General features: G+C 62.6%; 53 protein-coding genes and 2 pseudogenes (1 of these 55 cut by a window edge). 35 read left to right on the plus strand and 20 right to left on the minus strand.

Annotation, left to right across the window (positions count from 1 at the left end; genetic code table 11):
- The 11 genes from ACFFNA_RS10250 to ACFFNA_RS10300 all read left to right on the plus strand — a co-directional run.
- Nucleotides 1-247, plus strand: partial view of a GNAT family N-acetyltransferase gene (locus tag ACFFNA_RS10250; protein WP_378917896.1) — the end only. 989 nt of this gene lie to the left of the window's left edge; only the last 247 of its 1,236 coding nucleotides appear in the window; the start codon falls outside the window, past its left edge; it ends in the stop codon at nucleotides 245-247.
- Nucleotides 248-446: 199 nt separating this feature from the next.
- Nucleotides 447-1,643, plus strand: coding sequence for a GNAT family N-acetyltransferase (locus ACFFNA_RS10255; protein ID WP_378917898.1), 1,197 nt, complete (start codon nucleotides 447-449; stop codon nucleotides 1,641-1,643).
- A 6-nt stretch (nucleotides 1,644-1,649) separates the two neighbouring features.
- Nucleotides 1,650-1,979 carry a hypothetical protein gene (locus ACFFNA_RS10260; RefSeq protein ID WP_378917900.1) on the plus strand — a complete coding sequence of 110 codons (330 nt, stop codon included), beginning with the start codon at nucleotides 1,650-1,652 and terminating at the stop codon, nucleotides 1,977-1,979.
- A gap of 69 nt (nucleotides 1,980-2,048) precedes the next feature.
- Nucleotides 2,049-4,538, plus strand: coding sequence for a DNA ligase D (gene ligD / locus ACFFNA_RS10265; protein ID WP_378917902.1), 2,490 nt, complete (start codon nucleotides 2,049-2,051; stop codon nucleotides 4,536-4,538).
- A gap of 234 nt (nucleotides 4,539-4,772) precedes the next feature.
- A complete protein-coding gene (ku, locus tag ACFFNA_RS10270; protein WP_378917904.1) occupies nucleotides 4,773-5,678 on the plus strand; it encodes a non-homologous end joining protein Ku in 906 nt (301 codons plus the stop codon).
- Nucleotides 5,675-6,790, plus strand: coding sequence for a tetratricopeptide repeat protein (locus ACFFNA_RS10275; protein ID WP_378917906.1), 1,116 nt, complete (start codon nucleotides 5,675-5,677; stop codon nucleotides 6,788-6,790). Before ku ends, ACFFNA_RS10275 begins: the two co-directional genes overlap by 4 nt.
- Before the next feature lie 201 nt (nucleotides 6,791-6,991).
- Nucleotides 6,992-7,639 carry an alpha/beta hydrolase family protein gene (locus ACFFNA_RS10280; RefSeq protein ID WP_378917908.1) on the plus strand — a complete coding sequence of 216 codons (648 nt, stop codon included), beginning with the start codon at nucleotides 6,992-6,994 and terminating at the stop codon, nucleotides 7,637-7,639.
- A 4-nt stretch (nucleotides 7,640-7,643) separates the two neighbouring features.
- On the plus strand, nucleotides 7,644-8,414 hold the full coding sequence (locus tag ACFFNA_RS10285) for an exodeoxyribonuclease III (RefSeq protein ID WP_378917910.1): 771 nt from the start codon (nucleotides 7,644-7,646) through the stop codon (nucleotides 8,412-8,414).
- A gap of 145 nt (nucleotides 8,415-8,559) precedes the next feature.
- Entirely contained in the window at nucleotides 8,560-10,134 is a 1,575-nt protein-coding gene (locus ACFFNA_RS10290; protein WP_378917912.1) for a WD40 repeat domain-containing protein, read from the plus strand.
- 43 nt (nucleotides 10,135-10,177) lie between these two features.
- Nucleotides 10,178-10,729: an isochorismatase family protein gene (locus tag ACFFNA_RS10295; protein ID WP_378917914.1), complete on the plus strand. Its 552-nt coding sequence runs from the start codon at nucleotides 10,178-10,180 to the stop codon at nucleotides 10,727-10,729.
- A 332-nt stretch (nucleotides 10,730-11,061) separates the two neighbouring features.
- On the plus strand, nucleotides 11,062-12,279 hold the full coding sequence (locus tag ACFFNA_RS10300) for an amidohydrolase family protein (RefSeq protein WP_378917916.1): 1,218 nt from the start codon (nucleotides 11,062-11,064) through the stop codon (nucleotides 12,277-12,279).
- Nucleotides 12,280-12,592: 313 nt separating this feature from the next.
- Here ACFFNA_RS10300 and ACFFNA_RS10305 read toward each other — a convergent pair whose 3' ends face one another.
- Nucleotides 12,593-12,766 (minus strand): hypothetical protein, encoded by a 174-nt coding sequence (locus ACFFNA_RS10305; RefSeq protein WP_167458381.1) that lies wholly within the window; start codon nucleotides 12,764-12,766, stop codon nucleotides 12,593-12,595.
- Nucleotides 12,767-12,934: 168 nt separating this feature from the next.
- On the opposite strand from ACFFNA_RS10305, the gene ACFFNA_RS10310 reads away from it, so the two are divergent.
- From ACFFNA_RS10310 to ACFFNA_RS10320, 3 genes are all read left to right on the plus strand, one after another.
- Complete coding sequence (locus ACFFNA_RS10310) at nucleotides 12,935-13,156, plus strand: hypothetical protein (protein WP_111543322.1); 222 nt, start codon at nucleotides 12,935-12,937, stop codon at nucleotides 13,154-13,156.
- Between the two features lie 673 nt (nucleotides 13,157-13,829).
- A complete protein-coding gene (locus ACFFNA_RS10315; protein ID WP_111543784.1) occupies nucleotides 13,830-14,132 on the plus strand; it encodes a DUF1236 domain-containing protein in 303 nt (100 codons plus the stop codon).
- A 405-nt stretch (nucleotides 14,133-14,537) separates the two neighbouring features.
- Nucleotides 14,538-15,335 carry a hypothetical protein gene (locus ACFFNA_RS10320; RefSeq protein WP_378917918.1) on the plus strand — a complete coding sequence of 266 codons (798 nt, stop codon included), beginning with the start codon at nucleotides 14,538-14,540 and terminating at the stop codon, nucleotides 15,333-15,335.
- Between the two features lie 50 nt (nucleotides 15,336-15,385).
- Here ACFFNA_RS10320 and yghU read toward each other — a convergent pair whose 3' ends face one another.
- The gene (yghU, locus tag ACFFNA_RS10325) at nucleotides 15,386-16,252 is read right to left on the minus strand and encodes a glutathione-dependent disulfide-bond oxidoreductase (RefSeq protein WP_111543323.1); all 867 of its coding nucleotides are present in this window, start codon (nucleotides 16,250-16,252) and stop codon (nucleotides 15,386-15,388) included.
- 390 nt (nucleotides 16,253-16,642) lie between these two features.
- Here yghU and ACFFNA_RS10330 point away from each other — a divergent pair, with 390 nt between their 5' ends.
- On the plus strand, nucleotides 16,643-17,548 hold the full coding sequence (locus ACFFNA_RS10330) for a S1C family serine protease (RefSeq protein WP_111543324.1): 906 nt from the start codon (nucleotides 16,643-16,645) through the stop codon (nucleotides 17,546-17,548).
- A 22-nt stretch (nucleotides 17,549-17,570) separates the two neighbouring features.
- A pseudogene (locus ACFFNA_RS10335) lies at nucleotides 17,571-18,535 on the plus strand (LysR family transcriptional regulator).
- 25 nt (nucleotides 18,536-18,560) lie between these two features.
- Here ACFFNA_RS10335 and ACFFNA_RS10340 read toward each other — a convergent pair.
- Together ACFFNA_RS10340 and ACFFNA_RS10345 are read right to left on the minus strand one after the other, a co-directional pair.
- Entirely contained in the window at nucleotides 18,561-19,289 is a 729-nt protein-coding gene (locus ACFFNA_RS10340; protein ID WP_378917921.1) for an SDR family oxidoreductase, read from the minus strand.
- A 157-nt stretch (nucleotides 19,290-19,446) separates the two neighbouring features.
- Entirely contained in the window at nucleotides 19,447-19,908 is a 462-nt protein-coding gene (locus ACFFNA_RS10345; protein ID WP_378917923.1) for a MarR family winged helix-turn-helix transcriptional regulator, read from the minus strand.
- 65 nt (nucleotides 19,909-19,973) lie between these two features.
- On the opposite strand from ACFFNA_RS10345, the gene ACFFNA_RS10350 reads away from it, so the two are divergent.
- Nucleotides 19,974-20,447: a cupin domain-containing protein gene (locus ACFFNA_RS10350; protein ID WP_378917925.1), complete on the plus strand. Its 474-nt coding sequence runs from the start codon at nucleotides 19,974-19,976 to the stop codon at nucleotides 20,445-20,447.
- Nucleotides 20,448-20,468: 21 nt separating this feature from the next.
- On the opposite strand, the gene ACFFNA_RS10355 is transcribed toward ACFFNA_RS10350, so the two are convergent.
- The gene (locus tag ACFFNA_RS10355; RefSeq protein WP_378917927.1) at nucleotides 20,469-21,080 is read right to left on the minus strand and encodes a hypothetical protein; all 612 of its coding nucleotides are present in this window, start codon (nucleotides 21,078-21,080) and stop codon (nucleotides 20,469-20,471) included.
- 187 nt (nucleotides 21,081-21,267) lie between these two features.
- Between ACFFNA_RS10355 and ACFFNA_RS10360 the strand changes: the two genes are divergently transcribed.
- Nucleotides 21,268-21,867, plus strand: a complete 600-nt coding sequence (locus tag ACFFNA_RS10360) for a YdeI/OmpD-associated family protein (protein ID WP_378917928.1) — start codon at nucleotides 21,268-21,270, stop codon at nucleotides 21,865-21,867.
- An 18-nt stretch (nucleotides 21,868-21,885) separates the two neighbouring features.
- Here the strand turns inward: ACFFNA_RS10360 and ACFFNA_RS10365 are convergent, their stop codons facing one another.
- Entirely contained in the window at nucleotides 21,886-22,782 is an 897-nt protein-coding gene (locus ACFFNA_RS10365; protein WP_111543330.1) for a LysR family transcriptional regulator, read from the minus strand.
- Between the two features lie 128 nt (nucleotides 22,783-22,910).
- Here ACFFNA_RS10365 and ACFFNA_RS10370 point away from each other — a divergent pair, with 128 nt between their 5' ends.
- The 4 genes from ACFFNA_RS10370 to ACFFNA_RS10385 all read left to right on the plus strand — a co-directional run bounded on the left by ACFFNA_RS10370 (nucleotide 22,911) and on the right by ACFFNA_RS10385 (nucleotide 25,823).
- On the plus strand, nucleotides 22,911-23,390 hold the full coding sequence (locus ACFFNA_RS10370; RefSeq protein WP_111543331.1) for a carboxymuconolactone decarboxylase family protein: 480 nt from the start codon (nucleotides 22,911-22,913) through the stop codon (nucleotides 23,388-23,390).
- Nucleotides 23,391-23,524: 134 nt separating this feature from the next.
- Complete coding sequence (locus tag ACFFNA_RS10375) at nucleotides 23,525-24,457, plus strand: MBL fold metallo-hydrolase (protein ID WP_378917931.1); 933 nt, start codon at nucleotides 23,525-23,527, stop codon at nucleotides 24,455-24,457.
- Nucleotides 24,458-24,589: 132 nt separating this feature from the next.
- The gene (locus ACFFNA_RS10380) at nucleotides 24,590-25,342 is read left to right on the plus strand and encodes an SDR family oxidoreductase (RefSeq protein WP_378917933.1); all 753 of its coding nucleotides are present in this window, start codon (nucleotides 24,590-24,592) and stop codon (nucleotides 25,340-25,342) included.
- Between the two features lie 61 nt (nucleotides 25,343-25,403).
- Nucleotides 25,404-25,823 carry a cupin domain-containing protein gene (locus ACFFNA_RS10385; RefSeq protein WP_111543334.1) on the plus strand — a complete coding sequence of 140 codons (420 nt, stop codon included), beginning with the start codon at nucleotides 25,404-25,406 and terminating at the stop codon, nucleotides 25,821-25,823.
- A gap of 311 nt (nucleotides 25,824-26,134) precedes the next feature.
- On the opposite strand, the gene ACFFNA_RS10390 is transcribed toward ACFFNA_RS10385, so the two are convergent.
- A complete protein-coding gene (locus ACFFNA_RS10390) occupies nucleotides 26,135-26,623 on the minus strand; it encodes an RrF2 family transcriptional regulator (protein ID WP_378917935.1) in 489 nt (162 codons plus the stop codon).
- A gap of 222 nt (nucleotides 26,624-26,845) precedes the next feature.
- Nucleotides 26,846-27,475 (minus strand): glutathione S-transferase family protein, encoded by a 630-nt coding sequence (locus ACFFNA_RS10395; RefSeq protein WP_378917937.1) that lies wholly within the window; start codon nucleotides 27,473-27,475, stop codon nucleotides 26,846-26,848.
- Nucleotides 27,476-27,701: 226 nt separating this feature from the next.
- On the opposite strand from ACFFNA_RS10395, the pseudogene ACFFNA_RS10400 reads away from it, so the two are divergent.
- Nucleotides 27,702-27,902 (plus strand): annotated as a pseudogene (locus ACFFNA_RS10400) (SDR family NAD(P)-dependent oxidoreductase); the annotation flags it as partial.
- A gap of 92 nt (nucleotides 27,903-27,994) precedes the next feature.
- Nucleotides 27,995-28,399: an SDR family NAD(P)-dependent oxidoreductase gene (locus ACFFNA_RS10405; protein WP_378917939.1), complete on the plus strand. Its 405-nt coding sequence runs from the start codon at nucleotides 27,995-27,997 to the stop codon at nucleotides 28,397-28,399.
- A 199-nt stretch (nucleotides 28,400-28,598) separates the two neighbouring features.
- Here ACFFNA_RS10405 and ACFFNA_RS10410 read toward each other — a convergent pair whose 3' ends face one another.
- Nucleotides 28,599-28,985 carry a hypothetical protein gene (locus ACFFNA_RS10410; RefSeq protein ID WP_378917941.1) on the minus strand — a complete coding sequence of 129 codons (387 nt, stop codon included), beginning with the start codon at nucleotides 28,983-28,985 and terminating at the stop codon, nucleotides 28,599-28,601.
- 261 nt (nucleotides 28,986-29,246) lie between these two features.
- On the opposite strand from ACFFNA_RS10410, the gene ACFFNA_RS10415 reads away from it, so the two are divergent.
- Complete coding sequence (locus ACFFNA_RS10415; RefSeq protein ID WP_378917943.1) at nucleotides 29,247-30,869, plus strand: ABC-F family ATP-binding cassette domain-containing protein; 1,623 nt, start codon at nucleotides 29,247-29,249, stop codon at nucleotides 30,867-30,869.
- A 76-nt stretch (nucleotides 30,870-30,945) separates the two neighbouring features.
- Here the strand turns inward: ACFFNA_RS10415 and ACFFNA_RS10420 are convergent, their stop codons facing one another.
- Nucleotides 30,946-31,839 carry a hypothetical protein gene (locus tag ACFFNA_RS10420; protein ID WP_378917945.1) on the minus strand — a complete coding sequence of 298 codons (894 nt, stop codon included), beginning with the start codon at nucleotides 31,837-31,839 and terminating at the stop codon, nucleotides 30,946-30,948.
- A 186-nt stretch (nucleotides 31,840-32,025) separates the two neighbouring features.
- Nucleotides 32,026-33,687 carry an acyl-CoA synthetase gene (locus ACFFNA_RS10425; RefSeq protein ID WP_378917946.1) on the minus strand — a complete coding sequence of 554 codons (1,662 nt, stop codon included), beginning with the start codon at nucleotides 33,685-33,687 and terminating at the stop codon, nucleotides 32,026-32,028.
- Nucleotides 33,688-33,987: 300 nt separating this feature from the next.
- Here ACFFNA_RS10425 and ACFFNA_RS10430 point away from each other — a divergent pair, with 300 nt between their 5' ends.
- Nucleotides 33,988-35,544: a serine hydrolase gene (locus ACFFNA_RS10430; RefSeq protein ID WP_378917948.1), complete on the plus strand. Its 1,557-nt coding sequence runs from the start codon at nucleotides 33,988-33,990 to the stop codon at nucleotides 35,542-35,544.
- A gap of 29 nt (nucleotides 35,545-35,573) precedes the next feature.
- On the opposite strand, the gene ACFFNA_RS10435 is transcribed toward ACFFNA_RS10430, so the two are convergent.
- A complete protein-coding gene (locus ACFFNA_RS10435; RefSeq protein WP_378917950.1) occupies nucleotides 35,574-36,509 on the minus strand; it encodes a hypothetical protein in 936 nt (311 codons plus the stop codon).
- Nucleotides 36,510-36,669: 160 nt separating this feature from the next.
- On the opposite strand from ACFFNA_RS10435, the gene ACFFNA_RS10440 reads away from it, so the two are divergent.
- Nucleotides 36,670-37,788 carry a KamA family radical SAM protein gene (locus ACFFNA_RS10440; RefSeq protein ID WP_378917952.1) on the plus strand — a complete coding sequence of 373 codons (1,119 nt, stop codon included), beginning with the start codon at nucleotides 36,670-36,672 and terminating at the stop codon, nucleotides 37,786-37,788.
- A 9-nt stretch (nucleotides 37,789-37,797) separates the two neighbouring features.
- Here the strand turns inward: ACFFNA_RS10440 and ACFFNA_RS10445 are convergent, their stop codons facing one another.
- The 3 genes from ACFFNA_RS10445 to ACFFNA_RS10455 are packed head-to-tail and all read right to left on the minus strand — an operon-like array spanning nucleotide 37,798 to nucleotide 43,033.
- Nucleotides 37,798-38,454: a 4'-phosphopantetheinyl transferase family protein gene (locus ACFFNA_RS10445; RefSeq protein ID WP_378917953.1), complete on the minus strand. Its 657-nt coding sequence runs from the start codon at nucleotides 38,452-38,454 to the stop codon at nucleotides 37,798-37,800.
- Nucleotides 38,451-38,912, minus strand: coding sequence for a GNAT family N-acetyltransferase (locus ACFFNA_RS10450; protein WP_378917955.1), 462 nt, complete (start codon nucleotides 38,910-38,912; stop codon nucleotides 38,451-38,453). Before ACFFNA_RS10450 ends, ACFFNA_RS10445 begins: the two co-directional genes overlap by 4 nt.
- Nucleotides 38,909-43,033, minus strand: a complete 4,125-nt coding sequence (locus tag ACFFNA_RS10455) for a Pls/PosA family non-ribosomal peptide synthetase (RefSeq protein ID WP_378917957.1) — start codon at nucleotides 43,031-43,033, stop codon at nucleotides 38,909-38,911. The genes ACFFNA_RS10450 and ACFFNA_RS10455 overlap by 4 nt, the downstream gene beginning before the upstream one ends.
- A 484-nt stretch (nucleotides 43,034-43,517) precedes the next feature.
- On the opposite strand from ACFFNA_RS10455, the gene ACFFNA_RS10460 reads away from it, so the two are divergent.
- The 4 genes from ACFFNA_RS10460 (at nucleotide 43,518) to ACFFNA_RS10475 (ending at nucleotide 44,709) form a co-directional block, all read left to right on the plus strand.
- Nucleotides 43,518-43,832 (plus strand): DUF2934 domain-containing protein, encoded by a 315-nt coding sequence (locus tag ACFFNA_RS10460; protein ID WP_378917959.1) that lies wholly within the window; start codon nucleotides 43,518-43,520, stop codon nucleotides 43,830-43,832.
- 19 nt (nucleotides 43,833-43,851) lie between these two features.
- The gene (locus tag ACFFNA_RS10465; protein WP_378917961.1) at nucleotides 43,852-44,001 is read left to right on the plus strand and encodes a hypothetical protein; all 150 of its coding nucleotides are present in this window, start codon (nucleotides 43,852-43,854) and stop codon (nucleotides 43,999-44,001) included.
- Between the two features lie 163 nt (nucleotides 44,002-44,164).
- Entirely contained in the window at nucleotides 44,165-44,590 is a 426-nt protein-coding gene (locus tag ACFFNA_RS10470; protein ID WP_111543346.1) for a globin family protein, read from the plus strand.
- Complete coding sequence (locus ACFFNA_RS10475; RefSeq protein WP_378917963.1) at nucleotides 44,587-44,709, plus strand: hypothetical protein; 123 nt, start codon at nucleotides 44,587-44,589, stop codon at nucleotides 44,707-44,709. The genes ACFFNA_RS10470 and ACFFNA_RS10475 overlap by 4 nt, the downstream gene beginning before the upstream one ends.
- Before the next feature lie 31 nt (nucleotides 44,710-44,740).
- Here the strand turns inward: ACFFNA_RS10475 and ACFFNA_RS10480 are convergent, their stop codons facing one another.
- Nucleotides 44,741-46,609 carry a CHASE2 domain-containing protein gene (locus ACFFNA_RS10480; protein ID WP_378917965.1) on the minus strand — a complete coding sequence of 623 codons (1,869 nt, stop codon included), beginning with the start codon at nucleotides 46,607-46,609 and terminating at the stop codon, nucleotides 44,741-44,743.
- Between the two features lie 6 nt (nucleotides 46,610-46,615).
- Nucleotides 46,616-47,149 (minus strand): FecR domain-containing protein, encoded by a 534-nt coding sequence (locus tag ACFFNA_RS10485; RefSeq protein ID WP_378917967.1) that lies wholly within the window; start codon nucleotides 47,147-47,149, stop codon nucleotides 46,616-46,618.
- Nucleotides 47,150-47,412: 263 nt separating this feature from the next.
- Here ACFFNA_RS10485 and ACFFNA_RS10490 point away from each other — a divergent pair, with 263 nt between their 5' ends.
- The 3 genes from ACFFNA_RS10490 (at nucleotide 47,413) to ACFFNA_RS10500 (ending at nucleotide 49,680) form a co-directional block, all read left to right on the plus strand.
- Nucleotides 47,413-47,874: a cupin domain-containing protein gene (locus ACFFNA_RS10490; RefSeq protein ID WP_378917969.1), complete on the plus strand. Its 462-nt coding sequence runs from the start codon at nucleotides 47,413-47,415 to the stop codon at nucleotides 47,872-47,874.
- A 624-nt stretch (nucleotides 47,875-48,498) separates the two neighbouring features.
- Nucleotides 48,499-49,158, plus strand: a complete 660-nt coding sequence (locus ACFFNA_RS10495) for a L,D-transpeptidase (RefSeq protein WP_378917971.1) — start codon at nucleotides 48,499-48,501, stop codon at nucleotides 49,156-49,158.
- A 9-nt stretch (nucleotides 49,159-49,167) separates the two neighbouring features.
- Entirely contained in the window at nucleotides 49,168-49,680 is a 513-nt protein-coding gene (locus tag ACFFNA_RS10500; RefSeq protein ID WP_378917973.1) for an OmpA family protein, read from the plus strand.
- Between the two features lie 87 nt (nucleotides 49,681-49,767).
- Here the strand turns inward: ACFFNA_RS10500 and ACFFNA_RS10505 are convergent, their stop codons facing one another.
- Nucleotides 49,768-50,511: a bestrophin-like domain gene (locus tag ACFFNA_RS10505; protein WP_378917975.1), complete on the minus strand. Its 744-nt coding sequence runs from the start codon at nucleotides 50,509-50,511 to the stop codon at nucleotides 49,768-49,770.
- A gap of 306 nt (nucleotides 50,512-50,817) precedes the next feature.
- Nucleotides 50,818-51,222 (minus strand): hypothetical protein, encoded by a 405-nt coding sequence (locus ACFFNA_RS10510; protein WP_378917976.1) that lies wholly within the window; start codon nucleotides 51,220-51,222, stop codon nucleotides 50,818-50,820.
- A gap of 348 nt (nucleotides 51,223-51,570) precedes the next feature.
- On the opposite strand from ACFFNA_RS10510, the gene ACFFNA_RS10515 reads away from it, so the two are divergent.
- Nucleotides 51,571-52,602, plus strand: a complete 1,032-nt coding sequence (locus ACFFNA_RS10515; RefSeq protein WP_378917978.1) for a hypothetical protein — start codon at nucleotides 51,571-51,573, stop codon at nucleotides 52,600-52,602.
- Between the two features lie 227 nt (nucleotides 52,603-52,829).
- On the opposite strand, the gene ACFFNA_RS10520 is transcribed toward ACFFNA_RS10515, so the two are convergent.
- Nucleotides 52,830-55,094, minus strand: coding sequence for a KAP family P-loop NTPase fold protein (locus ACFFNA_RS10520; protein WP_378917980.1), 2,265 nt, complete (start codon nucleotides 55,092-55,094; stop codon nucleotides 52,830-52,832).
- Between the last annotated feature and the right edge of the window lie 611 nt (nucleotides 55,095-55,705).

Below are 55,705 nucleotides of genomic sequence, written 5' to 3' on the forward strand. Positions count from 1 at the left end.
GGTATGGGGACTGCGGCAGGGATTCGGCTATTTCGACCTGTCGGTGGGCAGCCAGCCTTACAAGGAACAGTTCGGCGCCGAGAGTTCGGTTCTGGTCAAGATCGACGAAACGCTGACGCCGCTCGGCAAGGGCGTGGCAGCCGTCGCTTCGCTTCGCGACCGGGCCGAGCTTGTGGTGCGATCCCGTCCGCGGTTGCTCAAGGCCGTCCAGGGCGTGACGCGCCGCTTGCGACGATTGAAGAGCTGAGGCGGCCGCATTTCGCGCTTGATCCATGTCAAAGAGGGTCGGCGTCGATGCACCTAGCTGATCTCCTGTCTTGGGAAGGACGCAAGACGGGTGGGCGGGTTCATGCGGCTGAAGACAACTCCGGCATGGACCGCCCACGACCGCATCCGATCGCCGCGGGAAAAGATTGGAGGCAGATATTTCGACTCAGTCAATGCGAATGGCACCGATATCGGCGGCGCGGGCTTCTGCTCTCTCCGCCAGCGCTGGTACCGCCGGACGTGTCTATACGGCACGGCTGCACACCAGCCTCGAGGCAGTCAAGCCGCTCTGGCTGGAGTGGCAGGCCGATGGCGTCTGCACCGCCCATCAGCACTACGCCTGGGCCGAAGGGATCGCCGCGCGGCTGATGCCCGAGGGTGCGGAACTGCTCGTCGTCGAAGTGAGTGACGCCGCGACCGGCGAGCCCAGAATGCTGGTGCCGCTGATGCGGCGCCGGGCCTTCCACCACTATGTGATCGAATGGCTGAGCTGCGGCGTCTGCGACTATTCCGCGCCGCTGCTGGCGGATGCGAGCCCGTGGACCACGCAGGGCGCTGAAGCCGCCTGGGCGGCGGTCTGTTCGGTGCTGCCGCCGGTGGATCGCATCCACATCGCCGGTATCCCGCAGCAGATCTACGGCGTGGCCAATCCGCTGGCTCTGCTTTCGGCGACGCGCGATTCCATCCAGATCACCTCCGGCCTGGCCTTGCACGGCGAGCCCGAGGGTCTGATCAAGCGCATCTGCAAGCCGTCCTTCGCCAAAACTTTCCACAAGCACTGCCGCCGCTTTGAACAGATGGGCGGTCTCAGCCTGGTCGAGGCCGACACGCCCGCCCTGATGGAGGAGCTCTTCGGCACACTGCTGGAGCTGCGGCTGAAGCGCTTTCGCGAGCTTGGGCGTTTCGATCTCCTGACGCAGCAATCGGCCGTCGATTTCTACAGGAACGCGGCTCTCCAGGGCCTGTCCGACGGATCGGTGCGGCTCTTCGGGCTGCGCGTCGGGCAAGCCTGGCTCGCCTCCTTCCTCGTGCTGGCCAGAAAAGGCACTCTTCATGGCATCCTGCTCGGGATCGACAAGGATGCGATCGCCAATGTCTCACCCGGCCTGACGACGATCGCCAAGCTGATGATATGGGGGCGCGAGCGGGGATTCGACTATTTCGACCTGTCGGTCGGCGGTCAGGGCTACAAGGAATATATCGGTGCCGCGAGTTCGGTTCTGGCCGAGATCTGCGAACCGATGACGGTGCGGGGCAGGGGTGCGAATGCCGTCATTTTGTTTCGCAGCCGGGCCGAGCTTTACGTGCGCTCGAAACCGCGGCTGCTCAAGGCCGTCCAGAGCGTGGCGCGCAGCTTGCGGCGATTGAAGGACTGAAGGCGGTTGTCCGCGAAATTGACAGGACTGCGCGTCTCGGTCATCCTTGAGCCCAGTCGCCAGGCTGCGGATCGCGGCCATGTGGGTGTCAGGGCGACCGAGGGCAGTGCCATGTTCAGTCCAGTCATCGGCCAGAATGCCAAGCGCGCCGCGGTGCGCAAGGCGCTCGACCGCCACAAGGTCTACATCACCGCGCAGAGTTTTTCGGCCGGCGCCTACCAGGCACGCGTGCTGGTCGACGGCGAGGCCTACTGGGTCGACGAATTCCGGCTCGCCCAGCTGCAGCAAGGCCTGTCGCCGGCCGAGCTCGAGTTGACGCCGGCCACCGACGATTGAGAGCGTGAGGCCTAGAAGTAGCGCTCTGTCGGGACGCGTTCACTTGGCTGACGTGCTTCGATCTATGTCATGACAACCTCACCAAAACTCAAAACCTATCGCGCCAAGCGCGAATTCTCGAAAACGCCGGAACCCGCCGGCGGGTTGGTCTCCGACGAAGGCAACCGCTTCGTCGTCCATAAGCATCACGCCACCGCCGATCACTACGATCTCAGGCTGCAGGTCGGTGGCGTGCTGAAGAGCTGGGCCGTGCCGCGCGGGCCTTCGCTCAATCCGGCCGACAAGCGGCTGGCGGTCGAGACCGAGGATCATCCGCTGGAATATATCGACTTCGAGGGCGTCATCCCCGAGGGCGAATATGGCGGCGGGCCGATGATCGTGTGGGACACCGGCAGCTGGGCGCCGATGGACGACGTCGAGAAGAGCCTGCGGACCGGCGCCTTCAAGTTTCGGCTGGCCGGCGACAAGCTCAATGGCGGCTGGATGCTGACCCGGTTGAAGCCAAAACCCGGCGAGGACGAGAACAAGAAGAACTGGCTGCTGTTCAAGGAGCGCGACCTTGCCGCCGACACAGCGCTCGACATTCTGGAAGCGCGGCCGGAGAGCGTCAAATCTGGCAAGCGCATCGAGGAGCTGGTGGCCCCCGCCAAACCAGCTACGAAGCCCGGCAAGCCGCCGGTGCTGAAGCCCGGTACGCTGCCGGGCGCGTTCAAGGCGCCGGCACTCAGCCGCATCGAGCCGCAGCTGGCGACGCAGGTGCCAAAGCCGCCCGATGGCGAGGACACCAACGAGGTCTGGCTGCACGAGATCAAATTCGACGGCTACCGAACCATGGCGCATCTGAGCGGCGGCGTGGTCAAGCTGATCACGCGTGGCGGCATCGACTGGACGAAGCGCTATGGCGACCTGCCGCATGCCTTCGCCAAGCTGCCATGCCGCGACGCCATCATCGACGGCGAAATCGTCGTGCTCGACGCCAAGGGCATCAGCCGTTTCGCGCTGCTGCAGGATGCGCTGGCCGAAGGCGCCGGCAGCCGGCTGCATTTCTACGCCTTCGATCTGCTCCATCTCGACGGCTGGGACCTGACCAAGGCGCCGCTGGTGCGGCGCAAGGCGCTGCTGGCACAGATGCTGTCCGGCCTTGGCGCCAACTCCGCCATCCAGTTCTCCGACCATGTCGAAGGCTCGGGCCAGGGGCTCTACGACCAGGCGTCGGAACTCGGGCTGGAAGGCGTCGTCTCCAAGCGCGCCACCGCGACCTACCAGAGCGGCCGCACCAAGAGCTGGACCAAGACCAAGGCGCTCCAGACCGGCGACTTCGTCATCGCCGGCTACACCACCTCCGACGCGGCCGAGGGGCTGGCGGCACTTGGGCTTGCCGAATTCGAGGACGGCGAACTTCACTATCGCGGCAAGGTCGGCACCGGCTTCGATGCCGGGACCGCTGCTGAATTGCTCGCCAGGCTGGAGCCGCTCACATCAGGCGCGACGGCGCCCGAAGGGGTGCCGCGCGAAATCATGCGCGAGATGCACTGGGTGCGGCCGCTGTTCTCGGCCCATATCCACTATGCCAACCGCACCGCGGACAATGCGCTGCGCCACGCGGTGTTTCGCGGCTTGAGGGATGTCGGCCTGTCGACGCCGGTGTCGGCCAAACGCAAGCGGCTGATCTCGGAGGCCGACCTTGCCACCATCTGGGTGACCAATCCGACGCGGCGGCTGTTCGGCAAGACCGGCCCGACCAAGCTCGACATCGCCGTCTACTACGCGCTGGTCGGCGATTTCATGCTGCCGCACATTCTCGGCCGGCCGGTGTCGCTGGTGCGCTGCCCGACCGGCCTGCCGAAGGACTGTTTCTTCCAGCGTCATGCCTTCACCGGCATGCCGCCCTCGGTGGTGACGTTCGAGGCGACCAATTCCGAAGGCGAGACCAAATCCTATCTCTCGGTCGAAGGGGCCAAGGGCTATCTGGCGCTGGCGCAGTTCGGCGTCGTCGAGTTCCACACCTGGGGTACGCATCGCACCAGCCTCGACAAGCCCGACCAGATCGTCTTCGACCTCGACCCGGGCGAGGGGATTTTGTGGCGCGAGGTGGTCGAGGCGGCGGTGCATATCAAGGGTGAGCTGGAGGGGCTGGGGCTGGTGCCGTTCGCCAAGACCTCGGGCGGCAGCGGCATTCACATCACCGTGCCGGTGACGGGCAAGCAGAACTGGAAGAAACTGCACCAGGCGACCAGCGCCATCTCCACGCATCTGGCGGCAACCGCGCCCGACACCTTCACCACCACAATGGGCAAGGACAACCGCAAGAAGCGCATCTTCATCGACTATCACCGCAACGCGCGCGGCCACACCTCGGCGGCGCCCTATTCACTGCGCGCCCGCACCAACCTGCCGGCCTCGACGCCGGTGAGCTGGGCGGATCTGGAATCGATCGATGCACCGCAGGATTTGAACTATTCCTCGCTGCCGGGGCTCTTGGCGACATCCGGCGATCCATGGGCGGAGATCGATGAGTTCGCGCGGGATTTGCCGACGTTACCGGGAACGAGGAAGTAGTCGCAGAATGAGGACTGCAGCGATCCTTCGCGCTGCGTTCAAATTCCAATGCCATCGACGCTTCGGACAATTTGAATTATTCTGTTGCGGTGACGCCTGCGCCTTCATGGAAGATTTCGTCAGGGATTTGCCTGTATTGTGCGGGGTCGGTGTAGGATTTCCGTGGCGTCGCTCGTCCTTCGGACGAACAGCGCTGCACCGGTGTGACAGTGCATGGCCGCGTAGGAGTGTTTCATGGCGCCCAGGGCAAGTTGGAAAGGTTACCTCAAGCTCAGCCTCGTCAGCTGTCCGGTGCGGCTATACCCCGCCACCAGCGCCAGCGAGCGCATCAGCTTCAACCAGCTGCACAAGAAGACCCACAACCGCATCAACATGAAGCCGGTTGACCCCGAACTGGGGCTGGTCGAGCGCTCGGATCTGGTCAAGGGCTACGAGTACGAGGACAAGCAGTACATCATCATCGATGATGCCGACCTCGACGCGGTGCGCATCGAATCCAACCACACGATGAACATCGAGGCCTTTGTCGACGAGGGCGAGGTCGACGTCATCTACCAGGACGCGCCCTATTACATGGCGCCGGATGGCGCGATGGCCGAGGAAACCTTCGCCGTGCTGCGCGAAGCGATGCGCAAATCCGGCAAGCTGGCGATCGCTCGCCTTGTGCTGTCCAGCCGCGAGCGCGTGGTGACGATCGGCGCGCGCGAGAATGGCATGTTCGTGTGTACCTTGAGGAACCCGAACGAAGTGCGTGGCACAGCTGAATATTTTGGCAACATCCCGGCCGGCAAACCCGACGCGGAGATGCTGCAGCTGGCCGAAGCGCTGATCAAGCAGAAGGAAACCACCTTCGACCCGAAGAACTACGAGGATCGCTACGAGATCGCGCTGATGACGATGATCCGCGAGAAGCTGAAGGGCCACAAGCCGATCATCGCGGCTGCCCCCGAGCGCGGCAATGTCATCAATTTGATGGATGCGCTGAAGGCCAGCCTGTCGCAGTCGAAGCCGCCGGCCAAGTCGATGAGCAAGGCCGACGAGGCCGCCAAGCCCGCCGCCAAGAAGGCGGCAGCCGGCGGTGCGGCTGAAAATCCGCTCAAGGCCAATCTGCTCAAGGCGGTCGGCAAGAGCAAGAAATGACGGCACCAGCCGTCCTGATCCCTGGGGCCGTCTTCGGCACGATCGGCGCGCTGGCGGCGTTTCCGCTCCGGCTCGCGGCGCGCGAGGTTGAGCGCCAGCACGGCCAATTGCGGCGCGGTGTCACCAGGCGCACCACGCATGTCGTGTTCGGGCGGACGCATCTGGGAAAATCCGGCGATGCCGAGATCGAGCGCCGCGTCGCTGCCGAGCGCACGGCCGGGCGCACGCTGATCAGCGAGAACGGTTTCCTGCGCCTGCTCGGGCTGATGAAGGCGCCGGAGGCATCCTCGCTGTCCAGGCAATCCCTGATCGACCAGTCGCGGCTGTCAGGCGCCGACCTCGACCTGTTGTCGCTGTTCGATGCCTTCGAGCATGACGCCGAACCCTATTCCTTTCGTGATCTGATCCTGGCGCGCAAATATGCCGGGCTTGTCGCCGGCGGTGCGACATGGGGCGCGATCGCGCGCTCCGTCCATCGCTCCGGCCCGGTGGCATCGCTGACCGCAAAGTCGCTCAATGTCGGCTCGCAGCATGGGCGGGCCGACGCGATCTATCTCGAGGGCGGCCAGAGCGAACTCGACGGGCAATTGCTGTTCGATTTGGGCAATGCCGGTTCAGCCGGCGACGACACGCTGGAAGAATTGTTCGCCGAGGCGGAAGCGGCGGAGGAGGGCGGCGACCATGACGGGGCGGCCGCGCTCTACCAGCGCTGTCTGGCCATCGACCCGACAGATGCCATTGCGGCCTTCAACCGCGCCAATTGCCTGCGCGCCGCCGGCCACGGAAGGGAAGCCGCGCACGACTATATCAGAGCGATAAAACTCGACCCGGCCTTCGTCGAGGCCTGGTTCAACCTCGCCGGGCTGATGAGCGAGCAAGGCCGCGAAGCCTCGGCAAGAAGGCATCTGCAGAAGGCGATCGCGCTCGACAAGACCTATGCCGATCCGGTGTTCAACCTCGCCCGGCTGGAATTCGACGCCGGCAATCTCCCCGAAGCGCGCCGCAACTGGGCGCGCTATCTCGAACTCGATACGGATTCGGAATGGGCGCGCGTGGCGGCCAAGGGGGTGCAGTTCGTCGATCTGCAACTGGCGCAGAAGTCGGCGGGGTGAGGGGTGCCGCACTGGCGTTTCCTTCTCCCCTTGTGGGAGAAGGTGGCCGAGCGAAGCTCGGACGGATGAGGGGTGTTGGACGGAGCACCATCGTCTCATTCCTTCCAGCACCCCTCATCCGTCTCGGCGCTGACGCGCCGATCCACCTTCTCCCACAAGGGGAGAAGGGGTCACCAACGCCGAGCTTCGGAGCTCTACACTATGCCGACTAATTTCCTCTTCGACGGCCTCGACACCGCCCCAACCACCATCCTGCTTGCCCATGGCGCCGGTGCGCCGATGGACTCGGCCTCGATGACGGCCACCGCCAAGGCACTGGCCGCGGCCGGGCTCCGCGTCGCCCGCTTCGAATTCCACTATATGGCCGCCCGCCGCTATGGGCACCGCAAGCCGCCGCCGCGGGCGGAGACGGTGAACCCGGAGTATGTCAAGGCGATCACCGACCTCAGGGCGAAGGGCGTCACCGGCCCGCTCATCATCGGCGGCAAGTCGATGGGCGGGCGCGTCGCCTCGATGGTCGCCGACGAGATGTTTGCCAAGGGCGAGATCGCCGGGCTGGTCTGCCTCGGCTATCCCTTCCATCCACCAGCCAAGCCTGAGCAGTTGCGAACTAAACATCTCGCCGACCTCAAGATGCCAACGATGATCTTCCAGGGCACGCGCGACGAGTTTGGCACGCAGGATGAGGTCGCGACGTATGCGCTCTCCGACCGGATCGAGATTGTCTGGCTGGAGGATGGCGACCATGATCTCAAGCCGCGCAAGAGCATCTCCGGTTTCTCCACCTCCGATCACCTGAAGACACTGGCCGGGGCGGTGCAGGCGTGGACGGGCCGGATCGTTTCCTGAGCCGATGAAAATCGCCTCCTTCAACATCAACAACGTCAACAGCCGGCTGGACAATTTGCTGGTGTGGCTGGCGACGGCGAAACCCGATGTCGTGTGCCTGCAGGAGTTGAAGGCACGCGACACGCAGTTTCCGCGTTCGGCGCTCGCGGCGGCCGGCTATGGCGCGGTGTGGAAGGGCGAGCCGACGTGGAACGGTGTCGCCATCCTCGCGCGCGGTTCGGAACCGGTATTGACCCGCGATGTCCTGCCCGGCGACGACACCGACAGGCAGAGCCGCTACATCGAGGCGGCGGTGAACGGCATCGTCATCGCTTGCCTCTACGCGCCGAACGGCAATCCGCAGCCCGGCCCGAAATTCGCCTACAAGCTCGCCTGGCACGAACGGCTGGAGGCGCATGCCGGGCAGTTGTTGGACACCGGCCTGCCGGTGGCTCTGGCCGGCGACTACAACATCGTGCCCGAGCCGCGCGACATCTACGCCACCCGCTCCTATGACGACAACGCGCTGGTGCAGCCGGAAAGCCGGGCGTCCTTCGCCGCTCTGCTTGAGCAGGGCTGGACTGACGCGCTGCGCAAGAAGCACCCGAAGGAGACGCTCTATACGTTCTGGGATTATCGCCGCAACCGCTGGCCGCGCGATGCGGGGCTCAGGCTCGACCACATCCTGCTGTCGAAGATGCTGGCGCGGCGCCTGACCGCCGCCGGCATCGACCGCGAGGTGCGCGGGCAAGACGGCGCCAGCGACCATGCGCCGGTCTGGGTGGAGCTGAAGTAGCGCGGGGCGAACTTGCCGGGACCTTCGCCATCCATCCCTTTCGCAGACGCCATTTTGCGAACACCTTTTCCACGGGTAATCTCATGAACTGAACTGTGCGGGGTGCCATTTCGGGCGAAGCCTGCAATGGCGCCGTGGGGGGCCGATGAACAGAGTCGTCGACAGGCTGATTGCATTCATCCTGCTGGTGGTGACTGTAGCTTGCGTCTGGCGTGCCTGGCTGGTGCTTGGCGACGCGGTCGTCGTCTGGCGCGGTGTCTCGTCTTTCGCCGGGGATCCCGCCACCTTGCGGTTGGCCGGATTGCTGATGGCGGCGCTCGCTTGCCTGATTGGCGCGCTGATGTTCTGGGCCGGCATGTTGCCGGGGCGGCCGGGGCATGCGGCCGGCGCGCCGCTGTTCGGCCGCGCGGCGGAAGTGCAGGACACCGGCAGGCCCGGCCTGCGCAAGGTGTTTCTCGTCCTGCCATTGGTCGTGGTCGCAGCGCTGGCCGTTGATCGGTTCGGCCCCGGGCGGATGCATGGTGGCAGCGAGGTTGCAAGCCAGCCCAGCGAACCGAAGCCCAATGAACCCCAACCCAATGAACCCAAGCCCGGCGAGCCCCAGGCGCAGGACGTCGCCAACACCCCGCCGGCACCGGAACCCGTAACCCCGCCAGCAGCCCCACCGCCGGCGCCAACCGCTCCACCACCGGAAGCCGCCAACCCGCCCGCGGCACCGGTGCCGCCGCCCGCCGCTCCGACACCGCCGGAGGTCGCGGTCATTCCGCCACCCACGGTCGCACCGCTGCCCCCGGCTCCGCCACCGCTGCCGACTGAGCCCGAGGGCCACCGCGACGCTGTCGTCTGGCTGGCAGTGGCGCCCGACGGCCACTCGATCATGAGCGCCAGCACCGACCACACGATCAAGCTCTGGGACATCGCCGGCAACCACCTGATCCGCACGCTTGGCGTCCACAAGGACATGGCGCGCACGGCGCTGTTCATGCCCGATGGCGTCAGCGCGCTGACCGCCGGCGACGACGGCGAGATCGTGCAGCGGAAACTTTCCGACGGCGCGGTGCTGCATGTCTTCTCGTCGGGCGGCAATGGCGGCGTCAACAAGCTGGCGATCAGCCCGGACGGCAAGCGCGCCGTGACCGGCCACGAGACCGGCAACGTCATCGTCTGGGACCTCGAGAAGGGCGCCGTGCTGCATGTGATGAGCGGGCACGACTGGTCTGTCAGCGCAGTCGCCGTCTCGCCCGACGGCACTCGCGCCATCAGCGGCAGCATCGACGGCACGCTAAAACTCTGGGACATCGACAGCGGCAAACAGCTGCGCAGCTGGCACGGGCATGAGCAAGGCACCTATGGCGCCGTGTTCACCGCCGATGGCCATCATCTGATCACCGGCAGCGGCGACTACACGATCAAGCTCTGGGATCTCGACAGCGGCCGCGAAGTGCGCCGCTTCGAGGGCCATGAGGGCACCGTCTACACGCTGGCGCTGTCGGCCGACGGCAAGCGCCTGGTTTCCGGTTCGCTCGACGGCACGGCGCGCCTGTGGGACATGGACACCGGCACCCAGATCGCCATGTTCGACAGCCGGACCGGCCCGATCTACGCGGTGGCCTTCGCCGCCGACCGCACGGTGCTGACCGGAGGTTACGACCGCACCATCCGCGACTGGCCGGCCACCGGCGGCGATGGCGTGGTGCTGTTTGCAGGTGCGCCGGGGTGAATGGAATCTTGATCGCCTCGCCCGCCGTGCTATGTAAAAAACCATGTCAGCACCCAGCCTCGCGGACAACGCGCCGCTCATCGTGATCGATCTGCAGACCGGCATGTTCGACGGCGTGCATGAGCCGCCGATCCATGAGGCGTCAGCCATTGTCGAGCGTGCGCGCGCGGTGATCGCCTGGGCGCGGCGCGGCGGCCGCAAGGTCGCTTTTGTCAGGCATGACGGACCGGCGGGCGATCCGCTGGCGCCGGGTGAACCGGGTTGGCCGGTGTGGCCCGCACTCGGCCAGGCCGCGGACGAGCCGACTTTCGCCAAGAGCGTCGGCGATGCCTTCAGCAATGCTGCGCTGGGCGACTGGGTGGCCGGGCAGGGCGCCGGTGCCGTCGTGCTGCTGGGCGCGCAGACCGATTTTTGCGTGGCGGCGACCGTCAAGGGCGCGATGGCCAGAGGGCTCGACGTCACAGTGGTCTCCGATGCGCACAGCACATTGGACAATGCGGGTGAGAGCGCCCGGCAGATTATTGGCCGCCACAATGGCGAATTCGCCGAGGCCGGTGTCAATCTGGTAACGACGAAGGCGCTGACCGGCGGCTGAAGCTGTAACGAACCTCACAGCGGGCTGATCGTCGCTTCGCGCGGCGGCATTGTCCGTCGCTGCCGGCGTACGCGCTGGTCGACGCGGACGGGGGGGCGCATTGTTGGGATGGCTCAGGCGCCCGCGTCAACCAGGGCGGCTCGTACCGCCGCATCAACACCATTGCACATCGCCCGCCGGCCGACACTTCCGCGAAAGCGGAATAGGCCGGGGCAAAAGTGCGGATTCGGCGTCCTGGTCCATCACGGCGTGAAACAGTTTCTCTTTCCTGCCGCATTGACCTTCGGCGGGCGAGCGGTGACGACTGGCGCTTCAACCAATGGATCGCGCCCTTGACTGAGCAGACGATTTTCCTCAACGCCAAACTGGCCGACGGGTCGCTGGTCGACCTCACCGTTACCGACGGGCGCTTCCGCGTCATCACGCCGGCCGGGAAGGCACCCTCGGTTGACCTCGCCAGCATCGACCTTGCCATTATTGATCTTGGGGGCCAGCTCGTCGCGCCGGCCTTCGTCGAGGGCCATATCCATCTCGACACCTCGTTCTATGGCGACGCCTGGCGCCCGCACATCCCGTGCAGCAATGGTTTCGACGTGCGCGAGCGTGTCGCCTTCCAGGCGAGGAACCTTGCCGCCGCCGCCCCGATGGACGAGCGGGCGAAGAACCAGCTCGAGCTCTGCATCGGCAATGGCAGTCTCGCCATGCGCAGCCATGTGATGGTCGACGGCTCGGTCGGGCTGAAGCATCTGGAGACGATCCTGGCGGTGCGCAAACAATACCGCGACCTCATCGACATCCAGCTCGTCGCCTTTCCGCAGAGCGGCATCCTGTCCTCGCCCGGCACCCCAGACCTTCTGGACGAGGCGTTGAAGCTCGGCTGCGATCTCATCGGCGGGCTCGACCCCGCCAGCTTCGACCGCGATGTGAAGGGCCATCTCGATGTCGTCTTCGGCCTGGCACAGAAACACGGCGCCGGCGTCGACATCCATCTGCACGATGGCGGCACGCTTGGCCTGTTCCAGGTCGAGGAGATCGCCGCACGGACGAAGGCGCTGGGCATGCAGGGTCATGTCGCCGTCAGCCATGCCTACGGGCTGGGCGATATCCCGGCCGACGCCTTGCTGAAGGCCGGCGAGATGCTCGCTGCCGCCGGCGTCGCGATCATGACCAATGCGCCGGGCAATCACGCCTTCCCGCCGGTGGCGGCGCTCAGGCAGGCCGGCGTCACCGTGTTCAGCGGCTCCGACAACATTCGCGATTCCTGGTGGCCCTATGGCGATGGCGACATGCTTTCGCGAGCCAATATGATCGGCCACCGCTCGGGCTTCTACGAGGACCATGAGCTGGCCGCCGCCTTCGACGTGGTGACCCATGCCGGCGCCAAGGCGCTTGGCCTGGAGAGCTACGGCATTGCGGTCGGCGCCAGCGCCGATTTCGTCACGCTGCAGGCGCAACATGTGCCCGAGGCGGTGGTCGCCGTGCCGAAGGGCCGGACGGTGTATCGCCGGGGCAGGGCGGTGGCGAAGGACAGCAAGATGCTGGTGCGCTGACACGTGCCGCATCGCCGGCGTCAAACCCTCTCCGGTGGATATGGGCGCTTTAGTGTAGGACCAAGGTCTTAGGTGCCAGACGCAAAGGTCTGAGGGGCCCTGTTCGGTTCCGGCAATGTGCATTGGACGTTCCGCTATTTTAGTCAAACGCGATATAATGACGCGGCCGTATCGAGGGGTCCGGATCGGGAAAAAACTTAGCCGGACAAGCTTCTCCTGCCACAATGGCGGCACCGAAAATGGCGTCGTTGGCAAGGCCAACTGCAAATTCCGAAGCGATCGACGACCTCGAAAACTGACCTGCCGGCGGCTCCTATCGTTTTTTGCCAAGAATGCGGGCTTCCCGTAGAAGCGAAGCCCAACTGTGCGCACCAAGAAAACCGATAAGCTCGCGTGCTTGCTCTTCGGGGATACTCGCCTCATTTGCCAAACGCCGGACAACAAAGTCGTCAGACTCGTTGGGTGCCTTGTCCTGTTCGTCAGCCATTGGAACAAACCCCTAGACGATGCAACGGCAATATGCGGGCTTGGTTCCTTCGCGGAATGACTCGCTAACCGATTGTCGGAAGCGTACAGTGTCCTTGTCGCTCGGTCTTCAACGGCAACGAGCGCTTGAAAGAGTCGATCACGCTTTCGCCCATGAGGGAGACGCGCGATGATCATTCGTGGCACGGCTGACGAAATTCAGTTGGCAACACTCACCAGAATCCTAGACGACTATTGCGAGCAGGCTGGCATCGAAGGCTCACACCCTGCCCGCGAGCATTTGGCGCGTCGCCTGATCGCTCTTTTCAGCGGTGGCATCGACAGTCCAGACCATATCAAGATGGCTTTGGACGGCGTCGCAAGCGACTGGAGGCCATCCACCCAGCCTTGACCTAGTTTGCCAATTGGTCCGGGAGATGAACAGCGGCGAGCTTGTCCAGCGCGCGCAGGCCGGCGCTGCGGTATTCGTCGTGCTTCAAACGAGCGCCTGTCCGTTGATGTATCCCGGCTGTAAAGGTTGGAACCAGCCCCGACGTTTCGCGTTCTTGAATGTGACCGGTGAGGCTGCCACCTCCGCCGGCGCTATCTAGGGCTCGCTCTGCTCCCGGCAGGGCGAGCCTTTTTTGTGCCGCTGGATGAAGGCGGCAGGAACGACATTGCGTTCTCTGCGTTAGCTGTTCCTATGCAGCAAATTGCTTAGCTGTTCCTATGCAGCAAATTGCCCCGGCCTTCGATGGATTGCGGGTGAAGCCGATGCGGCTCTTTTCGTGGTCGTCGTCCGAAACGAGAACGAGGGTGAGCTTGCCGTTGGACAATAGCCCGTCGGCTCGGCGGGGGTGCTTTTTTCAAATCCGAAATTTCCGATCCGAAAAATCGGCCGGACGTCAATTTATCTGCGAAAATTTTCAAATATATTTGCCTTTTGTGACAAGAAACAAAAATAATATGCGTTATCGACAAGCCGATGTCATTATCTCTTTATTCTGAAATTCGAGATGGAACTTCAAGGCGACCATGGAGTTTCCATGCAGGGCGGATTTTCAAATAGCCCTATGGAGATTGTCATGAAATTTTATCTTTCGAGTGCGGCGGCTGCGGTCGTCCTGATGAGCGGCTTTGGTGCAGCGATGGCGCAAGACGTCATCGTCGTCCAGCCAGAGCAAAAAACTATCGTTCGCGAATACATCAAGAAGGAGCCGCTGGCGTCGGTCAACCTTCTGGGCGTCGAGCTCAAGCTTGGCTCGCCGGTGCCTGATACGGTCCAACTGCGCGAGGTGCCCAACGTCAAGTATCGCGTCGCCGTGATCAATGACCAGACTGTCCTGGTCGATCCCGAGACCCATCAGATCGTCGAGGTCCTGAACTAAGTGAGGTCCCCAACATAGGGGATTGCCCGCGTCAGATTTGCCTTGAGAAAAGCCCGTCACGAATTCGCTTTCGTGGCGGGCTTTCTGTTTGAAATTGGCTTTGCCGTGGCCTATTCGGCGGCCAGCTTGTCCGATGTCTTCGTCTCGAAGTCGCCGGCGCCGTGGCGTTCATGCATTGCATGGCCGGTTCGCCGAAGCCGCGGTTGACCATGCGGCCGCGCTTGACGGCCGGGCGTGCGTCGATCGCTGAGCCTGTCGGCTTGCGCGATCGGCCGCATGTATTGGGCTGGTAAAGTGGCCCGCCAAGATGCAGGGTTGTGCGAAATATTCGCGCGCCGGCACCGAAACCGGCATGTGTATCGCATGCGAAGCCGGCCTTTCGGCTGAGACCTGAAAGCCCCTTCGATGATGATCCAGCCCGTCGGGATGAATGTTCGCAATGACGCACCCCGCATTCTCCTTCTGCTTGGCAGTGCGCCCGACGCGGTGCGTTGCCAGCCTTGGCCGAAGCAGGCCTTCAGCCGGATCGTCGCCATCAACAATGCCTGGCGAGTGCGCCCCGATTGGGATTTCCTCGTCCATGCCGGTGATTTCCCGTTGGACAGGCTGCCCCACGACGCGACCTTGCGGCAGGCTCAGATATTCAGCGCCACGCACTATGTTCCGGCGCAGAACGCCTTCGGTGGTTTCGTCTATGCCGGCGCCACGATGGCGCTGACCGCTGCATATTGGACCATTCACAGCCAGAAGCCCGATGTGCTGGCATTCCTGGGCTGCGACATGATCTACGACTGGCCGGGCAAGACCCATTTCTATGGCATCGGCCGGCCCGATCCATTGCGCGATGACATCACCCTGCGCAACCTCGAGGCCAAGTCGGCGCGCCTGCTGGTTCAGGCCCTGAAGCACGGCTGCCTGTGCATCAATTTGTCCGACCTGCCGCGCAGCCGGCTGGTCTTTCCCAGTCTCGCCTTCGACGAGCTTGCCGGCCTTTCGCTGGCACGGATTGCCGAAATGAAGGCGGAAATTCTTGCCGGCATCCGGCTCGACAAGGCCGAAAAGGCCGAGGAGATCGAGAAGGACCTCGGCTATTTCTACGAGGATGGCATGTACTGGAACCATCTCGATGAGATCGACGAGACGTTTCTTGCCGACATCGACCAGCTGTGGATGTCGGCCGTCGAGAAGAGGCCGGTCGGTTGAAGCTGCCAACCCCCCCTCAGGGAGGGAGATCAGCGCGCTATCGGCTCAGCTCACTCCGCTGCCAGCTTGTCCTGCGTCTTCGTTTCGAAGTCGCGGGCGTCGTGGCGCTCATGCAGCTGCAAGGCCGGTTCGCCGAAGGCGCGGTTGACCATGCGGCCGCGCTTGACCGCCGGGCGTGCGTCGATCGCCTGGGCCCAACGCTGCACATGCTTGTAGTCCTGCACGGACAGGAACTCACCGGAATCATTGTACATGCGGCCGAGCGCCAGCCCGCCATACCAGGGCCATACCGCCATGTCGGCGATCGTATAATCCTTGCCGCCGAGATATTCGGTTTCGGCCAGCCGGCGGTCGAGCACGTCCATCTGGCGCTTCACCTCCATCGAGAAGCGGTCGATGGCATATTCGAATTTTTCCGGCGCATAGGCGTAGAAATGGCCGAAGCCACCGCCGAGATACGGCGCCGAGCCCATCTGCCAGAACAGCCAGGACAGCACCTCGGCGCGGGCCGGCTGTTCGGTGGGCAGGAATTCGCCGAACTTTTCGGCGAGATAGACCAGGATCGAGCCGGATTCGAAGATGCGCACCGGCGTCTTGCCGCTGCGGTCCATCAAGGCAGGAATCTTGGAGTTGGGATTGACGTCGACGAAGCCGCTGCCGAACTGGTCGCCATCGTTGATGCGGATCAGCCAGGCATCATATTCGGCGCCCTTGTGGCCGCGCGCCAGCAACTCCTCCAGCATGACGGTCACCTTGACGCCGTTCGGCGTCGCCAGCGAATAGAGCTGCAGCGGGTGCTTGCCGACGGGCAGGTCCTTGTCATGCGTCGGCCCGGCGATCGGCCGGTTGATGCTGGCGAAGGTGCCGCCATTCGCCTTGTTCCAGGTCCATACTTTCGGCGGGGTGTAGTCGGTCATCTCAGGGCCTCGTGTCGTGGGGAAAGGATGGGCAGGTCGCTGTACAATTAGGGCTGCAGATGAGGAAGTTCAACTTGCGTTGAACTATTGTTAATGGAGGCGCCGTTTTCCCTTCTCCCCTTGTGGGGTGAGTAGCCGGTTCGCGTAGCGAATTCATCGTGCCGGTGGCATGATGAAAGGCCGGCGAACGCCGGGTCGCTGCGGAGCACCGGGGACCCGGCCGGGCAATCAGCTACCCGGCCCTTCGCAGGCTCAGGGCTTTCGAAGCTCGAAAAGCCAAGCAATTGGCTTTTCGTTCGCTGCGCGAACCGCTTCTCACCCCTTGCACCATCTCCCTCGCGGCATACCTATAAGAGATATCGCCAGGGCATTGCATCGCAGGACAAAAACATGACCATCAATCCCAATCCGCGCTCGGTCGTTGCCGTACGGGCCACCGTTCCGGAGGATGCCTTTACGGCGGGTGCCCTGGGCACGCTCAGGGAGGGCAGCGGCGTCGTCATCCGCGACGACGGGCTGGTGCTGACCATCGGCTATCTCATCACCGAAGCGGAAGAGGTCTGGCTGACCAGCCATGACGGCCGCGTCATCCCTGCCCATGCGCTCGCCTATGACCAGGAATCGGGCTTCGGCCTGGTGCAGGCGCTGGCGCCGCTCGGCCTGCCAGCGGTGGCGTTGGGCGATGCCGGCAAGGCCAGGATCGGCGACGCCGTCGTGCTGGCCGACGGTATCGGCCAGTCGGTGCAGGCCAGGATCGTCACCAAGCAGGAATTCGCCGGCTATTGGGAGTATCTGCTCGACGAGGCGATCTTCATTGCGCCCGCGCACCCGTCCTGGGGTGGCGCCGGGCTGTTCGGCGCCGACGGTTCGCTGCTCGGCATCGGTTCGCTGCGCCTGCAGATGAGCCGCAACGGCGAGGTCGCCGACATAAACATGATCGTGCCGATCGATCTGCTGCCGCCCATTCTCGACGATCTCCTGACGCGTGGCCATGTGGCCAGGCCGCCGCGCCCGTGGCTCGGCGCCTTGTCGGCCGAAAGCGACGGCAAGGTGGTGGTGATGAGCGTGACCGAAGGCGGCCCGGCCGCCAAGGCCGGCCTGCGCCAGGGCGACATCATCTCCGACATCCGCGACGGGGCGGTGGATGGGCTGGCCGATTTCTATCGCAAGCTGTGGGAGAGCGGCTCGGCCGGTGCGGAGATCCCGATGCGGGTGCTGCGCGACGGCCGCGAGACCTGGCTGCGTGTCAAATCGGCCGATCGCGGCAGCTTCCTCAAGAAGCCGCAGCTGCAGTAGGCGCATCGACCAGGGCATTTCGTTGCATCCCAGATCGCTCAAAACCTTCCTCGCGGTGGCGCGGAGCCGCAACATCACGCGCGCCGCCGAGGCGGTTCATCTGGCGCAATCGAGTGTCAGCGACCAGATCCAGTCCCTCGAGGCCGAGCTTGGCGCTGCCCTGTTCACGCGCTCGAAAACGGGTCTCGAACTGACGCCGGCGGGACTGGCGCTGAAGCCCATCGCCGAAGACATGCTGCGCGGCTCGATGGCGAGGCGCGCTCGGCCGTGCAGGCGGCTGCCGGACAGACCAGCGGATCGCTGACCATCGGCGCGCTGGAGACAATCGCCTCAGCCCGGCTGGCGCCTTGGCTGCCGGGGTTCCAAGCCAGCCATCCCGACATTACCGTGCGGATGAAGGTGGCGGATAGCAGCACTCTGCGGCACCTGCTGGAGGATGGCGACATCGACGTTGCATTCTGCTTCGACCGTCGCGACGTCACCAAGGGCGCCTCCGATGAACATTTTGCCAGGCGCACAATCGTTGACGAACCGCTGGTGCTGGTCGCGGCTCCGGGGCAGGGCTCCACACTATCAGACATGGCCGCGCTTGCCACGCTGCGCTTCGTGGCAACGGAGCCCGGATGCATTTACCGGCACATGTTCGACGCCGCCTTTGCCGAGGCGGGTGTCGCCGCGCCAAAACTTGCCGCCGAGGTCGGCAGCATCGGCACCATTGCACGGCTGGTGGCGGCCGGCGCGGGGCTGGGCCTCGTTCCGCGCCTTGCCGTCAGCGACGCGCTTGTGCGTGGCGACCTCGTCGAAATGCCGTGGCCCGGCCAGATGCGGAAGGCGCCGCTGACGATGATCTGGCGGCGCCGACGCGTTCAGCCGCCGGCGCTCAGGCGGCTTCTTGCCGCCGCGCGTGACACGCTGGCGCCTGTTTCGGAACGCTCTCAAACCAGTTCAGAGCCTGAATCGGCGAACCGCTCCAAGGCCTTGCTTTGAAAGCAATTTCCTGACGCTGGCCATTCTAGATCAAGCGGTGCCCGCCCTCGACATGCAGCGTCGTTCCGGTGGTGAAACCGTTGCCGATCAGGAAGAAAATGGCGTCGGCGATGTCGTCGGGCTGGCCGATCCTGCCGACCGGCAGCCGCTCGGCCATCGCGGCCAGCGTCTCGGCCTTTCTGTCGCCGGCAACCTGCGCCCAGATCGTGGTGTCGACCCAGCCGGGTGACACGGCGTTGACGCGGATTGGCGCCAGCTCCACGGCGAGCGCCCGCACCAGCCCTTCGAGCGCCGCATTGACGGCGGCAACGACTGAGCCGCGCGCTGCCGGCCGATAGGCGGCGATGCCGGAGACGAAGGTCATCGACCCGGCGACGCCAAGCCGTGGTGCGCCATGCTTGGCAAGCAGCAGCGGGCCGTAAAGCTTGCTCTCCACCACCCGTTGCGCCGCCTGCAGGTCAAGCTCGGGTAACAGCCGGTAGGCGCCTTCGATGTCGGCGGCGGTGCTGACGATGTGGTCGAGCCGGCCGATCCGCGCGAACAGCCCGACCACCTCGTCCTCCCGCGTGATGTCGACAGCGGCCACCTCCAGGTTCACTGGGTTGCCCAGCGCCTCGCACGCCTGCCGTAGCCGGTCCTCGCTGCGTCCGGCGATAGTGACTTTGGCGCCGGCCTCGACGCATCGCCGCGCCAGCGCCAGACCCATGCCGGAACCGCCGCCGACGATCAGGATTTTCTGGTTTGAAATGCTCATTTCGCTCTGCCTTTGTTTGGATGGACAAGGGCAGGGGATTGGCAGTTCGGTGCGGCAAGGGAAAACGGAAGAACCCGATGGCGCTATCGGAAATGCCGATGGTTCTCAATCCTGTGCGGAATGGAAGCTCGGCCACGCAAGGTCGGCTGGTGGCCGCTTACCGCGCCAGCGGGCTGTCCCAGACCACAAACAACAGCGCTTTCAGCTGGGCAAAGCGTTCCGGTCCGAGCTCGGCGCGCCACTCCTCCTCGATGTCGCGCAGGATGTCGACCATTTTCCAGAAGGCGGCATGCCCCCGTTCGGTGGACCGCACCACGCGGGCGCTGCCTTCGCCCGGAATGTCGGATCGCATGAGGTAGCCGTAGCTTTCGAGACTGCTGAGCAGCTGGTTGATGGCCTGCTTGCTCATGCCTGCGCGCTCGGCGATGGTACCCGGACGTGCGCCATCGGGTCCGGGAAACTGCAGCACCGCCATGTGCGGCAGGCGCAGTTCGCCGAAGCCGGCGGCGTTGAGTTCTTTGATCAGCCGGCGCTGGATCGCCTGCGCCGGCACGCGCAGCAGGGCACCGATCAGCAGATCCTCGGTCCTGGTCTGCAGAACTTCCGTGGATGTGGCCATTGACGATCCGGTAAATTGAGTTTACTGATTGGTAGTAAATGTAATTTACCCGGGGAGTTTGTGCAATGCCAGCTGTGGATCTTCAGGTCAATCCTGCCAACGAAATCATCGGCACCAAGGGGCTGTCGGTTCGCTTCCTGGTGTCGGGCGACAGTTCGAGCGGCAGCGTCGCCGCCTTCGAGCTGATGGTGCCCGGCGCGCAGCGGCTGCCGGCGCCGGCGCACAGCCACGACCGCTACGAAGAGACGATCTACGGCGTCGACGGGGTGTTGACCTGGACCGTCGACGGCAAGGCGATCGAGGTCGGACCCGGGGAGGCGCTGTGCATTCCGCGCGGCGCCGTTCACCGGTTTGACAACAATGGCACCAGGGATGCCAAGGCGCTTTGCATCGTCACGCCCGCGGCGATCGGCCCGGACTATTTTCGCGAGGCCTTTGCGGTGTTCAACGCCGCTGCTGGCGGCCCTCCGGACAAGGTCAAAATGATGGACATCATGCGCCGACACGGGTTGACGCCGGCAGCGCCGCCACCAACCTGAAGCGGGTCGAAGAAACGCCGGTCAATCGCCGCAAGCGGTGAAGGTGGTGCCCGGGTTCCAGTCCTTGAAGGCGATGGTCTGGCCTTCGACCGAGACGGTCTTGTGCTTCGTGCTGCCGTCCGGCTGCTTTTCGCTGCTGGTGCCTTTGCCGGTCAGGACGTTGTACTCGCAGGCGCTTTCGGCATTCTCCTTCATATAGTCATAATGGTCATAGGCAAAGCCGGCGACGATGAAGGCACCGTTGCGCCAGGCGATGGTCAGCGTCATGTCGGTCCGTTCGCTGCCGACCGGCATCGCCGGCAGGTAGAATTTGATCGAGCCGTTGGGCAGCATCGTCAGTTCCGGCTCGGTGTCGGAGTTCTCGTAGCCCGGGCGGTCGTAGCTGTTCCATTCGCCGAGGATCTGCTCGTGCACGATTTCAACGGGCTTGAGGTAATTGTGCTCCTTGTCCCTGAGGAAGAAGTGGACGTCCATCGGATGGCCGGGCTCGGTCTCCACCACCATGGCAAGATCGACGGCGCCGTCGCCGTTGAAGTCGCCGGTCACCGCCGTGATGATTTTTTGGGTTTCGATAGGCTCGGCCAGGGCTGCCGTGGGGAACAGCACCGCGAGGGCGAGGAGCACAGATTTCATGACGGATATTCCCCCCGAGCGTAGAACCTTGTCCTATAGCACGGTGGTGCGTTCCATCGTCATCCGCCGGCAAGCTTTGTTGCTGCCGGAAACTGACAGGGATCCATGTCACGATGTTGACGCATGATGCTGGAGGCAAGATGTCGGTGATGCGAGCGGCAAGCGCGACGAACGGGCAGGCCGGCTGATGGCGCCGGTCAAGGTCGATCCCGACAAGGTCAGGGAATTCCCGGACGCGGCCAGCTTTCACGCCTGGCTCGGCGAGCACCACGCCATGGAAACCGAGGTGTGGATCAAGGTCCACAAGGTGGGGTCGGGACTGAAGTCGATCACGCCCAAGGAGGCCATCGACGTGGTGCTGTGCTTCGGCTGGATCGACGCCGTGCGCAAGGGGCTGGACGACAACAGCTTCCTGCAGCGCTACACGCCGCGCAGCAGGAAGAGCATCTGGAGCCTGATCAACATCGACAATGTCGCGCGGCTGGTCGAGGAGGGCCGCATGACCGAGCATGGGCTGAGACAGGTCGAGGCAGCCAAGGCCGACGGGCGCTGGGCGCGCGCCTATGGCAGCGGCAAGGCGATGAAAATTCCGGATGATCTCCAGGCCGCGATCGATGCCGAACCAGCAGCGAAAGAGATGCTGGGCAAGCTCAACGCGCAGAACCGCTTCGCGCTCGCCTTCCGCACCCACAACATGAAGACCGAGGCCGGCCGCAAGAAGAAGATCGAGACCTTCGTCGCGATGCTGAAGCGCGGCGAGACGATCTATCCGCAGGGCAAGAAGTGAGGCCCTTCAAGGCGCTGATCACGCCATCAAAGCGTCGTCGCGGACAGCCTGGACAAGAAAGTCGAGGACCGTTGTGACACGCAACGGTATGTTCCGGCGGGATGGATAGACGACGTTGATCGGCAGGCGCGTCGGCGGAAAATCCGGCATCACCTTAACCAACCTCCCTGCTTCGATGTCCGGCCCGGCCAGAATATGGGAGAGCACTGCAAGCCCGCCTCCAGCCAGCGTCGCTCGATGGACGGCCATTGAATTGTTGGCGATCAGGCGAGGCTCAATTCGCAGAACCACCTCATCCGCCCCGTCGGAGAAAGACCATGACCGGCCGTCGCCGGCACGGCTGTAACAAATGCAGCAGTGACCACTGATGTCCTGCGGCGCTTGCGGTGTATCCCGCCCCTTGAGATAGCAGGGCGAGGCCACGAGAAAGGCAGTCGTCCAGCCGATCCGGCGACACATAAGGCTGCTGTCGCCGACCGGCCCGAGGCGTACCTCGAGATCGATTGCGTCCGCGACCAGATCTGAGGGTTCCTCCCGCAAGATCAGGTCAACAGTAAGCGCCGGATGGCTCTCCAGCAGGCTTGAGAGGCGATCGCTCATGTAGAGTCCGAGTGGCGCGGGCAGGCTTAGCCTCACTTTTCCAGATGCGGTCGCTCCTTCGGCGCAGCCGGCTTCGCTGAGCGCTTCGACCGCTTCTATGACGCGTAGCGCCATCGGGAGCATCTGTTCACCCTCGACCGTCAAGGCAAGCGCGTTCGTCGTGCGGTGCAGAAGGCGCGTGTTCAGATGCGCTTCCAGCGCAGAAACCTGCCGGGATACGGCCGGCTGCGTCAGATCGAGGTCGATCGCGGCCGCCGAGAAGGACTTTGTCTCCGCCACCCGCAGGAACGTTCGCAATGCCGATACGATGTCCACCCTCACCCCCATACTTTTCGACATATGCCTTATGTCCGCATCCCAGGCGGGAGGCGCTTTACTGTCCGGAGATTATGGATATCATCTATCCTTAAGGATATCAAATATCCTCAAACAAGGAGAGAGCCGTGACACAGCGCCTGAACGTCGCCCAACAATCGCCCGAGCTATTCAAGAAGTTTCTCGACTTCAGCATGACCGAGGCACACAGCGTTATCGAAGAGAAGATCCGCGATCTGATCCACATCCGGGCGTCCCAGATCAATGGCTGCGCCTTCTGCCTCGACATGCATGTCAAGGAAGCAAAGATCCACGGCGAGAGCGAGTTGCGGCTCTACCATGTCGCCATCTGGCGGGAATCGAACCTTTTCATTCCTCGTGAACGCGCCGCGCTTGCCTGGACTGAAGCCGTCACGAAGCTCCCCGAAGGCGGTATTCCGGACGAGCTCTATGAGCGTGTGCGTGGGCAGCTTTCGGAAAAGGAAATCTCCGACCTGACCTTCTCGATCATGGCCATCAATGCCTGGAACCGCGCCAGCGTCGCCTTCAAGACCGTGCCCGGCTCTGCGGATAAACTTTACGGCCTCGACAAGGCCGGCCTGAATTAAGCGTTTCGCTCTGAGAACCCATCAAGGGATGCACGTCCGCATGGGCGGCGGCGAACGAAGACAACTTTGAAAATCGTCATTTCCGGTGCAACCGACCTGACCGGTTCCAAGACCGTGCTCAACAGGAGACAAACATGAATCTACAAAACACTTCACACCCCGATAGGCAGGGGTCCGACGAGTTAGTTCCGTCGCGCTACGCGCTGCGGATCGGCGAGATTGACGTGCTGGTGGTCAGCGACGGGGTGCTGCCGCTACCGACCGCGATGTTGGCACACAACGCCGACCCGGCAGTCCGGGCCGCCTGGCTGGACGACATGTTCCTACCGCCGGACGCTTTCGATTGGCCGCTGAACGTGGTCGTGGTGAGTAGCGGCAGGCAGACCATACTCATCGATGCTGGGCTAGGGGTGGACCCGGACTTGCACTTGCCGCGGGCTGGGCAGTTGATCAAGCGACTGGAGGCCGCCGGCATCGATCTTGCAGCCGTGACCGACGTGGTGCTTACGCACATGCACATGGACCACATTGGCGGGCTGCTCGTCGACGGGGTGAAAGACCGGCTGCATCCGGACCTGCGGATCCACGTGGCCGCCGCCGAGGTCAAATTCTGGGAGGCGCCCGATTTCTCCCACGTCTCCATGCCGCCGGGGTTCCCGGACGCGCTTCGGGCGGCCGCCAAGCGGTTCAGGAAAGAGTACGACAGCCAGCTGCTGCTGTTCGAGGAGGAGTACGAGGTGGCGCCGGGGGTGGTCGTATCTCGCACCGGCGGCCACACCCCCGGGCACAGTGTGGTCCGCCTGGCATCCGGCGGCGACCGGCTGATGTTCGCCGGCGACGCCGTGTTCCCGGTCGGATTCGAGCACCCCGACTGGCACAACGGCTTCGAGCACGACCCCGTGGAGGCAGCCCGTGTTCGGGTCCGGCTTATGCAAGAGCTGGCGGCAACCAGCGAGCTGCTGGTGGCCACTCATATGCCGTTCCCATCCGTCGGCCGTGTGGCGGTCGCCGGCGATGCTTTTCGTTGGGTACCGGTTTTCGGGACTACTGACCGCTTGTTGGGTTAGGGCCGACCTAGGGCGCGTAGCCTTCAAGGCCGTGCCCGGTTCGGCCGGCAAGGCCGGCCTGAACTAACCTCCCACCCCAAGCAAATCTCTCGAGCAACGCGGCGCCAGAGCGATCGCGAATGGAGAAGTGTCATGAAAATCGTCATCATCGGTGGCACCGGCCTCATCGGCACCAAGACAGTCGAACGCCTGCGCAGGCAGGGGCATGAGGTGATTGCCGCCGCGCCAAACACGGGCGTCAACACCATCACCGGCGAAGGCCTGGAGGAAGCGCTCGCGGGCGCCGAGGTGGTGATCGACCTCGCCAACTCACCCTCCTTCGAGGACAAGGCCGCGATGGAGTTCTTCGAGACGTCGGGCCACAACCTGCTCGCGGCGGACAAGGTTGCTGGCGTCAAGCACCATGTCGCGCTCTCGGTTGTCGGAACCGAACGCCTGCAGGAGTGCGGCTATTTCCGCGCCAAGCTCGCCCAGGAAAAGCTGATCAGAGCCTCCGGCATTCCCTACACCATCGTTCATTCCACGCAGTTCATGGAGTTCCTGGCTGGCATCGCCAAATCCGGCACGGTCGGCGACGCTGTGCATCTGTCGCCGGCCTATGTGCAGCCCATCGCATCCGATGACGTCGCCGACGTCATGGCGGGTGTCGCGCTCGCCGCGCCGATCAACAGCATGATCGAGATTTCCGGTCCGGAGCGTGTGCGAATGAACGAGCTCGTCGCCCGCTACCTGAAGGCTGCCGGCGATCCTCGCAAGGTCGTGGCTGATCCGGAGGCGCGCTACTTCGGCGCCAAACTGAACGACGGTTCGCTCGTCTCCGACAACAATCCCCGTCTCGGCCGCATCACCTTCGAGCAGTGGTTCGCCACCTCGGCGCGGAAATGACCATCACGATGCGCCGCAGCTTCGGGCGCAGCGTTCCACCCAACGCACAAGGAGTTTCGAAATGATCAAGTCAATCGTCGCCGCCCTCATCGTCACGGCAGCCTTGGCAGGCCCGGCCGCAGCCCAGGATACAGGCGAGAAGGCCGCCAAAGTCACGCTCATCTATGAGCATGAACTGCCGAATGTCCCCGGCAAGAGCATCAAGGGCATTCTGGTCGAATATGGTCCCGGCGGTCATTCGGAAGCGCACACCCATCCGAGTTCCGCCTTCATCTATGCAACGGTTCTGGAAGGCTCCATCCGCAGCCAGGTCAATGACGGCCCGGTCAAGGTCTACAAGGCCGGCGAGAGCTTTTCGGAGCTGCCGGGCGATCGCCACAGTGTGAGCGAGAACGGCAGCAAGACGAAGCCCGCAAAACTACTGGCGGTCTTCGTGGTCGATACCAACCAGAAAGAACTGACCTATCCGGTCAAGAAGTAGGCCGAAGAGGCCGGGCGCCCTTCCTGGTGTCCGGCCGTGGCTGTAGACTGAAATCACGCTGGCGAGTCCATGTCTGGATCATCGCTGCGTGCGTTTCACGCTTCCGGGGCTTGCTGGCATTTTCGCGTGGCATCCTCTGGGCGTCCGATGGTCCGCCTGTTGTCTGGATGATGAAAGACTAAAGCGCGTCGCGTCTGAATGGATTCAGACGACGCGCCTTAGGTCTTTGTTATTATGCATGTCGTTCTCCCAAAACCGGGGCCACTTTTGGGCGACATGCATTAGCCATCCGCCACGACCTGCATTCCCATTCATCCGGCGCGCTCCAGCACCCATTCAAAGCTGCTCTTCCAGAGTTCGGCTGGAATCTCCTGCGCCAGGGCCTCGGTGAGATCGGAAAGCCTGACACTGCGCAATTTTGCGCGCCAGGCCTCGTCGGCTTCCCACATGATGCGCGACACCGCGCAAGGGCTGCTTTCGCAATAGCCCTGCGGACGACATGGGTTGTTCTCGCGGATATTGTTACACACAAATGTCCGCGCTTTGCCCTCGACCGCCTCGACGATATCCAGGAAGGTCAGTTCGGCCGGTGTCCGCGCCAATCGATATCCACCTGACGGACCCAGCGTCGTATGGACCAGACCTGCCTGCGACAGGCTTTGCAGTGCCTTGGAAAGATACTCCTTGGGAAGGCCATGGAACTCGGCAAGCGCTTTTGTCGAGAGATAGCGCCCCGCGGGCAGGCCCGCGAGAATGGCGCAGCAGTGCAGCGCCCATTCGACTTGGCTTTTCAGGATCATCAATTGATTCCGGGGTCGATACTGACCGGGCTTTATTAAGGATATAAAATATCCCTATTCCACTGCGGTGTAAACAGACAGGTCCCGGTTCGGCCGGAGTGGGATTTCAGCATCGTCCGTTGTCGCCCCCGAGGCAGCTTCTTGGCGCGATCTGCGTCGGGTACGCCGTCGCGATGCTGAAGCGCGGCGAGACGATCTTCCCGCAGGGCAAGAAGTAACCCTTCAGGCGCCGGAATGCGGGTCAATGCTGTAGGGATGGGCCGGGTAGCCGGGACCGATGACGTCGCGCACGCGGCCAATCCACGCCATGACCGCCGGATAGTCCGCCACAGAGAAGCCGCAATCCTCGGCGCGATGACTGTAGGCATAGACAGCGATATCGGCGATGGTGAGGTCGTTTCCGACGAGAAACGGGGTGTCGCCAAGGCTGCGGTTCATGGCGGCTAGTGTACGGGCTCCGGCTTCGCGCTTGCCCGCAACCATGCCCTGGTTGCGCTCGAGCCGTCCGGTCAAGGTCCAGAAGCGCAGCGAACCGATGACCGGCTCGACATTGTATTGCTCGAAGAACAACCACTGCACGACCTTGGCGCGCTGATAGCGGTCCGCCGGCAGAAAAAGCGTCCCTTCGGCAAGGTAGATGAGGATCGCATTGGATTCGGCGACGGCGCTCCCGTCTTCGAGCTGAAGCACCGGGACGGCGCCGGCCGGATTGAGTTGAAGGAAGGCATTGGTGTGGCTCTCGCCCTCGAAAATCGAGACCATGCGACTGTCATACGGAATCTCAAGCAGCCCGAGCAGGACCCGGACTTTCCAGCCATTCTGCGATGGCAGATAATCATGAAGCGTGAGCATGGCCCGTCCTTCTGGTGGGATGGGGTAGCCTCGCATGCGGTCCCGCCCGGCCGCCACCCGATTCCTGCGATAGGGCAGAGGGGGCGTGACAGAACGCATCGTGGGAAAATAGCCCCAACCATTTCATGCACGCCATCGCATGATGACTGCGATCCCCGCCACCTAATAAATCAATTCCGCTCGTGCCATCTTTCTCCCGAAGCAATCGACATCCCAGGAGCCGCACATGAACACCCATTCCAGCAAGGTCGCGCTGGTTACCGGCGCCAATCGCGGCATCGGCCTTGAGACCGGGCGCCAATTGGCGAAACTCGGTTTTGCCGTGCTGCTTGGCGTACGTGATCCGGCGAAGGGCGAGGCGGCGGCACGAGGGCTCGACGGCCATGTCGAGGCCATCGCGTTCGATGTCGCGTCGCCCGACGCAGCGGCACGGGCGGCGGCGGATGTCGAGCGCCGGTTCGGCCGTCTCGACGTGCTGATCAACACGCTGCGATCCATTACGACACCGGTTCGCGGGCGTTGCTGCCGGACTGGACTGACATCCGCGAGGCGTTCGAGACCAATGTCTTCGGCGCCTGGCGGGCGGCGTCCGCCTTTGCGCCGCTGCTTGGGGCCGGTGGCCATGGCAGGCTGGTCAACGTCTCCTCCGAAGGCGGTTCGCTGGCCTCGATGGGGGCAGGAGCGCCGGCCTATTCGACCTCGAAGGCGACCCTCAACGCACTGACCTGCGTGCTGGCGGCTGAATTGCGCGGCGCCGGCGTGCTGGTCAACGCCGTCTGCCCGGGCTGGGTCGCCACCGACATGGGCGGGCCGGGAGGACGCCCGGTCGCGCAAGGGGCGGCCGGCATCGTCTGGGCCGCGACCTTGCCGGACGACGGTCCGACCGGTGGCTTCTTCCGCGACGGCAAAAGGCTGCCGTGGTGAGGGTCGGATTCCGGGCATGACCGGTGGAGCGCAGCTGGCGCTTGGTTTCGGGCGGTTCAACGTTTGAATCGTTGAACCGCTGCAACTATTTGATTTTGCGCAATTCCGGACGGAAAGCCGCTGCACATTATTTCCTGAAACAGCGCAAGAAAAAGGCCGCCCTCGCTTTTGCGAGTGGCGGCCATTTCCCGGGAGGAAGTCAGAAAGAGCGGCGATCAATAAGCCTTGGCGTGCTTGTGGCCGTGCCTCTTGCCGGTGTGTTTCTTGACATGCCTTGTGTCTGGATGTTGAAAGTCTGGGCTTCAAAAACCGGTTTCAAAGATCTGATATCCTGGGCCTGATCGTCCGGCGTCACCCCAAGCAGCTTCAGAGCGTTGGCCAGCGTCCTGATGCCTTGCGCCTGCTTGCGCTCGGCACAGAAGCGGACGGCCGTCTTCTGCAGCGTCATTGCCTCGGCGACCTCGGTCATCTCGGCTTTGGTCTGGATGGCTTGGTCCAATTGAAGACTGAGCAGGTCGCAACGTTCGCTGCGGGTGATGGCCGCTTTTGCTTCCGACGGTCCGATCGGGGTGACGGCGAGCGACATGCCGAGCAGGGCACCCATCCATCCGTTCGAACCTCGTTGCATTGCCGGTAACCGTCCCGTTCGCGTTGTGCCGCGACCATTTTCCGGCCGCCGCAGGGATGCTTATGCCAGCCGATCTTTTCGCCAGTTTTTCCGAACTGTTGAATCTTGTTTCTGGAGTGTGTCCGGGGCGTGCGGCGCTTGCGCCTCTTCCTCTGGCGCCCGCCATCGCGTATGGCCCCGGGGAAAATCCTTCGACGCTCCAAGCCTCCCGGAAATCGCATGATCAGACTGGAAAGCATCAGCAAGCAGAATGGCCGTCAGCTTGTCTTCATCGAAGCGTCGGCGGCGCTGCAGAAGGGCGAGAAGGTCGGCCTCGTCGGCCCCAATGGCGCCGGCAAGACGACGCTGTTTCGCATGATCACCGGGCAGGAACAGCCCGATGAGGGCCAGGTGCAGGTCGATCGCGGCGTCACCATCGGCTATTTCAGCCAAGATGTCGGCGACATGGAGGGCCACAGCGCGGTCGCCGAAGTGATGAACGGCGCCGGGCCGGTGAGCGACGTGGCGGCCGAGATGGCCGCACTCGAGGCCGCCATGGCCGACCCCGACCAGGCCGACCAGATGGACGAGATCATCGAAAAATATGGCGAGGCGCAGCACCGTTTCGAGGAACTCGACGGCTATGCGCTGGACGGCCGCGCCCGCGAGGTGCTCGATGGCCTGGGTTTCAGCCAGGAGATGATGGACGGTGATGTCGGAAAACTCTCCGGCGGCTGGAAGATGCGCGTGGCGCTGGCCCGCATTCTTTTGATGCGGCCCGACGCCATGTTGCTCGACGAGCCGAGCAACCATCTCGACCTCGAAAGCCTGATCTGGCTGGAGTCCTTCCTGAAGAATTATGACGGCGCGTTGCTGATGACCTCGCACGACCGCGAGTTCATGAACCGCATCGTCAACAAGGTGGTCGAGATCGACGCCGGTTCGCTGACCGCCTATTCCGGCAATTACGAATTCTACCAGCAGCAGCGGGCGATCGCCGACAAGCAGCAGCAGGCGCAGTTCGAGCGCCAGCAGGCGATGCTGGCCAAGGAGATTGCCTTCATCGAGCGCTTCAAGGCGCGCGCCTCGCATGCCGCCCAGGTGCAGAGCCGGGTGAAGAAGCTGGACAAGATCGATCGCGTCGAGCCGCCCAAGCGCCGCCAGACGGTGTCGTTCGATTTCCAGCCGGCGCCGCGCTGCGGCGAGGACGTCGTGACGCTGAAGAACGTCCACAAGGGCTATGGCAGCCGCAGCATCTACGAAGGGTTGGATTTCCAGGTCCGCCGGCGCGAGCGCTGGTGCATCATGGGCGTCAATGGCGCCGGCAAGTCGACGCTGTTGAAGCTGGTCGCCGGCGCCTCCGAGCCCGATACCGGCACGGTCGCGCGCGGCCCGAGCGTCAAGATGGGCTATTTCGCCCAGCACGCCATGGAGCTGCTGGAAGGCGAGCGCACCGTGTTCCAGACGCTGGAGGACGCGTTTCCGCAGGCAGGCCAGGCGCCGCTCAGGGCACTGGCCGGCTGCTTCGGCTTTTCCGGCGACGAGATCGAGAAGAAATGCCGCGTGCTGTCAGGCGGTGAGAAGGCGCGGCTGGTGATGGCGCTGATGCTGTTCGATCCGCCCAATCTGCTGGTGCTGGACGAGCCGACCAACCATCTCGACATCGCCACCAAGGAGATGCTGATCACTGCACTCTCGCAGTATGAAGGCACCATGCTGTTCGTCTCGCACGACCGGCATTTTCTGGCCGCACTTTCCAACCGCGTGCTGGAGCTGACGCCCGAAGGCATCCACACCTATGGCGGCGGCTATACGGAGTATGTCGAGCGCACCGGGCATGAGGCGCCAGGGCTGCGGAGCTGACAGCTACCAATGGCGCCGGAGCGGGCTGACCATTCAGCCCGCTTGGGAGGCGCGGCGCCGACGCGCCGGAGCAGGCCTACTTGCCGGCCATGTGGTCGGCAAGCTCCTGGGCTTGGGCGAGAAGTGCCGGGAAGACCGGCTCGCCCGGCAGGTGCTCGCCCATGCAGGCGCGATAGTCGGCGTCACCTTTTTCCCAGGCGGCATTGCCGGCATCATACGCCTTTTGGTCCTTGAGATCGGAGGCTTGGTAGGCCTCCTGGAATTTCTGGGCGGCGGCGTCCGCAGAGGCCCACAAGGCGTCGCAGGCCGCGATCTCCGGAACAGGCGGTGCCGCGGGCGCCGAGACGATCATGACGCTGTTGCCCTTGACGAGGGTGACGATGACCTGCTGGTCGGGGTTCGGTCCTATGTCCTGCGCCCAGCCGCCGAGCCGCGCAAACGCGATGTCGGCGCCTTCAGGCTTCTTCAGCGGAAAGTCGAGCGTCCCCGTGAACGCCGCGTCGCTGTTGATCGCCTGGGTGTAGAAGCCATCGAGCTTCAGCGCCGCATCGATGCCGGCGGGCAGTCTGAAGCTCGCGTCCATCTCGGCGGCTCTCGACTGTAGCCAGCGCTCAAGCAGCCCCCGCGTCGTTGCCACGAGGCTCGGGCGGTCGTCGCTTTTGGCGTATCGCAACCCGTCGAGCATGCCGAACCCGATATCGGAGTCGCTCAGGCTTTCGATATTGATCGTGCCGGTCGCCGGAAAACCCGCAACCGCCAGCGGGCCGAGAATGGCGGAAAGACGCTTTTCGAGATCGGCCAGCGCCTTCGTCCCGGCGGCATCGCGCGTTTCAACAGGTTCGTTCGCGCTTTCCATTGTCGCGATGGCGGAAATCGCCTTGTCGCGTGCGGCGATATAGTCGTCCTCCGGCGAGGCCGCGAAAGCCGCTCCGGTAGCGAGCGCGAAGATGATGGTCCAGACCAACCGCATGACATAGCCCCCATATGGCGTTCGACAGGCTGGGAGCCATCGAGCAGCTTTGCGGCTATTGCGCGGCAGCAAGTCGACGCGAAGCATTGCATGCAGCGGCCGGCGCCGGCCCTCCGCTGTCGCTCCGGGCGTCCGTTGTTCGGAAAGCCAAGCAATTGGCTTTCCGTCCGCTTCGCGGACCACGCCTCACCCGTTCCGCTTCTCCACCTCGGCCTTCCTCAGCAAAAATCTCTGGATCTTGCCGCTCGGCGTTTTCGGCAACTCAGAGACGAAATCGATTTCGCGCGGATAGGCGTGGGCCGAGAGCCGCTTCCTGACATGCTGCGCCAGCTCCTCGGCGAGTTCCGGGCTGCCGCGAAACGAAGATGCCAGGATGACGAAAGCCTTGACGATTTCGGTGCGTTGCGGGTCGGGTACGCCGACGACGGCCGCCTCGTTGACCGCCGGATGCTCGATCAGGGCGCTTTCGACATCGAACGGCCCGATCCGATAGCCGGCCGAGGTGATGACGTCGTCGGCGCGGCCGATGAAGCTGATCGAGCCGTCCGGCTCGAACTCGACCGTGTCGCCGCTGCGGTAATAGCCGCCCGAAATCGCGGGGGTTTCCGCCTGGTGGTAGCCGTCGAACCAGCGCAGCGGTGAGTTGGCGATGTCGACGGCGAGGATGCCGGGCTGGTTGGGGCCAAGCTCCTGGCCGGCCTCGCCGAGCACGACGATGCGGTAGCCCGGCATGGCGAAGCCGGCCGAGCCCGGGCGCACCGGGTGCGACAGGCCGTGATGGTTGTTGACCATCATGCCGTTCTCGGTCTGGCCGTAATGGTCATGGATCGGCACGCCAAGATGGGCGTCGAACCAGCGGATCACTTCCGGGTTGAGCGGCTCGCCGGCGCTGCTGACCACGCGCAGGCGGCCCTTGATGCGGGCGGCGGCCTCAGGCCCTTCGGCCAGCAGCAGGCGGAAGGCGGTGGGCGAACCGGCAAGGCTGGTAACGCCAAGCCGCTCGATGATGTCATAGGTGCTTTTGGCGGTGAAGGGACCCTCGTTGAAGGTCGTGGCGATGCCGAGCAGCAGGGGACCTGTGATGGCGTAGTAGAGGCCGTAGGCCCAGCCGGGATCGGCGATGTTCCAGAAGACATCGTCGGACCGCAGGCCGATCGCATCGCGCATATAGGCGCCGAAGGCCAGCAGCGCGCGGAGCGGCACCGGCACGCCCTTTGGCAGGCCTGTCGTGCCTGAGGTCGACATCATCATGAACAGGTCGTCGCCCTTGCGCGGGATTGGCTCGCAGGAAGTCGAGGCGGCGGCAAACGCGGCGTGGAAATCGATGTCGCCTGCCGGCAGGGCTTCGCCCTGGGCAACGATGGTCGCCACCCGAGGGCAATCGTCGACCTCGTCGAGCTTGCCGCGATTGGCCATGTTGGTGACGACGAGTTTTGCGCCGCTGGTCTTCAGCCGGTGGTCGATGGCCTTTGGGCCGAAGGCGGTGAACAGCGGCTGGTAGACCGCGCCGATGCGCCAGGTGCCGAGGATGAGCGCCACCAGTTCGGGAATGCGCGGCAGCATGCCGGCAACGACATCGCCGGGGCCGACGCCTGCCGCTTTCAGCATGGTGCCGACGCGCGCCGACATGTCGCGAAGCTGGTCGAAGCTGAATTCCCGCAACTGGCCATCGGCGGAGATCGCGCGCAACGCCAGCCGGTTGGCGCCGGCGTGGCGATCGCAGCATTCGATGCAGGCATTGATGCCGGTCGTCGGGTCTCCCTGAAGCCGGGCGACTTCATCCCCGATGCGAAAGCGCTGAACGGCGTCTTCATAGCGCGGCAGCGCCGCAGCTTGTGTCTTGGTCATGGCAGTCCTCCCTGGCGGCACCCGTCTCCTCATCACGCGCCGCCCATATGTCAGATTGCCTGAAATCGGGTTTGTGGTCGATTGCGTCGATTGCGGGGCGCACTCGCTGCGGTTTCCCAGCCCTCTTCCAGTAGCAGCACCGCGCCGGGATTTCGCACGGAACGTACAGCTCGTCGCCACCGGTCCCTCGCCCAGCTGGTAATGCCGGCGGCCGCCGGATGGCGGATCGCCTGAGAGGGCTGGCCTCACTCGCGCGGGCCTGTATCATGGCCAGGTGAATGCTTGGGAGGAGGCTGGCGCGTGCGGCTGGATCGGAATCTCTGCCATTGGAGGATTTGGGCCTTCATCGCCGCCATGGTGCTTTGGCCGCATGCGGCGCCGGCCGATACCATCACGCCCGAGCGGATCACTGCTGCCCTGTCGAAGCTCGAAGCGCTCGCCGAAGCCGCCGTCGCGGGCGGTGCCGTACCCGGTCTCGCCATCGCCGTCGTGCACGATGACGAGGTGATCTTTCTTAGGGGTTTCGGGCATCGCGAGGCCGGCAAGCCTAAGGTCGTCGACGCCGACACGGTGTTCCAGATCGCGTCCCTTTCCAAGCCGGTCTCCGCTACCGTCGTAGCGGCGCTGGTCAGCGACGGGATCGTGTCCTGGGATTCGAAGATCGCTGACCTCGATCCGGCGTTCCGGCTGGCCGATCCTTATCCAGCAAGCCAACTTACCGTCCGCGACCTGTTTTCGCATCGTAGCGGCCTTCCGGGCACCGCCGGAGACGACCTCGAGGACATTGGCTACGATCGCGCCGAGATCCTGCATCGCCTGCGGTTCGTGCCGCCATCGTCGAGCTTTCGCGCCGGGTACTCTTACAGCAATTTCGGATTGACAGAGGGTGCCGTGGCGGCCGCGACGCCGACAGGCAGGCCCTGGGAGGAGGTCGCCGAGGAGAAACTCTACCGTCCGCTTGGCATGGCCTCGACCAGTTCCCGCCATTCGGATTTCATCAAGCACGCCAACCGTGCCGCGCTCCATGTCAAGGTCGATGGCGCTTGGGCCGCGAAGATAGAGCGCGATCCGGATGCGCAGGCGCCCGCCGGCGGCGTCAGCTCCACGGCACGTGATCTCTCGCAATGGGTGCGCCTCATCCTCGGCGACGGCGTCTATGCCGGCAAGACATTGATTGCCGCCGATGCGCTGGGCCAGACGCACGTTCCGCTGATGGCGCGCGGCAACAACCCCGTCTCCGGCGGTGCATCGTTCTACGGCCTCGGCTGGAATGTCGAATTCGGCCGGCACGGCTTGAGCTGGGGCCACGCCGGCGCCTTCAGCGTCGGCGCGCGTACCCTGGTGACAGTCTTCCCAAAGGAGAAGCTTGGCATCGTCATCGTCGCCAACGCCTTTCCGACTGGCCTGCCGGAGGGATTGTCCGACAGCTTCGCCGATCTCGTCTTCGACGGTAAGGTCGAGAAGGACTGGGTCAAGGCGTGGGATGATACTTATGCTGGCCTGTTCGGCCCTGCGGTCGCGGCAGCCAAGGCTACCTATGCCGCGCCGCCGTCTCCGGCGAGGCCGGCCGGGCCAGCCAGTGCCTATGCCGGCCGCTACGCCAACGACTTCATCGGCGACGCGGTCGTGTCGAAAGCGGGAGACGACCTGGTGCTCAGGGCAGGCCCGGCCGGCGCCCGGTCCTATTCATTGACCCATTTCGACGGCGACCTTTTCCTGACCTTCCCCGATGCCGAGACGCCGGACAGGCCCTCGGGCGTAAATTTTGTCGTCGGCCCCGACGGCAAAGCGTCGGCCGTGACGATAGGTTTTCTCGACGACAATCATCTCGGCACTCTGCAACGTGTGGGTGACTGACTTTCAAATCGAACGGTGCCGCCGGCAGCTCAAGATGCCGGGCCGTGCTGGAGAAGTTTGAAGCAATCGCCGTTGCCCGACTTCGCCTGCGTCAGCAAGGGTTTCGACCGGTCGATCCATTCTTGATGCGACCTCGCATCGGCTTCGATTGCTTCCACCGGTGCAAGGCTGACGAAGCTGCGCCCGTGGCTGAGGAGCCAGCACGCACGGCCGAGAAATCGCCTGCTGCGCTGGCGCAGGAGGTCGGCATCGTAGAAGATGTCGAGCACCTCGTGCTTGATCTTGCGCTCCGTTTCAGGATTGGCGATCGCAACCTCGATCGGCTCGCCGCCGACCGCATCCTGCAGGTCCTTGTAGTCGAGCGCGAGCTGGGTGGTGGCATATTTGATCTCGCTCTCGTCGCGCACGATGTTGAACCACAGCGTGGGATCGAGCTCGTTGACGACGAATGACGATTCGAAATCGCGCGACAGGTTGAGGATGTCGAAGTCCCGGACGTCGACGTCGCGCTCGACCAACAGGATCTCGCCGAACTGCTTGCCGAGCTCCGCTCCCTGCGCGCTGATCGCGGCGTTGGTTCCACCAAGTTCGGGACTGACGTAGGCCCCGCCTTCATCCAGCAGCGCGTCGAATTCGCCAAGTGACCCGACGACGGGAGCGCCGCGGGCGATGCGCGCCGCCAGCTTGGCCAGAACCTGCTGGAGTTCCGTTTCGCGTCTGCGCTGGTCTTGGTAATTCTGCTGGAAAAAGAAGATGAACAGCGACACGCCGATGCCGATCAGGATCACGCCCAGCTGCGAAAAGATGTTGCGGTAGTATTCCAGCAGCTTTTCGCGGTGGCGTACGTCGTCGCGCACACTGTGGGCGACACGCAGATTGACGATCAGCGATAGGATCAGCAGCCCGGCACCAACCAGGATGAGGCCGCCAATGAGCAGGTAGCCATGGCCTGTGCTGAAATCCATCCCGTTTTCCCTGAACCCCAGACTGCGCAGAATAGTGCCATTTTGCCTAAATACCTATGGGTTCACAGGCGATGGATCGATGGCGGCGATCACCCCAGATGGTTGACCCGCCTGGCCATCCGGACGATAGCTCTGCCAGAAATTGCCCCCGAGAAACCCGATGACTTCAGACACCAACCTCCGCCACACGGACGATGCCGCGCTCGCCCCCGACACCGCCTGGCAGACCGACGTCCGCGCCGGCGTGCGCCATGTGCGCGATCTCGCTTCCCTGCCGCTGTCACCGGGCGAGCGCGCGGCGGCGCAAGCCGCGGCCGCGAACCACAAGGTGCGCATCCCAAAAACCTATCTCGACCTGATCGACTGGAACGATCCCGCCGACCCGATCCGGGCGCAGGTCATTCCGTCGCCCGACGAATTGGCGGAACAGGACGGCGAGCTCGACGATCCGATCGCCGACCATGAGTTCAGCCCGGTACCGCGACTGACGCATCGCCATGCCGACCGGGTGCTGTTGTTCCCGACCTATCAATGCGCGGTCTATTGCCGGTTCTGCTTCCGCAAGGAGTCGCTGACCTCGATCGGCCGCGGCTATACGCGCGAGGCGCTGGAGCCGGCGCTGGCCTATATCGCCGATCATCCCGAGATCCGCGAGGTGATCCTGACCGGCGGCGATCCGCTCTCGTTGCCGGACAAGGCGCTGGCCGAAATCCGCGCCCGCATCGAGGCGATCGCGCATGTGCGGCTGCTGCGCATCCACACGCGCGTGCCGGTGGCGCTGCCGTCGCGCATCACATCAGGGTTGGTGACGGCGCTGCAGGGCCGGCTGATGGTCACGGTCGTCACCCATTTCAACCATCCGCGCGAGATCACCGACGCCACGGAAGCCGCCTGCCGCACGCTGCGGCAAGCCGGCTTCGTGCTGCTCAACCAGAGCGTCCTGCTCAAGGGCGTCAACGACACGGTCGAGGTGCTGGAGGAGCTCTGCCGCGAGCTGATGTACCGGCTCGGTGTCAAACCCTATTACCTGCACCATGGCGACCTCGCGCGTGGCATGGCGCACCGGCGCACCACTATTGCCGAGGGCCAGGCGCTGGCCGGCGCCCTGCGCGCCCGCCTGTCGGGCATCTGCAACCCCGTCTATGTGCTCGACCTTCCGCAGGGCGGCGGCAAGGTGCCGATCGGGCCTTGCTATGTCGAGGGACGCGACGGGGAGAGCTGGCAGCTGCGCGGGCTGGATGGCGAGGTGAGGGGGTATCGGGAGGTGGTGGCGGAGTAGGGCGGTGTGCTAGCGCGCATCAACAAACGCCAATACGACCACGCGTGGAGCGACGCAGTAAACGAGGCTGACCTTGCGGCCCGTTCTGGTCATCGCGCGGCCTTCGTCGAGGTCCACTTCTATATCCTCATAGCCCAGGATCTGGCGATCAAGCGGATAGACCGCCTTGTAGACTGCTTCCTTGGCGCAAAAGAGGATGCGGCCGGCAAGATGCCGGTCCGCCGCGTCTGTCCGGTCCGCACGGGTTGCGACGAGCGCGAAGATGTCGTCGGGCAAGGGCTGGGCGGGCTCGACGTCGATACCGAGGGAGGCGAAGTGGGAAACAGGCGCCACCGCCGCTACGGCCATTTCGTCATCATGAGCGAGCGAACCGGTTATCCCGTCGGGCCAGGCCGGCGCGCCGGATGGCGCGCGCAGGATGGCGAGGTCGTTGACCCCGACATCCGCCAGCAGTGCGTGTGCGATCCAGCGGGCGGCTCCGCTCGCGCGCCGCATGGCCGGCTGGCGCGCGGGGATGGAACGCGCTTCCTCGGGCAGCAGATGGGCCTCGTCTCCGTCGCGTATCACCCGGCATCCGATCCGGACACTCTTGGGCGCAATGGCGATCATCGCCTGCAGCAGGGATGGTTGCGCAAGCGCGCTTTCAGGGGAGGGCGGCGGCGTCAACGATCATCTGCCGGCAGGGCGAGGTCGGCGATCATTTCTCCGTCCTCGTCGAGCCCTTGTTCGACGAAGCCGGCGGCGCTATAGAGCCGTCGTGCTGCTTCATTCTCCGGTTCGTAGCAGATTGAAACGTGGCCGATGTGGCCGAGGCTTCTGATTTCGTCCAGCACTTCACGCAGCGCTGCCTTGCCGTAGCCTTTGCCCTGCCATTTGCGGTCGATCATGAAACGGTAGATGCGCGCCTCGTCGTCATCCTGCGGCGCCTCGTACATCAGGAAACCGACGACACGATCCCCAGCCATGACGACGCGCGGACGCGCGTCGTCATCGGATTTGGCTTCGCGCAGGGAGTCCGCGTTGCTGGCGACGAAATCCATCTGTTCCGGGGCCAGTTCCAGGGACGTGACCGAGGCCCGGTTGGCCTCGGTCACGGAAGCGAGACGGATTTCTCCGGTCTTCAAGCCGATGCCTTGGAGCCATCGCCCGTGACCGGCTGCACGAACCGATGCAGCTTGGCCGGGTTGCCCCGCCAGATGGAGTTGGGCTCCAGCTCTTCGCCCTTCATCACGAAGGAATCGACATCGACCACCGATCCTTCGCCCATCACGACGCCGTAATGGACGAATGCGGAAGGCCCAAGCGTGCAGCCCTTGCCGATGCGGATGAAATCGGACTTGAACGCGCCTTCTTCCAGCGAATGGGCCTGGATGACGCAGCCTTCATTGAGCGTGACGTCATCGCCGATCTCCACCAGCGAACGTTCGGTCAGGTTGCTGCCGCCGTCATAGACCCGCTTGCCCACCTTGACGCCCAGCAGGCGCAGGATCATCGGCCGGAACGGCGTGCCGGCAAACAGGCGCACGATCGGCGAATCGGCAAGCTTCCAGTGGCGTTCGTGGCGCCAGAAGGCGACGTCGTAAATCGTCGTCATTTGCGGCTTCAGCCTGCCAAAACCAAGGCTTGCCCGTTCCACGAAGATGTAGAACGGAATGGTGATGGCCGAGGTCAAAAGCACGGCGACGAAGAGGGCGACCTCCGCCCATTCGGTGTAGTAGTTCAGCGCGCGGTCCCAGATCGCCAGTGTGGCGAACAGCATGACCCATTGCGTTGCCACGAACAGCAGGATCGTCACCATGTTGTGGCGGTTCTTGTGCGGGATGCGCCGGCGCCGGTCGTCCTCGTCGACACCGGCGATGAGTTCCTTGTCGCGGTTCACCATGCGGGGGATTTCAAAGGAAGGCGAACCGAGAAGCCCGACATTTTCGCGCAACGGCCCATCGATGGGGACCATCACCTTGGTGCCGAGCAGGACGTTGTCGCCCGTGCGTCCATCCGGCGGATAGTAGATGTTGTTGCCGAGATAGTTGCGTTCGCCTATCCGCGTTGGCTCGAGCCTGAACGCAGAGGCGGATTTGTGCATGTTGATCATGAAAAGTCCGTCCGAGACCATGGTCTCGGTGCCGATCTCGCACAGGAGAGGGTTTTCGTGCTGCTGGTTGCTGCCGAAGTTGGAACCCGTCTGTACCACCTTGTTGAGGTTCCAGCCGATGGCGCTGATATAGTGCACGATTGCCGAACTGTCGCCGAACAGGAGGCCGAGGACGCGGGAATTGCTCGAGAATTCGGCGACGGTCTGGAGCCAGTAGCGGAAGCCGTAAAGCGTGTAGGTGCGGCCGGGTTTCAGGATCAGGCTGAACAGGCGCGGCACCAGCGTTGCCGCGAGAAAGGCCACGGCGATGTAGCCGAAAAGCGTGACCGTGGTGCCGATCGCGACGATGCCGATGGTCTCCTGATAGTCGTCGCCGACGTTCTCCCAATAGCTGTGGAACAGCAGCGGCAGCGGGGTGACGATGGCAAACAGCCCAATCAGCTGGACCGCTTCGAAGAGGAAGCGCCGGATGTTGGAAGGATCGACGTTGCGCACCTTGCAATAGTCCGCCGTGGTCGGCACGGCTGGCGATCCATGCCAGCGTTCGCCGTCCGGGATGCTTTGCCCGCGGTGCAGCGAGGACGAATGGCCGAGCTGGGCGCCGTTGCCGATCCTGGTGTCGATGTCGAGCGTGGAGCCGACGCCGACGAAGGCATCGCGGCCGATGGTCAGCGGCCCGGTATGGATATAGCCGGCCTGGGCCCGATAGCCGAGAATCATCGATTCCTTGCGCAGGATCGTGTTGGCGCCAATTGAAATGAGGTCCGTGCAGACGGGCACGGATTTCGATTCGATGACGGCATTTTTCCCGAGTTTGGTGCCGAGAAGCTTCAAATAGAAGCTGTAGAGCGGGCTGCCCCGGAACAGCACGACGGGTGCGGTGCGGATCAAGGTCTTGACGACCCAGAAGCGGAAGTAGCGCAGGCCCCAGATGGGAAACGCCTCGGCCTTCCAGCGGCCGATGAGGACCCATTTCGCGATGACGGCAAAGCCCGACATGCCGAAGAACACGGCGGCCGAAAGCGCCACGCAGCGCAGATAGAGCTGCAGCGGCTCGTCGAGCGCGTCGTACATCCAGTTGAGGCCGTCATTGACCGCCCACAGCGCCACATAGCTGTAGAGCCCGTAAAACACGAGCTGCGCCGCGCCGCAGGTCCAGTAGGCAAGGTTCGATGCCTGGCGGGTGAGAACAGGCTCATTAGTGGCCGCCGTCATCTCTTCCGCTACGCTCAGGTGCTTAGCCAGGCGCGCCACGGTCGGATAGAGATAGATGTCGCGCATCGACGTCGTCGCCCATTCCTTCCGGGTGCGCACGCGCGCGCAGAAATGCGCCATCAGCAGCGAGTTGGCGCCGAGATCGTCGAAGAAGTTGTCCTCCACGGACACCTCGTCGAATTTCAGTACCGCGGCCAGTGCGTCGGCCAGGAAACGCTCGTCGTCATTGCCGGGCGCCACCATCGTGCGATCGGCCGAAAGCCGAACGCTTGTCGGTTTCGGCAGCTGGCGAAGGTCCACCTTGTTGGAGACCGTCATCGGGATCGCCGGCAGTTCCTCCAGATAGGAGGGCACCATGTAATCCGGCAGGCGTCGCTTCATCACCTGGCCGAGATCGGCGCGCGAGAGCGCCGGCAGGCCGGGCTTTGGTGCGCAGTAGGCAACGAGTTCGACGCGGCCGGGCTCGATCTCCCAGGTGGTGACGGCAGCCTGCGCGATCTCGGGCTGGTCCAGCAGCACCGCCTCGATCTCGCCGAGTTCGATACGATAGCCGCGGATCTTCACCTGGGTGTCGATGCGCCCGTTATACTCGATCTCACCATTGTCATTGATCCGGCCAAGGTCGCCCGTCCGGTAGATGCGCCTGGACGGGTTGTTCGGCAGGTCGAGGAAGTCGGCGATGAATTTCTGTTCCGTCAGGTCCGGCCGGTTGAGATAGCCCACCGCGAGCCCGATGCCGGCGATGCCGATCTCGCCCAGTTCACCAGGCTCGGCAAGCTGCGGCAGCGAAGCGTCGAGAATGACGATGGAGTAAGTTGGCAGCGGCGCGCCGATCGTCACAGGACGATCAGGCGTCAGCGCGCCCATCGTCGCCGTGACGGTCGCCTCGGTCGGGCCATAGGTGTTGAGTATTTGCCGCCCCGGCTTCGACCAGCGCACCACCAGATTGTGAGGGCAGGCCTCGCCGCCGACCAACAGCGTGCGCAGGCTGGGCACGTCGCTGGCCATGGACGACAAAAGGGTCGGGCTGCAGGCCATGCAGGTGATGTCATGGTGCCGCAGGAAATCCGCCAGTTCCTCGCCCACGAGAGGCATCTGGCCAGGTGCTGGCACGACTGTTGCGCCGGCGGCAAATGGCACCCAGATCTCTTCGGAGGAAAAGTCGAAGGCGATGGTCATGCCCTGATAGACACGATCGCCCGGCCGGTATCCGTAGGATGCGGCGGCGACCCGGATGAAGTTGACGAAGCTCTGGTGCTTGATGACCACGCCCTTGGGCTTGCCGGTGGTGCCCGAGGTGTAGAGGATGTAACAGGTGTCGTCTGCTACAGCGGTCTTCGCATGCGGCTTCAGCGGCGCGCTGGACTGTTTGGAAATCTCCGCGGCGGCGCTGTCGATCAACAGATGGGGAACGGGCAGTTGATCGGCTCGCGACGCGTAGGCGGCGATGGTGACGATCAGGCTCACGCTGGCGTCTTCGATGATGAGCGTCATCCGCTCCTCAGGGAACGCGGTGGCCAGCGGCACAAAGGCCGCGCCTGCCTTCATCACCGCAAGCAAGGCAACATAGGTTTCCGCCGACCGGTCGAGAATGAGCCCAACCCGGTCACCCCTTCGCACGCCGCGCTTGACCAGCAGGCGGGCGAACTGGTTGGCACGCTTGTCCAGCTCCTGATACGTCCAGACACGGCCGTCGGAGATCACCGCCGGCAACGCGGCAAATGTCTCGGCGAGCTGCTCGAAGACCGTATCGAGCCGCTCACCGGGTTGCCCCTGCCGGGCAAAGTCGGCGCCCGTCAGGATCTGGCCGCGCGCGCGCCTTGCGGAGTCGTGCACGACCCTTGCGAGCGCATCGACGCTTGTGAGGTAAGTCTCGGGCTGGCTGCCCGGTCTTGCCTCGTCCCGTCCGGCGATATCGAAACCGTGATCCATTTCCATACTTTCTCGTCCTGGCCGGGCATCGCCCGGCGCGGCCGATTTCCGGCCGCAGCGGGATGCTTATGCCATCCGATCTTTTCGCCAGTTTTTCCGAACTGTTGAGTTTTGTTTCTGGAGTGTGTCCGAGCGCTTTTCCTACGGTCCGCGTGAGGCTGCGAGCTCAGGTCGACAAAGCCTGACGACAGCCAGTCCGGCGGTGTCGGCGGCTTTTGTTCCGGGGGCTTTTTGATAGGAATTTATTCTTGACATGGTGAGGGCAGCTATGCTACACATTCGTCCATAGTGCTGATTTGCGCCAATGACCCGCCGCACAGGCGGGTTTTTGCGTTTGATGCTTCGTCAACCAATGCGCCGGCGAAGCTGACCTGCGGGTGGGGCAACTCGTGGAACGCGCCTCCAGCGACCCGACCCAACGGATCACGCAAATTTTTTGGATCGTTCGGATTGGCGTCGCGTTCTTCCCTGACGCAACGGAGGAACTGACATGGGCGACGAACGGCACGAAAAAATCCAGCAGCGCGCATACGAGATCTGGGAACGCGAAGGCGGCGGCGATCCCGAGCGGCACTGGCACCAGGCCGCGGCCGAGATCGACCGGGAGGCGGCGCTGCCGCTGACGGCGGGCGATGCGCTGCCGGAAACAAGCGAGATCGCCAGCGCCGACATCCTGACGGTCGAGGAACTGGCGGTGCGCACCGGCATATCGAGCGACGAGGCGCAGGCGCTGCTCGACAGGCTGGGCCACGACCGCGCGGCGACCGAGCACGCGCGGAACATCAAGGGCAAGCGGAAATCCTGATCGATCCAGGGAGAGCCCGATGATCAGAAAACTCAAACACGGAAAATACCGCCTCTATTCGCGCAAGAAAGACGAAAAGACCGGCAAGCGGCGGAATCTCGGGACGTTTGATACGCGCGAGGCGGCGGAGAAGCATGAGCGCGAGGTGCAGTATTTCAAGCGGCGTTGAGGGCTGCCGAACATTGCGGCGCGGGAAGGAAATTGAAAGCAACTGAATGCAATCGGAAATCAGTTTGCAACCGAATTGAAACACATCGACGCGACAGGCGACATGCGTGCGAAACGCCCTGGGGAGATGGTTGAGCCTTACCCACAAACCCAGGAGCGCGCCGATGACACCCGACCAGATTCGACTAGTTCAGGATAGTTTTCGCGAAGTCGTCCCGATACGCGCGGCTGCCGCCGCCCTGTTCTATGAACGCCTGTTCGCTATCGACGGGAATCTTCGGGCGCTGTTTCCGGTGAGAGACATGACCAAGCAAGGCGCCAAGCTGATGGCGAGCCTGGGCTTTGTCGTGCATGGTCTGGATCGTGCCGAGACCATCCTGCCCACCGTGCGCGAACTCGCCAAGCGTCACGTCACCTACGGTGTCGAGGAGCATCATTACCCGATCGTCGGCCAGGCGCTGATCGAGACGCTGGCGGCCGGCCTCGGCCCAGCTTTCACGCCAGCGGTGCGCGAGGCCTGGGAGGCAGCCTACGGCTTGCTCGCGAGTGTCATGATCGCGGCCGCCCGCGAGGTCCAACTCGCGGCGTGAGGGCAGGCGCGCGCAAGAAGGACGAAAAGACCGGCAAACGCCGCAATCTCGGCACGTTTGACACGCGCGAGGCGGCGGTGAAGCCTGAGCGCCAGGTGCAGTATTTCAAGCGGCATTGAGGAGCCCCGATGTTTGCAGGGCAGGCAACCTCTACTGCAGCATCCCTGCACTCTGCCAAAGCCAGATTGCGAGCGAGCCGGATCGCCCACGGATCTGTGTTTCCACGGGTCCTTTCAGGGTACCGGATTTGAACAACGCGCAGTCGCGGCCGGCGACATCAAGCATGACGTCACTCACCGCGACTTCCGCATTCTGGTCGGCTGCGATCTCCATCAAGCGGCTGGCAACGTTGACTGTGTCACCTATGGCCGCGATGTGCTGACGGCCTTCGCCGCCGAGTCGAGAGGCCACGATTGTTCCGTGGTGGGCTCCAATCTTGAAGCCGAGCCGGGATGCAATCGATGCAGGCAACGAGGCGAGCCAATCGTTGGTGCGGCTGGAGAGCCCCACACAACAGCGGGCGGCATTGAAGGCGTCATTTGTCGCTGGTTCCGGCAGACCGAACAGGATCATGGCTCCGTCACCCATGAAACTCGTGACGACGCCACCGCAGCTAGTCACTTCTTCGCCGACCAACGCATAAAAATTGTTCAAGAGTTCGCGTGTGGCGATCGGTCCCAATGTTTCACTCAGTCCGGTGAAGCCGGACAGGTCAATGAACAGGATGGCGGCGTCTACCCGAACGGGCTCCGAGAGGAAGTCGCCATGCTTGGCCAGCCACTCGCCCATGCCTGGGGCTTCAACGCGTTGAAGCAATTGGCTCTGAGTTGCGAAAAATTGGGCTCGGCTCCTGCCCAGCCAAAGCTGCGCGGCCCCGAACAAGATAGCCGGCGGAATGGCGGCGGTCATCGGCAGCGCGGCGCTCAGCCAGATGTGGTGCAGGAAAGCGGTCATGTTGACCACCAGCCAGATCAGGATCACGCCGGCGATCGCCGCGAGGCCGCCGGCGTTTCGCCGCCATGCCAACAGCCCGACAAGGACCATTGGCAGCACCACCGCAAAGCCGGCATCGGCAAGCCGGACATACTGGTCTCGCACAATTGCGTCGCCGCCCATCAGATGGGCAATCGCCGTCGACATGACTTCGACGCCCGGGAGGATGGGATCGAACGGTGTCGGGTAAACATCGCCGGTGCCGGTTGCGGTGGCTCCGATCACCACAATTCGATCCAGGATAGTGCGGGGATCGAGTTGGCCCTCCAGCACGGTCGCAGCGCTGATCGTGCGGATCGTGCCGCGGGGGCCATAGAATGTCAGGGGCAGGATGTGACCAACGTCCGTCCGGATAGAGCGTCCGCCCAGCGATAGATGATCGGCCGCGATTTCTGGATCCTTTCCTGCTGCCATGGCGGCAACACGCAAGGGGAAAGACGTTTCCAGCCGATCTCCGGCCCGAAACAGCAACGGCACGAAGCGGGGCGTTCCCGTCTTGTCGGTGGCCACGTTGACGACGCCGACAGCGGCGGCATCCGAGAATGCTTTGAGCGGCCACAGAAACCGCTCGGCATTCGGCACGCCGGCGATGGGTCCTTCACCCTCGGCTGTCGTCCATTGTTCGCCTCCAGGATAGACCGCCGCGGCGGCGATTACGCTCGCACTCGCGCTCAGCGAACGCGCGAGCGCCTCATCATTGTCTTTTGCCCCGGGATCGACCAGCAGCAGGTCGAGCGCAATGGCTTTCGGTCCAAGCCGCGCTATCGTATCGACAAGCCGGGCAAGCGTGGCGCGGCTGAGCGGATATGCACCCTCGTGCCGCACCGCTTCGTCGTCTATCGCGACAATGGTGATCAGCTCCGGTGGCTTTGCCGTTCCTCGCACGAGCGTTCGAAGATCGGTCATCGTTGCTTCGACGCGATCGAGAAACCACAAATTGCCGCGCCAGTGCGCGAAGCCCAGGCCGGCGCCCCAAAGACCCGCCAGGATGAGCGCGATCAGCGTCGGAAGCGCTCGCCTGCTCACTGCGGCTCACTGGCCGAAACGGGCCAGCAATGCGGAAACACGCTTGGCGGGCCAGCGCTTGACGGTCAGTGGTCCTGTTCCGGCCTCGACGTCGACGCCGTCGCCCGGCGCCAGCACCACGCCGGCACTGGACGCCGGCCGGTTCACGGCGACGCGACCCCTGAGGACGAAAACAGACGTCTTCCCCCGGGCGACGTCGACTGCCCATTTGGTACCGCGCGCCGCGGCGATCGCCTGCGGGGTGACAACCGCGAAGCCACCCGGTATCGAGCCGGCCGGAGCATCGAGCAGCAGCGCCTTGCGCCGCAACCTGACCGCATCGACCTTGCCGTTTCGATCGCGGTCCACCAGCGTGAAACGAGAGCCACCTTCCACAATGATGGTAAGGCCTTCCTGACATCTCAGAATCTGTCGGGACGTACCGGCCACCGGCGCGAACGCACACCCGGCGCCCTGCGCCAGGGCGGCATCCACCCAGAAGACACCGGCAAACAGGCCAGCCATCATCAGGCTGCGGAAAAATCGGTCCCTTGCACTCATCACCGCCCCCTTGCTCCTGCAGAAAATTTGCGGCCAAGAAAATCTGCTGCCGTCAGCCTGTGCTTGCCAACCGGCACTTGCAGCCGCGTTGCGCAGAGGCAGCAGGGTGCCGGCCGGCGATCCTAGCACGGACAACCTGCTCCGACACCAAGCAAAGGCCCCGGCGGGTAGTGGGTCAGTTTGAAATTTGACGGAATGCAGTATGCATTTCCCATATCGGGCCGACCTCCTATATGCTTAGCGGCAAGCATGAGGAGGCGCGCATGACGGAAGCGTCGGGATTTTTCCTTGTAGGCGAGGGCAAGACCTACCAGCTCGGGCAAGTCAGAATGACCTTCAAGCCCACTCTTGGCGGAGATTACAGCCTCTGCGAGACAAGCAGTGTTCCCGGTTCAGGTGCGGGGCTCCATCGTCACGCCTTTGATGAATGGCACGTGGTCATCGAAGGCAGCTACGAGGGCCGCGTTGGCGAAGAGGTTCGCACGCTTGGTCCTGGGGATACGATGTTTGCCCCCGGAGGAACTCCGCACGGTGTCAAGAACCTCGGTCCAGGGGTCGGACGACAGTTGGGGATCACCTCACCGCCGGGTCTGTTTGAGGCATTTGTTGCAGAAGTCGTCGAATCCCAGATTGATAGCGGTAGTGCTTCAAGACAGGGCGCGTCAGTCCTCAGGGACATTGCAGCAAAGCACGGAATCGAGTTCATCAATGCCGACCGGACCTAAAGGCCAGAAGCGCCCCGCCGACGGGTAGTGTCTCAGTTTGAATTTTGGCTTACGACCCCATTGCGGACGTTCATGCCAAGGCTGGTCGCACGGACCGAAGATCATCGAATGCCTGCTGCTCTCAGCACGAGGACGATGACCACTATCACGCAAGAAGGACGAAAAAACCGGCAAGCGGCGGGGACTTTCGACCCTCGTGAGGCGGTCGAGAAGCACGAGCGTGAGGTACAGTATTTTAAGCGGCATTGAGGGGGCGGGCTGAGTTTGTTCGTAATTGCGTAGTCTGGCGATTCCGCGAGGTTTGTGACGGCCATGCAAAGGGCCTGAAGGTGACTTCGCCACTCTCGGTCCACGTCGCCGGGCATCGAATCCCCAAAGCAAGAAATCAGGCCGGAGGCGGGATTGGGCGTGTATTGACGTTCGTCGCGGCGAGGGGCGGGTCAAATTTCACTGACTATTTTTTTGTTGAAGTCGGTGCCGATAGGAGAACGCTTGCAATTTTGGGTTCGGACCCAAAAGTGGACAGACCGGTAACGGCGGACTGAAGCAACGCAGCATTTTCCACTTTGAGGCGAAATCATTCTCTACTATGGTCTGCCAGGCTTAAGGCATGGGGGATTGCCGATGGTTTTATCACGCAGGGGTGTCGTGCTCGGCGGCCTGGCGCTGGTCGCGGTCGGTGCAACCGGCAATATTGTTCAAGCCGCGACGGCAAAATCCTTTTTCGCCGGTACCGCCAGCGACAACAATTTTGTCTATCGCAAGACCAACTTCGCCAAGATCGACAAGAGATGGCATCGCCAGATCGTCAAGTATTTCAGCAGCGAGGCGGTCGGCACCGTCGTGGTCGATACCCGCCACCACTTCCTCTACCTCATCATGGAAAACAAGACCGCCATCCGCTACGGCGTCGGCGTGGGCAAGGACGGCTTCAAATGGTACGGCCGCGCGACGATCGACCGCCGCGCGCTGTGGCCGCAATGGGTCCCGCCCCCCGAAATGCGTAAGCGCAGGCCGGAGCTACCGCCCATGATCGCAGGCGGCGCGTCCAACAATCCGCTCGGGCCGCGCGCGCTCTATCTGTACCGCGACGGCGCCGACATCGGCTACCGCCTGCATGGCACGCTGGAGCCATGGAGCATCGGCACCGACGCTTCCAGCGGCTGCATCCGCATGTTCCCGGAAGACATCATCGACCTCTACCAGCGGTGCCCGATCGGCACCGCGGTGGAGGTCCTGCCGCACATCGCCGACCAGGCGCCCGCTTCCACCACTGTCGAATGATTGGCGCTCATGAACCGCATGATTGAAAACACGCGCCGGCTGCTCGCCGCCGGCCTGCTGGTGATGGCCGCCTCCTGCTCGACCAGCAACACGCTGGCCCCTTCCACGCCCGACATCACCAACGCCGAGATTGCCGGCTTCCAGAACGTCCAGCCGGGCAGCGAGGAGGATTTTATCCTCAATGTCGGCCGCCGCATTTATTTCACGCAAGGTTCGGCCGCGCTCGATTCTGTCGCCAAGGCCACCCTCGACACCCAGATCGCCTGGTTAGCAAAGCATCCGCGCTGGCTGCTCAAGCTGCAGGGTTTCGCCGACGATCCCGGCGCAAGTGAAACGGCGCTGTCGCAGCAGCGCGCCGATGCGGTGATGGACTACCTCGCCGCCGGCGGCATAGACCGCAACCGCATGTGGGCCAAGGGCTACGGCAAGGACAGGCTCGTCCGCGACTGCCCCGACGCCGCCTGCAGGTCGCAGAACCGCCGCGTTGTGTCCAATTTGCGCGATGAGAGGGACGAGTCGTAGGGGGCTGCTGTTTTGCTTGTCACCAAATCAGAGTCTCACGCGCCACACCGAAGTGGGAATTTACCTGTCTCTGCACTCCTACTTGTATCATTCGCCGCCGCCCGCTCTGGCTTCCGGCATGACTTGCAGCAACGGCTGCGGCGATACTGCGATCTCTCCCGTGAAGGGCCGATCGTGGGCGAGAATCAAGAGAACGGATGCCGCCACGCCGGTCGCAAAACTTCCAAGAGCGATCGCCGATGCCATTCGGTTATCACTATGAACGACCGCGATGGCGAGAAGAGCACAGAAGGCTTGCAGGATCAGGCAGGCCCACTTCGTGGGATTGACTTGTGCGGAGCTGACGAGAATCCGTTGGCGACGTGCCTCAAAGGCGTCTTCAAGCCACCTCGTAATCTCGCGCTGCGCGATCTCCTGGCCGGGATTGCCTGGCGCCAAAGCCAGCGTCGTCCGCAGCGCCTCGTTAAGCGCCGGGCTTATGGTGAGGGTCGCCGCGCTCTCGGCCATCAGCGGCCACTCCTGGCTCGTCGTTTCCTCGATATAGCTGCGCACCAGCGTCCGTAAGCGCGCCTCGGGCTCCCCGGGAAAGCTGCTCGCCAGAACCACGACCGACCGCAATGCACTGGCCTCGCGATTGACTGCCGCATTGGCGTGATCGCTGTCGCTCCAGACCTGAGCCGCGGTGAACGCCACAAACAAGCCAAAGATGATACCCAGCGGCGGCAACATGCCAGGCGAAACCGCCTTGAATGACCGCGCCGTGGAGCCCACAGAAAGAGCGGCGATGCCTTGGTGCAGGATGAACGCGACGATATAGGTGGCCCCGAACACGACGAGAGCCATCCAAGCGAGTGGAAGAGTATGCAACCAGCCACTCATAGTAGCGCCTGCCCCATCCTGAGAATTCGTCGTCAGGCGTTTGTAGGGCCGTCGTTCCACTCGTGGCAATGCCACTGTGTTCCATCGTGTCAACAAACTCTATGCACGGGTGCAATCGGCTGCCCACGCCGGTCGAAAGACCTGCTCTATGATCGCGTCGCAGTGGGTGCTTGCGACGGGAGGATTCCCAATTGCCCGCCAATCGATCCCGCCTGGATTGCAGGTCAGGTTGGTGTTTTGCGCTTGGGGCGGGCTGCTTCATAATCTGCTGCCGTCAGCCTGTGCTTGCCAACCGGCACTTGCTGCCGCGTTGCGCAGAGGCAGCAGGGTGCCGACCGGCGTCATGGCGCCTTCAACAGCACGCAGCGATCCCTTGACAGCAAGAGCACGCTGTGCGATGTTGTGCTGAGAAAAGGAGAGTGCAAAATGGCTGGCGATCGATATGGTACATTTCGTACAGGTGAACTCGGGCGAGCCTTGGCGGCGCTGGCTGAAGATCCCGCACGCTATGCCGAGTATGCTGCTCTTTCTCGCGTCGCCGTCCCCGCGGTGGCCGCGCTCTCCCACGAAATTGATAGAGATTTCCCCCAAGTCAGAACGGATGACTTTGCCAAACAGGCTATCGGAGCGTTTGTCGGCAACATTATGCGACAGTTCGGGCACACCATAGTGCGCCGGGGTCGTGTTCCTGGCGGCGTTTTCAGCTACGGCTCTATCTGGTCCGCTCTGCCGGTTGCCGACGCAAACACGTTGACTTGAATCGGATGAACTACCGAGTGACCCATATCCAAACAGTTGATTCCTGTGGCGGAGACGTTGCATAGATCGTGATCTGTGCAACGGCAAAAACGCTCCGGATATGGGGCAAATCGCGAAGGCCAAAACCAAAGGCTTGCATCCCCGCCTCAGCCCGAACTATTCCTATGTACATATATGAACACTAAGGGTTTGATTTTCTTGCCCTTCTCAAGGTCGCTCCTCGATCGGCGTATAGCAAAGAGCGAAGAGGCGATGGATCGTATCGCGCTCGCCAAAAGCCGCATCCTCTCGGTGCTCGATACCTACCCTGTCGCGCACCAAAGGACACTGGAGCAAAAAATCTCGGATCAAGGCCCCATCCATAAGCGGGTCGACCCACATCTAATAACCTACGCCATCAAGGACATGCTCGCGCTGAACCGTCTGGCAGAGCATCACAGCCAGGAATTTCCTGACGTTCCGTGGTACTCAAACATCGGGACTAAGCACTCCAAAATCGCCGCACCTCTCTCTGAGCTCTCCACGCTATATAACACTGTAAGCACTGCCTATTCTCAACTCCTCGGCGACGCCTTGGAAGTAGCCACCTTTCAGGCGCTTCGCACCACAAAGGAAGCTAAAGGGCGCTATCACTTCGATGGCTACTTCTATCTAGGTGCTCCAAAAAACAAATTTGGCCGCTTCTCACAGCGTAAGGCACCCACAATACTCGGTGACAATAAGACCGACAGACAGCCAGACTTTTTACAGTATGGTCACGATGAAGGAGTTCTGTGCATCGAGTGCAAAAATGTCCGTGAATGGACATACCCTCGAAATAATTTTATAAAACATCATATTTTGCGTTGTTCTGAACTCAACGCTATACCTGTGTTCGTAATTAGGCGGATACATTATTCAACAAGAACCAATCTACTAGAGCCCGCAGGACTCATTGCGCATGAGAGTTATCATCAGTACTTTCCCTCTGATACAGCTGAGATTGCAAACCGTGCCAAACACAAAGAATCTCTTGGCTTCACCGATATCGTCGCCAGCGAAGAACCACAGCCGCGCACGGTGAAATTCTTTCTGAACGATTTGCCTGATTTGGTGCCCCGCATGGCGGCTAGATGGGCGCAAAATCGAACAGCTTTGGTGGACTACGCTAACGGCGATATCCATCTCGCACAGCTTTACAACGCCATCGGCAGTCGAGCTGGCGGCAAGTGGGTCGATGAAATCGCCGATGAGGCCGAGGCGGAGGATGACTGGTATCAGGACGAAGGAGGCGAAGAAGATTAGCCTCTGAGCGGCGACCGCGTGAGGCGGCAGAGAAGTATGAGCGCGAGGTGCAGTATTTCAATTTAAGCGGCATTGAGGGGCGGGGGGCGGCTACTCGCCAGGGCGGCTGCGTCGGGTGACAGGGAGATGGTGGCGGCGCTGCTAGCGGCGGATGGGCAGGCGACGGAGGGTGAGGTGCCGATTGAGAGGTAGGCGCCGAAAGGCCGGATGCCGCCCGTGCTCGAAGCTTAGCCACGCTCCTGAATATCGGCAAGAAGGTCCTTTGCCTGAGTAGACAATGCAGGATCAACCACACTATTTCCCGCGATTTTGTGCAGGCGAGACTTGACATCTTCCCAATCAGTGAAGGGCGACACATCCCGTCGTGCCAAGGGGAAAAACGTCCCTTCAGTCGAAGATACGCGACCACGCATTTTATTGAGCAGGCTGATGAAGTTCTGATCAGACTTGATTTGTTCAGCGAACCATTTCTGTGGCTCTTCGAAACTCCCTTGGTCGAGTTCACGCCATCGGAAGAGGGTCGAAGCGAGGTCTGTGATCTGCGCTAGCTTCTCTCTTTCTTCTGGCTTTTGCAGTCGCAGCAAGATGATAGTTCTGGCGCTCTCAACCTCGGCGTCCGTCAGCGACCATTCGTTCTCTGGCTTCGGGCGGTCGCCAATTTTTCCATGGCGCCGCATTTCGGAGCTAACAAACTCTTCGGCCAACCAACCTATCGATGATCCATCTTCCAGAATTTTCTTCAGGGTTTCAGTAAAAAGCGCAGTGTCTTTGTCGCGCAAAATCTTGAGCATTCGATAGACCAACTCACTGGCGCGATAAGCAACTGACAGTCGCCCAAAAGTTCGCGCCGATAGTTCAGATTCCGCCACGATGTCCATGACATTGGCTATTGCTTGAGAAAAAATCGATAGCCGTTTCCCGTCCCACTCTTGAATCGTTTGGTGGTTAACTCGATCGATGAAATAGTCAAACCAAGATCCGCCAGTAGCTCTCGATTTCTCCGACAGTCTCACTATTTCATCTTCAAAATCATTTATGGAGGAATCAGCTATGTCAATTATGTAGTTTAACTCACTTTCGGTGAATGATGTTCTTGGTGATGCAAAGGCAAAATAGAACCTATAATGAGACGGGCTTCCAAGTCGTCTCTGCCTCTCTAGGTTTTGCATCTCAGAATTTGGTATTTCTCTAAATAGATCTGTTCTATTATTTTGAAGGTTTCTTTCTACGCCCGGTATATATCCGATCAGTGACCAAATTGACCGAAGGGAGTCGACATCTTCTCTGTCTAGAATTCTTGCTAACTGATCAGCCAACCCCTTTGACTCATCAGAGGTTGGACGAGCATAACCTTGGCTGATCAATGCCCAGTCAGGAAGATATGTCTCAATCCACTCATACAGTTCGGGATGCAATATCTTTCTCATATGCAACCAGCAGAGATCCGGATAATAAATATCGTCCTTAACTGGAGGAAAATGAAATTTTATAGAATTTACTACCATCTTTACATCGCGCGGAGTCTGAAGAAGAATTCCGACTGTCCCAACGGCCGCGAGCAAATCGTCTAGCGTATTTCGATCTTGCTGATGACCCGTCTCTTTTTCATAAAGGCTAATCAGCTCCTCTTGCAACCATTGCCGAAGATCAAATGACTCTGGCCGTGGGATATTGAAGGAAACTTGAATGATTTTTTGTAGATAGGCTGCCCCATCCGCGACTCTCAGGACATTCTCAATCGCATGCGCCAAGATTCCTTTGTCGTGGCAGAGTATGTAGATCACGTTTGGGAAATCCGCGACCGAGCGAACTAGTCGGATTACCTCTACTGCCTGTGCCGGCTCCAGCCGATCCAGATCGTCGATAAGCACAACAAATCTGTGAGGGAGTTTGGCGAGCTGACTGGAAAGCGATGCTTTTCTTTCATCGAGATTTTCATCAGATGCCCAAGTTTCTAATAGATCCGCCCCTTTCTCTATCGCACCGCCCGCCATACCCACCCCGAGAACGAATAGGCCCGCTAAGCTAAGAATTGGTGCGATCTTTCGACCCGCTGCCACGCCGAATGACCGGAGTTCGTAGGCTAACTTTGGAGCCTTATCTTTGGCGTCGGACGCGCGTTGCCGAAATCCATCTCTCCAAGTCTTGGGCTCAGGCGCCAGTTGTTCACCTTCAATCTTTTCGCATGCATCGGCTATGGCGCTAACTAGCGCCACTACCAGATCATCCTGGTCGCCTATAAGCCACGGTGAGAATGACACAACAGTCGTGTTGTTGCTTGTGTCGTCGTCTATTTCTTGCTTTAGTAAATTTACTAAGCTGGATTTTCCCGATCCCCATTTGCCCTCGACGGTGATTACCATTCCTTGCCGTGCTGAAGCCGATACGACGGATAGCGCAAGTTTCTTTGCAATATCCGTGAACCCAAAGCGGTCATCGCCGCTCGAACGAATCGCGCGATCGGCGTCCAAGGTGCGATGATTATCTTCCATTACCCAACCTGGCTCTTTTTGGTGGTGAGCTTGTGATTTAGCGCAATGAGCCCCGATCATGGAGGCATGGACTCTCAAAGCGCATGGACGTCAGCCTCCCGAGACATCTACGTCTTCGGCGGCCGAAGCGCCCTTAAGAATATCGATTTCCGCCTCGTGGTCCCCACCCGACATGGATGCGACCGGTCGCCGATCAAGAAGACGCCGAGCGCATCTCCAGTCGACGCCTTGTTCTGCTGGTTTGATATGACGGCCAGCCGTGGCTTGTTGGCCTGTGTGCAGGGTCCAGAATTTGGAATTCCCGATATCTTGTCTGGCGGCGTGGCATATCCCGCGAGACTGGTCAGCACCCGATTTTGTCAAAACAACACGTTTCAATATTTCCTCACTTTTTAATAGACATACCCGCCGGCAACATTACGTGGCGGACGACGTTGCACAAGTATTCGGCGACGCGTCACACACGATTATTTTTGACAGCAGCGCTGATATCCGTGGCACTGTCCGGTCTTTGTGATCGCGATAGCGCCGCAGGCGGTGGGGGAATGCACGAGATGACTCGTGCCTTGCGCGTCTTCCCGATGTCGCGGGAAGCTACCGAATGTGTTGCT

It is taken from the genome of Mesorhizobium kowhaii (genome assembly GCF_042431665.1).
Classification (GTDB): Bacteria; Pseudomonadota; Alphaproteobacteria; order Rhizobiales; family Rhizobiaceae; genus Mesorhizobium; species Mesorhizobium kowhaii.

What these genes read in the sequence shown, in the direction of transcription:
- ACFFNA_RS10255 (WP_378917898.1), top strand. Translation starts at nt 447, where the DNA reads ATGGCACCGATATCGGCGGCGCGGGCTTCTGCTCTCTCCGCCAGCGCT.
- ligD (WP_378917902.1), top strand. Translation starts at nt 2,049, where the DNA reads ATGACAACCTCACCAAAACTCAAAACCTATCGCGCCAAGCGCGAATTC.
- ku (WP_378917904.1), top strand. Translation starts at nt 4,773, where the DNA reads ATGGCGCCCAGGGCAAGTTGGAAAGGTTACCTCAAGCTCAGCCTCGTC.
- ACFFNA_RS10275 (WP_378917906.1), top strand. Translation starts at nt 5,675, where the DNA reads ATGACGGCACCAGCCGTCCTGATCCCTGGGGCCGTCTTCGGCACGATC.
- ACFFNA_RS10280 (WP_378917908.1), top strand. Translation starts at nt 6,992, where the DNA reads ATGCCGACTAATTTCCTCTTCGACGGCCTCGACACCGCCCCAACCACC.
- ACFFNA_RS10285 (WP_378917910.1), top strand. Translation starts at nt 7,644, where the DNA reads ATGAAAATCGCCTCCTTCAACATCAACAACGTCAACAGCCGGCTGGAC.
- ACFFNA_RS10290 (WP_378917912.1), top strand. Translation starts at nt 8,560, where the DNA reads ATGAACAGAGTCGTCGACAGGCTGATTGCATTCATCCTGCTGGTGGTG.
- ACFFNA_RS10295 (WP_378917914.1), top strand. Translation starts at nt 10,178, where the DNA reads ATGTCAGCACCCAGCCTCGCGGACAACGCGCCGCTCATCGTGATCGAT.
- ACFFNA_RS10305 (WP_167458381.1), bottom strand. Translation starts at nt 12,766, where the DNA reads ATGGCTGACGAACAGGACAAGGCACCCAACGAGTCTGACGACTTTGTT.
- ACFFNA_RS10310 (WP_111543322.1), top strand. Translation starts at nt 12,935, where the DNA reads ATGATCATTCGTGGCACGGCTGACGAAATTCAGTTGGCAACACTCACC.
- ACFFNA_RS10315 (WP_111543784.1), top strand. Translation starts at nt 13,830, where the DNA reads ATGAAATTTTATCTTTCGAGTGCGGCGGCTGCGGTCGTCCTGATGAGC.
- ACFFNA_RS10320 (WP_378917918.1), top strand. Translation starts at nt 14,538, where the DNA reads ATGATGATCCAGCCCGTCGGGATGAATGTTCGCAATGACGCACCCCGC.
- yghU (WP_111543323.1), bottom strand. Translation starts at nt 16,252, where the DNA reads ATGACCGACTACACCCCGCCGAAAGTATGGACCTGGAACAAGGCGAAT.
- ACFFNA_RS10330 (WP_111543324.1), top strand. Translation starts at nt 16,643, where the DNA reads ATGACCATCAATCCCAATCCGCGCTCGGTCGTTGCCGTACGGGCCACC.
- ACFFNA_RS10340 (WP_378917921.1), bottom strand. Translation starts at nt 19,289, where the DNA reads ATGAGCATTTCAAACCAGAAAATCCTGATCGTCGGCGGCGGTTCCGGC.
- ACFFNA_RS10345 (WP_378917923.1), bottom strand. Translation starts at nt 19,908, where the DNA reads ATGGCCACATCCACGGAAGTTCTGCAGACCAGGACCGAGGATCTGCTG.
- ACFFNA_RS10350 (WP_378917925.1), top strand. Translation starts at nt 19,974, where the DNA reads ATGCCAGCTGTGGATCTTCAGGTCAATCCTGCCAACGAAATCATCGGC.
- ACFFNA_RS10355 (WP_378917927.1), bottom strand. Translation starts at nt 21,080, where the DNA reads ATGAAATCTGTGCTCCTCGCCCTCGCGGTGCTGTTCCCCACGGCAGCC.
- ACFFNA_RS10360 (WP_378917928.1), top strand. Translation starts at nt 21,268, where the DNA reads ATGGCGCCGGTCAAGGTCGATCCCGACAAGGTCAGGGAATTCCCGGAC.
- ACFFNA_RS10375 (WP_378917931.1), top strand. Translation starts at nt 23,525, where the DNA reads ATGAATCTACAAAACACTTCACACCCCGATAGGCAGGGGTCCGACGAG.
- ACFFNA_RS10380 (WP_378917933.1), top strand. Translation starts at nt 24,590, where the DNA reads ATGAAAATCGTCATCATCGGTGGCACCGGCCTCATCGGCACCAAGACA.
- ACFFNA_RS10385 (WP_111543334.1), top strand. Translation starts at nt 25,404, where the DNA reads ATGATCAAGTCAATCGTCGCCGCCCTCATCGTCACGGCAGCCTTGGCA.
- ACFFNA_RS10390 (WP_378917935.1), bottom strand. Translation starts at nt 26,623, where the DNA reads ATGATCCTGAAAAGCCAAGTCGAATGGGCGCTGCACTGCTGCGCCATT.
- ACFFNA_RS10395 (WP_378917937.1), bottom strand. Translation starts at nt 27,475, where the DNA reads ATGCTCACGCTTCATGATTATCTGCCATCGCAGAATGGCTGGAAAGTC.
- ACFFNA_RS10410 (WP_378917941.1), bottom strand. Translation starts at nt 28,985, where the DNA reads ATGTCGCTCGCCGTCACCCCGATCGGACCGTCGGAAGCAAAAGCGGCC.
- ACFFNA_RS10415 (WP_378917943.1), top strand. Translation starts at nt 29,247, where the DNA reads ATGATCAGACTGGAAAGCATCAGCAAGCAGAATGGCCGTCAGCTTGTC.
- ACFFNA_RS10420 (WP_378917945.1), bottom strand. Translation starts at nt 31,839, where the DNA reads ATGCGGTTGGTCTGGACCATCATCTTCGCGCTCGCTACCGGAGCGGCT.
- ACFFNA_RS10425 (WP_378917946.1), bottom strand. Translation starts at nt 33,687, where the DNA reads ATGACCAAGACACAAGCTGCGGCGCTGCCGCGCTATGAAGACGCCGTT.
- ACFFNA_RS10435 (WP_378917950.1), bottom strand. Translation starts at nt 36,509, where the DNA reads ATGGATTTCAGCACAGGCCATGGCTACCTGCTCATTGGCGGCCTCATC.
- ACFFNA_RS10440 (WP_378917952.1), top strand. Translation starts at nt 36,670, where the DNA reads ATGACTTCAGACACCAACCTCCGCCACACGGACGATGCCGCGCTCGCC.
- ACFFNA_RS10455 (WP_378917957.1), bottom strand. Translation starts at nt 43,033, where the DNA reads ATGGAAATGGATCACGGTTTCGATATCGCCGGACGGGACGAGGCAAGA.
- ACFFNA_RS10460 (WP_378917959.1), top strand. Translation starts at nt 43,518, where the DNA reads ATGGGCGACGAACGGCACGAAAAAATCCAGCAGCGCGCATACGAGATC.
- ACFFNA_RS10465 (WP_378917961.1), top strand. Translation starts at nt 43,852, where the DNA reads ATGATCAGAAAACTCAAACACGGAAAATACCGCCTCTATTCGCGCAAG.
- ACFFNA_RS10470 (WP_111543346.1), top strand. Translation starts at nt 44,165, where the DNA reads ATGACACCCGACCAGATTCGACTAGTTCAGGATAGTTTTCGCGAAGTC.
- ACFFNA_RS10485 (WP_378917967.1), bottom strand. Translation starts at nt 47,149, where the DNA reads ATGAGTGCAAGGGACCGATTTTTCCGCAGCCTGATGATGGCTGGCCTG.
- ACFFNA_RS10490 (WP_378917969.1), top strand. Translation starts at nt 47,413, where the DNA reads ATGACGGAAGCGTCGGGATTTTTCCTTGTAGGCGAGGGCAAGACCTAC.
- ACFFNA_RS10495 (WP_378917971.1), top strand. Translation starts at nt 48,499, where the DNA reads ATGGTTTTATCACGCAGGGGTGTCGTGCTCGGCGGCCTGGCGCTGGTC.
- ACFFNA_RS10500 (WP_378917973.1), top strand. Translation starts at nt 49,168, where the DNA reads ATGAACCGCATGATTGAAAACACGCGCCGGCTGCTCGCCGCCGGCCTG.
- ACFFNA_RS10515 (WP_378917978.1), top strand. Translation starts at nt 51,571, where the DNA reads ATGGATCGTATCGCGCTCGCCAAAAGCCGCATCCTCTCGGTGCTCGAT.
- ACFFNA_RS10520 (WP_378917980.1), bottom strand. Translation starts at nt 55,094, where the DNA reads ATGGAAGATAATCATCGCACCTTGGACGCCGATCGCGCGATTCGTTCG.